The sequence below is a fragment of the Micromonospora thermarum genome (genome assembly GCF_012034245.1).
GTDB lineage: Bacteria > Actinomycetota > Actinomycetes > Mycobacteriales > Micromonosporaceae > Micromonospora > Micromonospora thermarum.
In genome coordinates this window covers 1-57,315 of record NZ_JAATEO010000014.1, presented here as the reverse complement: position 1 = coordinate 57,315, position 57,315 = coordinate 1, and the positions used below count along the sequence as shown (strand labels likewise).

Sequence of the window (57,315 nt, the reverse complement as noted above, 5' to 3'; positions counted from 1 at the left end):
CGAGCTGCTCGGCGAGATCGACCTCTCCGCCGGCTTCGCCAGCGGCGTCTGCGCGGCGATCCTCGCCAACGTGGTGACCGTGCTGGGCTACCCGTGGTACGTCGCGGTGCTCGCCGCGCTCGCCACCGGCCTGGTCATCGGCCTGACTCTCGGCTTCCTGGTGGCGAAGGTCGGCATCCCGTCATTCGTGGTCACCCTCGCCGGCTTCCTCGCCTTCCAGGGCGTGGTGCTGCTGCTGATGAAGGAGGGCACCAACATCTCGATCGGCGACGAGGTGATCATCGCGATCGAGAACCGGTGGGTGCCGCCGCTGATCGGCTGGCTCCTCTTCGCGGTCGCGGTCGCCGGGTACGCGACGGCGCAGCTGCTCCAGCACCGCAACCGCACGGCGCGCGGCCTGGTCACCGACCCGATCCTGGTGGTCTTCGGCCGGATCGCGGCGCTCGCGCTGGTCCTCGGCTTCGCCGTGTACGTGCTCAACCAGGAGCGCAGCATCAACCCGCTGATCAGCTCGAACAAGGGCATGCCGATCGTGGTGCCGATCCTGGCCGTGCTCCTGATCGGCTGGACGTTCGTGCTCAACCGCACGGCGTACGGCCGGCACCTGTACGCGGTGGGCGGCAACCGCGAGGCCGCCCGGCGGGCCGGCATCAACGTCGACCGCATCCGGATCTCCGCGTTCGTCATCTGCTCCACGATGGCGGCGGTCGGTGGCATCATCGCGGCCAGCCGGGACAGGTCGGTCGACCCGAACACCGGCGGCAGTAACGTGCTGCTCTACGCGGTCGGCGCGGCGGTGATCGGCGGTACGAGCCTCTTCGGCGGCAAGGGTCGCATGATCAACGCGGTGCTCGGCGGCGCCGTGGTCGCCGTCATCATCAACGGCATGGGCCTGCTCAACCTCAGCTCCGGTCTGAAGTACGTCTTCACCGGCGCGGTTCTGCTGCTCGCGGCCGGTGTGGACGCGCTGTCCCGGCGCCGGTCCGCCGCCACCGGCAACCGCTGACCAGCTTCGCCCGAAGTAGCACATCGCGATGCGCGTAGGACCGAGCCAGGACGAGATCCGCCGGCAGAACCTCGGGGCGCTGCTGCGGCACGTCCACGTGCACGGGGCGACGTCACGGGCGGAACTCACCACCGCGCTCGGGTTGAACCGAAGCACCATCGGCGCACTCACCACCGACCTCGCCGCGGCCGGACTGGTGAGCGAGGGGGCGCCGAAGGAGACCGGCCGGGCCGGACGACCGTCGCTGGTCGTCCGGCCCGAGTCGGCCCGCGTGCACGCGTACGCGTACTCCATCGAGGTGGACCGGCTGCGGGCGGCGCGGGTGGGTCTCGGCGGTGAGGTGCTCGACCGCCGGGAGCTGGAGCGGCCCCGCGGCCTCACCGCCGCGGAGGCCGCCCCGCTGCTCGCCGGAGCGGGCAAGGAGATGCACCAGGCCGTGCCCGCGGACGCGATCTGCGTCGGCGCGGGCGTCGCCGTCTGCGGCATGGTCCGCCGCGACGACGGCCTGGTCCGGCTCGGCCCGACGACGGGCTGGGTGGACGAGCCGATCGGCGCGGCGATCGGCGCGGAACTGGGCCCCGACCTGCCGGTCAGCGTGGGCAACGTGGCCGACGTGGCGGCCTTCGCGGAGCACGCCCGGGGCGCGGCGGCCGGCTGCGACAACGTCATCTACCTGTACGGCGACGTCGGTGTCGGTGCCGGCATCATCGCCGGCGGGCGGCGGCTGACCGGGCACGGGGGCTACGGCGGCGAGGTCGGTCACATGGTCGTGGTCCGCGACGGCGCCCGCTGCGAGTGCGGGTCCCGCGGCTGCTGGGAGACCGAGATCGGCGAGCACGGCCTGCTGCGCGCGGCCGGCCGCTCGGACGCACGTGGCCGCGACGCGCTGCTGGCCGTCTTCGACGCCGCCGACCGGGGGGACGCCCGCGCCCAGACGGCGGTACGACAGGCCGGCGACTGGCTCGGCTTCGGCGTCGCCAACCTCGTCAACATCTTCAACCCGGAGATGGTCATCTTCGGCGGCACCATGCGGGACCTCTACCTGGCCGCGGCGGCCCAGGTCCGCAGCCGCCTCAACTCGATCGCGCTACCGGCCTGCCTGGAGCACGTCCGGTTGCGGACCCCGAAGCTCGGTGACGACGCCCCCCTGATCGGCGCCGCCGAACTGGCCTTCGAACGCCTCCTCGCCGATCCACTCGACGTCGGCTGATTCGCGAATCGCCACTGAACTGATCCGGCGCTCAATCCGTACCTGAGGACGGACGGGCGGCCGGCGGGGTGCGGCTGCCCGGCCGAAACGTCTACCGGCCCGGAACCCAGGAGGCACCGCAGACATGGCACCGCGCAGATCCGCCCGTCGCCAGGGCCACCGGACCCGTCGCCTGGCGGTCCTGCTCATCGCGCTCGCCGCCGGGCTCGGGGTGCTGCCCGGCACCGCCCTCGCCGCGCCGGCCGGCCAGCAGCTCAACGCCGCGGACGCCGCGCTGCTGGCCGGTGTCCGGCTGGCGGGGCTGTGGGAGATGCCCGCCGGCCAGATGGCCGCCGAGAAGGGCCGGTCGCCGCGGGTGCGGGAGATCGGCGCGGAGATCGCCAAGCAGCACGAGGAGCTGGACCGGCTGACCGTGGAGGCCGCGAACAAGCTCGGCGCGACCATCCCGACCGACCCGACCCCGGAGCAGAAGGGGTGGCTGACGGAGATGAAGAACGCGCGTGGGACGCAGTTCGACCAGATCTTCGTCACCCGGCTGCGGGTGGCCCACGGCAACATCTTTCCGGTGATCGGCGCGGTGCGGGCCACCACCCGCGACCCGATCATCCGGGAACTGGCCGAGGCGGCCAACACGTTCGTCAACAACCACATGCAGATGCTGGAGAGCACCGGGCTGGTCCGTTGGGCGGAGCTGCCGCCGGCCGCGCTGCCCGCCCCGGGTGAGGACGGTCTGCTCGCCGCCGCGTCGGCCAACACGGCACCCCAGTTCGGGGTCAGCAGCGCGCTGGTCTGGCTGGTCTTCCTCGCCGCCCTCGGCACCGGCGGCGTCGCCACCTGGCGGATGCTGCGACGCACCTGACGCCCGCCGCGCCCCCACCGCCGATGCGGATGACATGCACCAAGGAATCCCCGCCCGGACGTATCCGGGCGGGGATTCTCCTCGGGCTCGTGCTGGCCTGCCTGTGCCTCACCGTGATCCCGGCGAGTCCGGCCGCCGCGCACGCCGTCGTGGTCGCCACGACCCCGCAGCGCGACGACGTCGTCGGCTACGCGCCCCGGGAGGTGGTGATCACCTTCAGCGAGCCGGTGGCGCCGGTCCCCGGCCGGGTCCAGGTGCTCGCCCCGGACGGCCGGCGGATCAACCTCGGCGAACCGGAGGTACGCGGAGCGGCGCTCCGCATCCGCGTCCGGGTCCCCGACCGGCCACTCGGCACCTACCTGGTCAGCTATCGGGTCATCTCGGCGGACAGCCACCCGGTCGCCGGCAGCTTCGTCTACTCCGCCGGAGCGCCCTCCAGCGCCCCGCCGCAGCCGGGGCGGGACGACGCGTCGCCCGGGAGCCTGCTGGTGCCGGCGGCTAAGTACGTCGGATACCTGGGCCTGGTCGCGGCGGTCGGTCCGACGCTGCTGGCAGTCACGATGTGGCCCCGCCGGCTCTCCCGACGGGGTGCCCTCGTCGTGGCGTGGACCGGGCTCGGGCTGGTCGCCGCCGCCACGGCCGCCACCTGGGTCGGGCAGGCCGCCGAGGCGGTCGGCGTACCGGTCGGCGACCTGTCCCCCGCGGACCTCCGGGCGGTCGGCACCGGCACGGTGGCGGTGGTGTACGCCGTCCGGCTGGGGTTGGTCGGGGTCGCCGCCACGCTGCTGCCCGCCGTCGTCAGGGGAACCGCCGGCCGTCCGCGCGCCCGGGCGCTGGCGGTGGTGGGGCTGGCCGCGTCGGTGACCTGGCCGCTCGCCGGGCACCCCGTCGCCGCGCCCCTGCCACCGGTGAGCATCGCCCTGGTCACCGTCCACCTCGCCGCGGTGACCGTCTGGCTGGGTGGGCTGCTCACCCTCACGGCCTTCCTGCTGCGCCGGACCCACCCGCGGGTCCTCGCCCGGATCCTGCCGGCCTGGTCGAGGTGCGCCACCCTCGCGGTCTGCTGGCTGGTCGTCACCGGTCTGGGCCAGGCCGCGATCGAACTCGGCCGGCCGTCGGCACTGCTGGGCAGCGCGTACGGCCGGCTGCTCTGCGCGAAGGCCGCGCTGCTGGCCGCCGTCCTCGCCGTGGCCGCGTGGCAACGGCGCCTCGTCCGGCGTCGGGTCGCCGCCACCCGCCCCCGCTGGGTCGCCGGTGCGGCCGGTGTCGAACTCGCGGCGACCGCGGTCGTGCTCGCCCTCACCGCGGTGCTCGTGCAGACCCCGCCGGGCCGCAACGCCGGTACGGAGGCCGCCCGGGTGGCCCGGGAGGGCGTCGCGCGGTCCCTCAGCACCGACCTGCTCACCGTGCAGTTCGACGTGTACCCCGCACAGGCCGGCGCCGTGAACAGCCTGCACGCCTACGTCTACACGCCCACCGCGAAGCCGCTGCCGGTCGTCGAGTGGACGGTCACCGCCGCGCTCCCGGCCGCGGGCGTCGAGCCGATGGCCGTCCCGGTCGACACCCCGGAGCCGCACCACGCCAGCGCGGAGATGCGCTTCCCTGTGCCCGGCGAGTGGACCGTGCGGATCACCGCCCGGATCTCCGACGTCGACCAGTCCACCGTCACCGCCACGGTGCCCGTCCGGTGACGGCTCGGCGGTCGGCTGCGCCGGGGGCGTCGGGCCGCCGCTCCGGCGCGAACGGGGTCAGCGGTCGACCTGGGTGAAGTCCCACGAGTGCGGCGGGCGGGCGACCAGCGTCACCGGCGGGTCGGGCAGCGGCCGCGGGTTGCCGCGCCACTTGGAGATCACCACCACCCGGTGGTCGGTGGACGAGAACACCTCGCTGGACAGGTGCATCGGGTCGTGGTCGAAGTCGGGCAGGGCGCTGTCGCACACCCACGTGATCAGGTCGGCCACCCCGTACGGCTCGGCCCGCACCTCCCACATCCGGACGATCACGTCGGCTCCTCCCCTCACACGCTGACCGTGGTCAGCGGCATCGCCGAGTCGGCGGGCAGGTCCAGCCGGCTCGGCGCGACACCGGAGGCGACCAGGTGCGAGCCGAGCGCGGCGACCATCGCGCCGTTGTCGGTGCACAGCTTCGGCCGCGGCATCCGCACCCGGACGCCCCGCTTCGCCGCGCGCTCCTCGGCCATCGCCCGCAACCGCGAGTTGGCCGCCACTCCCCCGCCGATCACCAGGGTCTCCACCCCGTTGGCGCGGCACGCGTCGAGCGCCTTCCCGACCAGCACGTCGCAGACCGCCTCCTGGAAGGACGCGGCCACGTCCGCCACCGGGACCGCCTCGCCGGCCCGCTGCCGCGCCTCGACCCAGCGGGCCACCGCGGTCTTCAGGCCGGAGAACGAGAAGTCGTACCGGTGCGCCACCAGGTCCTTCGCGGCGGTCAGCCCGCGCGGGAACCCGATGGCCGCCGGGTCACCGGCCCGGGCCTCCCGGTCGATGTAGGGGCCACCGGGGAAGGGCAGGCCGAGCAGCCGCGCCACCTTGTCGAACGCCTCGCCGGCCGCGTCGTCGATCGTGGCGCCGAGCGGGGTCACCCCCCGCGCGAGGTCGTCGACCAGCAGCAGGGACGAGTGCCCGCCGGAGACCAGCAGGGCGACCGCCGGCTCAGGCAGCGGCCCGTGCTCCAAAGTGTCCACGGCGACGTGGGCGGCGAGGTGGTTGACCCCGTACACCGGCTTCTCGGCGGCGACCGCGTACCCCTTCGCGGCGGCGACGCCGACCAGCAGCGCGCCGGCCAGCCCGGGCCCGGCGGTGACCGCGATGGCGTCGACGTCGGCGAGCGTCACCCCCGCCTCGGCCAGCGCCCGGTCCATCGTGGGCACGATCGCCTCCAGGTGCGCCCGGCTGGCCACCTCGGGCACCACGCCGCCGAACCGGGCGTGCTGCTCGACACTGCTGGCGAGCGCGTCGGCGAGCAGGGTGTGGCCGCGGACGATGCCGACCCCGGTCTCGTCGCAGGAGGTCTCGATCCCGAGGACCAGGGGTTCGTCAGCCATCGCTCCACTCCTCGTGCCGCTGCATGACCAGCGCGTCGGTGTTGCTCGGCTGGTAGTAGCCACGCCGTACGCCGATCACCTCGAAGCCGTACATCGCGTAGAGCTTCTGCGCGGGCGCGTTGTCCGCGGCGACCTCCAGCAGCGTGCTGCGGACGCGCACCCGTGCCGCCTCGGCCAGCAGCGCCTCCAGCAGCAGCCGCCCGACGCCCCGGCGCTGCGCCTCCCGCCGTACGGCGATGTTCTGCACCCACGCCTCGTCCGGCGGTGCGGCGGTGAGGCCGGCGTAGCCGAGCACGGTGCCGTCGTCGTCGGTCGCGACCAGGTAGTGGTGCCCGTTGGCCAACTCGTTCCAGAACATCGCGGCGGACCACTGCTCGGCGCCGAACAGGTCCGCCTCGATCGGCAGCACCTCGTCGATGTGCCACCAGCGGAACCGCTCCAGCCGCACACCGCTCACGGTGTCACCTCGGTTCGCGACTGCGGGGCGCGCAACCCCGGCTCACTCCTCGCGCTCACGGTAGGACCGGCTTGCGCGCGGTCGCCGCGACCGCGTCCGGCCGCCGCAGGTAGAGCGGGGTGAGCGGCTCGCCGGGCGCGCCGGCCCGGATCCGCTCGGCCGCGAGCACCGCCAGCACGGCCGCCTCCGGGTAGCGCGGCTCCGCCCCGACCGGCAGGGCCAGCGTCTCCGCGTACCGGTGCGCGCCGTCGCCGACCGCGAGGGTGACGGCCAGGCTCCGGGCGCGCTCGGCGGCCACCGCCGGGGCGGACACCTCGGGGCCGACGATCCGCTGGCCCGCGCCGTCGTAGACCGCCCAGTAGATCTCCCGGCGCCGCGCGTCGCTCGCGGCCAGGACCGGCTCGCCGGCGGCCGCCGGGTGGCCGATCCCGTCCAGCGAGCAGACACCGTACGTGGGGATGCCGAGCACCTGCCCCATCGTGGCGGCGGTGACCAGCCCCACCCGCAGCCCGGTGAACGGGCCGGGGCCGAGACCCGCGACGATCGCGGCGAGGTCGGCCGGACGCGCGCCCGCGTCGGCGAGGACCGCGTCCACCTGCGGGGCGAGCAGCTCACCGTGCGCACGGGCGTCGACGGTGCGGCGGTGCGCCCGGGTCTCGACGCCGGCCGCCGAGACCTTCACCAGCGCGGCGGTCACCGCGGGCGTCGAGCTGTCCACCACCAGTACGAGCACGGTGAACCAGCCTAGTGCGGGTCTCCGGCGGCGTTCACCGGGTCCCCGGTGCGGCTTGTGAATCCGCGCCGTTCGGGCGACCCCCGCTCCACGGCTCCCTACTCGTGGTGAGCATCGGGGTGGCCCGGCCGCGCGGACGCGACCGGGCCACCCGCGGTGTGCTCAGCCTCCGAGACTGGCGGCGGCCGACTGGATCGCCGATGCGAACGTGCTCACCTGGGTGTAGACGCCGGGGTAGTTGGGCCGCGCGCAGCCGTTGCCCCAGCTGACGATGCCCACCTGAATCCAGGCGTTCGAGGCGTCCCGGCGGAACATCGGACCGCCGGAGTCACCCTGGCAGGTGTCGACGCCGCCGCTCGCGTAGCCGGCGCAGATCTCCTCGTTGGGGATGATCTGGCCGCCGTAGTAGCGGTTGCAGGTGGTGTCGTCGACGAACGGCACGGTGGCCTTGAGCAGGTAGCGCTGCTGCGGCCCGCCTTCCCGCGCCGCGCCCCAGCCGGCGACCGTGAAGGTGCCGTTGTCGTACGCGTCGGTGGTGGCGATCTTGAGCGTGGCCAGTGAGGTGACCGGCGTGGCGAGCCGGATCAGGGCCCAGTCCTTGCCGTTGCCGTTGTAGCCGGGCGCCCGGTAGACGTAGTTGGAGCGGACCCGGATCCGGCTGGAGGACTGGAGGTCCACCACGCCAAGGGTGGCGGTGATGCTGGTGTTGGGGCCGGTACGGCCGACACAGTGAGCGGCGGTCAGGACCAGTTGCGCGCTGTACAGCGACCCGCCGCAGCCCATGGAGAGCCGGACCATGAACGGGAACTCGCCTTGCGCTGCCCGCGTGCCGCCGACGACGAACGGGGTCATGTCCCCGGTCGGCGCCGCGGAGGCCGGTGCGACCATCGTGAGCGTTCCTGCCGTGACCGCTGCCAACACGGCCGCCAACCGGCTGAGGTGTCTGCGCCAACGCACCATGGGTCCCTCCAAACCTCGACGGCGTGCCTCCTGGCTGCGCCGTATCCGCGGTGGCAGGGAGCCTATGGGCTTCTATTGATGAACGGCAATGTATCGATGTCATACCGTCTTCGTCATACGCCGTCCCGCTGCCCTTGTCGCGTGGCATCACCCGCTCCGCGGGTGAGGAGGGTGACCGTCAGGCCGGGCGCATGAACCAGATGGCGTCCCCGGTGGCCCGGGTCAACTCGGCGTGCGGAACTTCCGCAGGAAGGCCGGCAGCAGCCAGGGGCGCCGCCCGCTGACGCGCACCCGGCCGGTGAGCACCGCCCGGGCCCGGCTCACCCGGCCGAACATCATCAGGTTGAGCGTGCCCGGATCGTGGTCGATCCGGGCGTCCGGCCGGGCGTCGGGGTCGGCGAACGACACCCGCCCCCGGTGCAGGAGGAACCGGACCGGAGGCGCGTACGCCGAGCGGAACTCGACCACGACGCGGCGCTCGCTCGGCGGCGCCCCGCCGTCGATCAGCCGCCCGTAGCCGTGCCGGACCACCCCGGCCAGGAACAGCTCGAGGAACAACGCGGCGTCGGCGCCGGGGACCGGCCACGGCCGACCGGTGGCGCGGGCCACGTCGTGCCCGTGGATGAGCAGCTCGTTGACCAGGTGCGCGCAGAGCCCGGCGAGCGGGACCCGGGCCCCGCCCAGCCAGGGCACCGTCTCGTCGGGGCGCCGGCCCTCGCAGATCGCCAGAAGCTGCTTGACGTCGGCCCGCAACCGGTCGAGCAGGGGCTGCGGCTCCCGCTCGGTGAGGTGCCGGAGCAGCACGTCGTTGAAGTCCGCCACGGTGTCGACGGTGGTGCCGGGAAGCTGCGCGGACAGGCCGGGCACCGGCAGCGGCGGGTGCTCCCGGTCCACCAGGCAGACGTAGTACCACGCCAGGGAGTGCACGTGGGCGAGCGTGTCGGCGACCGACCAGTCGGCGGTGGCCATGGCGTCCGGCGGGGCGTCGCGCACCAGATCGGCGAAGCGGTCGGTCTGGGCCGCCAGCGCGGTCCGCGCCGCCCGCCACCGCTCCTCGCTGACCGCCGCCATCGTCACCTCCGGCTCGCCGACCGCTTCCGGTGGCACAGGCTACAGCGGACGGTCACGACCCGGTGACCCGCAGGATTGCTCTTTTCTGTGTCAGCCCGCCGTGCGCTCCCAGTCGATCGTGGGCAGGCCGGCGTCGGCGAGCGCCTTGTTGGCGGCGCTGAACGGGCGGCTGCCGAGGAACCCGCGCGGGTTCATCGGGCTGGGGTGGCCGGCCTCCAGCACCACGTGGCGCGGGTTGGTGACCAGGGCCGCCTTCTTGCGCGCGTACCCGCCCCAGAGCAGGAACACCACCCGCGTCTCCATCGCGTCCAGGGCGCGGATGGTGGCGTCGGTGAACTCCTCCCAGCCGGAGTTCGCGTGCGAGCCGGGGGTGGCCTGGCGCACGGTCAGCACCGCGTTGAGCAGCAGCACGCCCTGCGCGGCCCAGCCGCTGAGATTGCCGCCGGCCGGCTTCGGCACACCCAGGTCCTCACCCAGCTCCTTGAAGACGTTGCGCAGCGACGGCGGCACGGCCACCCCGTCCCGGACGCTGAAGCTCAGCCCGTGCGCCTGCCCGACCCGGTGGTACGGGTCCTGCCCGAGGATCAGCACCCGGCAGTCCGGCGGGGCGCAGAGCCGGTAGGCCGAGAACAGGTCCTCGACGGGCGGGAAGACGGTCTGCGTGGCGTACTCCCGGGCGACGAACCCGGCGAGTGCCGCGGTGCGGGCCGGGTCGAGGTGCGGGGTGAGCACCGTGCGCCACGCCTCCGGCAGCAGCGCCAGCAGGTCCAGGGTGGGAGCGTCGTCGGGCATCGGCGGCCTTTCCGGTCGGGTCGGTCCCGGGCACTCTAGGCCGCCGGTGCGACAGCCTCTCGCCGCAGGCTCAGGCCAGCACGGCCAGCCGGGACGCCCAGTCCCCGCCGACCGGCTCCAGGTCGACCACCCGGGTGTCGTCGTCCCGGCGGTCGATCCGGACCCGCAGGTGGGCGTCGACGAGCTGCTCGACCAGCCCCTCCCCCCACTCGACCACGGTCACCGACTCGTCCACCGAGGCGTCCAGGTCCAGGTCGTCGATCTCGGCGCGCGGGTCGGCCGCGTCCCCCAGGCGGTACGCGTCCGCGTGCACGAGCGCCACCCGCCCGCCCAGGACCGGGTCGGGACGGTGCACCCGGGCGATCACGAAGGTGGGTGAGGTGACGTCCCCACGTACGCCGAGCCCGGCGCCGATGCCCTGGGTGAGCGCGGTCTTGCCGGCGCCGAGCGGGCCGGTCAGCAGCAGCAGGTCACCCGCGCGCAGCAGGCCGGCCAGCCGGCGGCCGAACGCGTGCGTGTCCTCGACGGTCGGCAGCGTGACCCTCACGACGACCCCCGGTCCACGACCGCGGGGCTCCGCCGCCACGCCCTGACGCTCACAGCGCCTCCAGGAAGCGGGCCAGCGCGGCGTTGACCTCGTCGGCGTGCTCCAGCATCACGACGTGCCCGCTGTCGGGGATCTTGACGAACTCGGCGTGCGGCAGCCGCCGGACGATCTCCTCCGAGTGCGTGACCGGGGTGATCATGTCCTTGTCCCCGACGATCACCAGCACCGGCGTGCCGCTCAGCGCGGCGAGCGCCGGGAAGCGCGAGTGGGTGGCGAGCGTGCGCAGGTAGCGGGTGACCGTGTCGGCGGACGTCCGGGAGTTCATCTCCTCCACGTACGAGACCAGGGCCGGGCTGGGGCGGCGGGTGCCGAAGCCGTACTTGCGGGTGAGCAGCCAGGCGACGTTGGTGGTGGACTTCCGCGCCCGGTCGATCACCGTGCCGCCGTAGCGGGTGGCGTTGCTCATCATGTAGAGCACCGGCGCCCCCACCCGGCCGAGCATGGCCGGGGCGACCAGCTTGGTCTCGGCCAGCAGGCCGCCCGAGGTCGCCATCAGGACGGTGCCGACCACCCGGTCGCCGAACAGTTCCGGGTAGAGCTCGGCGAACGCCATGATCGTCATGCCGCCCATGGAGTGGCCCACCAGCACCAGCGGGCCCTCCGGGGCGGTGCGGTCGATCACCGCGCGCAGCGTCCGGCCGAGGGCGGCCAGGTCGTAGTCGCCGGTCTCCAGCCGGCCGGACCGGCCGTGGCCGGGCTGGTCGTACGCGACGACGCGGTGCTCGCCCCGTTCGACCAGCGTCTTCCGCTGGAAGTGGAACGTCCCCATGTCGAGGCAGAACCCGTGCACCAGCACCACGGTCGGGTTCCCCGGCACCGGCCGGGTCGGCTCGACCACCTCGACGTGGATGTCCGTGCCGTCCGGCATCTGCACGCACAGCGCCTCGTCGTACCGCTGCTCGCCGAAGACCTCACCCGCGTACGGGTCGGTCGGGTCGGCCTTGAACCGGCGGACGAGGGCGCGCTCGGTCGCGACGCCCGCGGCCAGGCCGGCGGCCGCGACCCCGACGGCGGCCAGCGCGCCGACGGCGGCCCGGGCGGGGCCGGAGCGGGGCAGCGGGATCCGGGGGCGGGACGACGTCACGGGCGCTCGCCGTCGTAGACGCGGGGCACCCGGGTGCTGCCGAAGCGGGTGACGATCTCGTAGTTGATCGTGTCGACCGCCTCGGCCCAGTCGTCGGCGGTGGGCTCGCCGTCGGCGCCGCTGCCGAACAGCGTGACCACCTCCCCGGCCGCGACCGGGTCGTCGCCGCAGTCGAGCACGAACTGGTCCATGCAGACCCGGCCGGAGATGGTCCGCCGGACGCCGCCGAGCTGGACCGGGCCGCTGTTGGAGGCGTGCCGGGGGACGCCGTCGGCGTACCCGAGCGGCACCACCGCCAGGGTGCTCTCCCGCTCGGTGGTGTAGGTGTGGCCGTACGAGACGCCGGCCCCCGCCGGGACGCGCTTGGTGAGCATGACCCGGGCGCGGGCGGTCATCGCCGGGCGCAGCCCGAAGCGCTCGCCGACCACCGGGGAGAGGCCGTAGACGGCCAGGCCGGGGCGGACCAGGTCGAAATGGGTGTCGGGCCGGGTCAGCGTGGCCGCCGAGTTGGCCAGGTGGCGGTAGCGCGGGCGCAGCCCGGCCTTCTCCGCCATGCCCAGCCCCTCGTGGAACACGGCGAGCTGGCGGTCGGTGGTCGGGTGGCCGGGTGAGTCCGCGTACACGAAGTGGCTCCACACGCCGACGACCTCGACCAGGCCGTCGGCCTGCGCCTTCGCGGCGGCGTCCAGCAGGGTCGGCCAGTCGGCGACGGTCGCGCCGCCCCGGGACAGGCCCGTGTCGATCTTGAGGTGGAGGCGGGCCGGCCGCCCGGCGACCCGGCTCGCCTCGATCATCTCGTCGAGCTGCGGCAGGCTGGCCGCACCGAGGTCGACGCCGGCCGTCACCCCCTCGTGCAGCGGCAGCCCCGGCGCGAGCAGCCATGCCAGCACCGGCGCGGTGATCCCCGCCCGGCGCAGGGTCAGGGCCTCGTCGAGGGTGCAGACGCCGAGCCAGTCGGCCCCCGCGTCCAGCGCGGCGCGGGCGGCCGGGACCATGCCGTGGCCGTACCCGTCGCCCTTGACCACCGCCATCAACTCGGCGGCGGTGCCGGACCGGAGCCGGCTCACGTTCTCGCGGATCGCGTCAAGATCGACGCGTACCTCGGCCTGCCACATGCCTCCAGACTACTGAGCTGATCACCGGGGCCTCCCCGCCCACGTCGATCCGGGTGACTCGCGTCGCCCCCTGTGCTCTGCTCACCTCCACGCAACGCTTTTCGACCGGTTCTGATGCGTGGGTTGAAGCAGAGCAAAGGGACGTCCGGTCAGGTGCTCCGGCGCCGCCGGCGGCCGCGGTTCACCCGGGCCGGGCAGCGCTCAGCGAGACCGGCCGGGCGACGGTCTCAGGCCAGCCCGGCCGGGCGACGCGCTCAGGGGAGGCGGGCCAGGACCGGGCGCAGGGCGGTCGCCACGTCGGACGCCGTCACCGGGCCGCCCAGGGCCGCCTCCCGGCCGGCCAGCCCGTGCAGGTACGCCGCCGCGGCGGCGGCCCGCTCCGGCGCCAGCCCGGCGGCGAGCAGCGAGCCGAGCAGCCCGGCCAGCACGTCTCCCGTGCCCCCGGTGGCCAGCGCCGGGGTGCCGGTCGGGTTCACGTACGCCCGGCCGTCCGGCGTGCCGATCACCGTGCGGTCACCCTTGAGCAGCACCACCGCGTTCATCCAGGCGGCCAGCCGCAGGGTGGCCGCCACCCGGTCGGCGCCCGGCGTCTCCCCGCAGAGCCGGGTGAACTCCCGGTCGTGCGGGGTGACCACGATCGGGGCGTCCCGCCGCCGGAGCTGCTCGGCGAGCGAGCCGTCCACGAGCAGGGTCAGCGCGTCCGCGTCGAGCACGGCGGGGACCGGCGCCGCCAGCACGGCGCGCAACTCGGCAGCCGCGTCCTCGCCGGTGCCGAGCCCCGAGCCGCAGACCCACGCCTGCACCCGGCCCGCGTCGGCGACCCGCCCGCTGGCGATCACCGACGGGTGGTGGTGCAGCACCTCGTCGCGGGCCCCACCCGCGTACCGGACCATCCCGGTCGGGCCGGCCAACGCACCGGCGACCGAGAGCACCGCCGCACCGGGGTACGTGGTCGAGCCGGTGGCCACACCGACCACGCCCCGGCTGTACTTCTCCGACGCCGCACCGAGCCGCGGCCACCAGTCGACCACGTCCGACCACTCGGTCACCCGTAGTGCCGGGGTGCCGCGCAGCCACGGCTCCAACCCGATGTCGACCAGCTCGACCTGGCCGGCCAGTGCCGCGGCAGGGCCCACCACCAGGGCCGGCTTCAGCGCGCCGAAGGTCACCGTCACGTCGGCGCGTACGGCGCTCGGCCGCCCGGAGGCGGTGAGCGGCACGTGGCCCGTGTCCACCGCCACTCCGCTGGGCACGTCCACCGCGACCACCGTCGCCCGCGCGCCGTCCCGCCCGCAGTGCCGCACCAGGCTCGCCGCGAGCTGGTCCGCCGTCTGCCGGAGGCCGCCGCTGCCGCCGATCCCGACGATGCCGTCCAGCACCAGGTCGACCTGGGCGGGTGGGCGCTCGACCAGCCGGCCGCCGGCGGCCCGGAAGGCCGCCAGGCCCTCGGCGTGCGCCCGGCCGGGGGTCAGCAGCAGGGCCGACACGGCCGCCCCGCGGCGGGCCAGGTGCGCGCCGGCGAGGAGGGTGTCACCGCCGTTGTCTCCCGAACCGACCAGCAGCAGCACCCGGGCGGCGTAGACACCGCCCCGGTCGGCGAGGAGCAGCGCGCACCGGCGGGCCAGCCCGGCGGCGGCGCGCTGCATCAGCGTTCCCGGCGGAAGCGTGGCCATCAGGCCCGCCTCCGCGGCCCGTACGTCCGCCACCCGCCACACCGGTCTCATGCGACTCCCGTCCCCGTGCGTGGCGTGCCCGGCACGCCACCGATCAGCGTTCCGCGACCACCATCGCCGAGGCGATGCCGCCGTCGTGCGACAGCGAGATGTGCCACCGGTTGACCCCCCGCTCGGCGGCTGCCGCCGCGACCGTGCCGGACACGGTCAGCCAGGGACGGCCGTCCGGATCCGGCACGATTTCGCAGTCGTGCCAGCTCAACCCACCCGGCGCGCCGAGCGCCTTGGCCACCGCCTCCTTCGCGGCGAACCGGGCGGCCAGCGACTCGGGCGAGCGCGGGTTGCCGGAGCTGGTGTAGCGCTCGGCCTCGGTGAAGAGCCGGTCGGCGAGCAACGGCGTCCGCGTGAGGGCCCGGGCGAACCGCTCCACCAGGACCACGTCGATGCCGACCGCGACGATCACGGGCCCACCCTACCGGCGCGGGCCGCCGCACATTAGCCGTCGGCTCCGCGCCGGGCAACGCCTGTGGACAACCCGGCGGTACGGCGGCGGCTCGTCGTCCACAGGGCACGCGCGGCGGAGCCGCCGCCCCCTAGCGTTCCGCCCGTCGATGTCCGACGGGTGCCACGGGGGCGGGGATGAGCGAGGAGATGTTCAGTGTCCGGCCGGACGCGCTGCGCCGGAGCGCGTCACGGCTCACCGACGCCGCGTACCGGCTGGCGCACGGGGTGGCCGGCGTGTCCGGGCTGGTGGTGCCGGCCCCGCAGTGGGCGGCCGGGGCGGCGCTGGCCGGGTGCGAGGCGGCGGTGCACGCCTGGTTCGGCGAGCTGGGCGCGCGGGTGGCGGCCACCGGCGAGGCGGTCCGTTCGGCGGCCGAGGCGTACGACGCGGTGGACGACCGGGCGGCGGCGCGGCTGACCGGGGCACCGCGATGACGGCTCCGGCCGGGCCGGGGTACCGGGAGCTGTGGGCGGCCGACCCGGGGGCGTGGCGGGCGGCCGGAGCGGGCTGGCGCTCCGCCTCCACGCTGGTCGAGCGTCGCGCCGGGGAGCTGGCCGCGGGAACCGCCACGCTGCGGGGCGCCTGGTCCGGTCAGGCCGCCGGCGCCGCGGACGCCCGCCTCGGCGGGCTGCGCAGCGAGCTGCTCGCCGGCCGGCCCGGGCTGATCGAGGCCGACCAGGTGCTGGCCGAGTTCGCCGGCCGGCTCGCCGCCGCCAAGGCGCGGCTCGGCACGGCGGTCACGCTGGCCGACCACTCGGGCGTACGGGTCGACCGGCGCGGCCAGGTCAGCGCCGACCCGTCCCGCCCGGCGACGCCCGGCACCGGGCGGGCGGTCGCGGAGGTGGCCGCGGCCATCGGTGCCGCACTCGACGCGGCGCGGGCCGCCGACCGGGACGCGGCCGGCCGGCTTGCCGAGCTGACCGGTGCGGCGGCCTCCGGCTGGGTCAGCCCGCCCCCGCCCGGCCGGCCCGGGCCCGACTCCACCCCGGCGGCGGTCCGAGCCTGGTGGGCGGGGCTGAGCCCGGCGCAGCGCCGCTGGCTGGTGGCGTACGAGCCGGAGCGGGTCGGCCGACTCGACGGGGTGCCGGTGGCCGCCCGAGACCAGGCCAACCGGCTCCTGCTCGGGCGGCACCGCGAGGACCTGCTCGCCGAGCGGCGGCGGCTGCTCGCCCGGCTGCCGCCCGGGCCGCTCGAACTGGCCGGGCTGCGCCGGGTGGACGCGGCGCTCGCCGGCCTCGACTCGCTGGCCGGCCGCCTGGCGGCGCCCGAGGGCCCGCGGGCGTACCTGCTGACGCTGGCCACCCATGGGGAGGGACGGGCCGTCGTGGCGCTCGGCAACCCCGACCGCAGCGGCCAGGTGCTCACGTACGTGCCGGGAATGACGGCCGGCCTGGACGACGTGACCGGCGAGCTGGACCGGGCGGGCCGGGTGCTGTCCCGCTGCACGGCCCTCGCCCCGGGCGAGGAGACGGCGGCGGTGCTCTGGCTCGACTACGACGCCCCGGACTTCCTCCACGAGGCCGCGTGGCCGGGGCGGGCGGGGGACGCGGGGCCGGCGCTGCACCGGTTCCAGGAGGGTCTGCGCGCCACCCACGAGGGCCCGGACGCCCGGCTGACCGTGCTCGGGCACAGCTACGGATCGCTGGTCGTGGGCTCCGCCGCCCGGGACCACGGCCTCGCCGCCGACGCCGTGGTCTTCGTCGGCTCACCCGGCGTCGGGGTGGACCACGCCCGCGACCTGGGCCTGCCGCCGGGTCAGGTCTGGGCCAGCACGGCCCCGGACGACGTGATCCGGTTGGCTCGCCCCGCGGACGAGCTGCTGCGGCGGCCCCTGCTGGGCGCGTCGCCGATCGGCGTGGCGGTCGCGCTGCTCGACGGGCCGGACCGGGAGCTGTGGTTCGGGCGCGACCCGTCCGACCCGAGGTTCGGCGGCCGCACCTTCCCCAGCGGCCGGCACGGCCACACCGGCTACTGGGAACCGGGCAATCCGGCGCTCGACGGCATGGCGCACGTGGTCCTCGGCCGGTCGTAGGTGCTCAAGACCCGGACGGCGGCCCCCCTTTCAGGGGGTCGCCCCTTGGCACGGACATGCGACGGGCCCGCCGGACCGACGGGAAGCGGTCCGGCTGGCTCGTCGTCCACTCACTCCACCGTGACGGACTTGGCGAGGTTGCGGGGCTGGTCGACGTCGTGGCCACGGGCAGCGGCGATCTCCGCCGCGAGCACCTGGAGCGGCACGGTCGTGACCAGCGGCGCGAGCAGCGTCGGCGTACGCGGGACGTAGATCAGGTGGTCGGCGTACCGGACCACGGCCTCGTCCCCCTCCTCCGCGATCACGATGGTCCGGGCGCCGCGCGCCCGCACCTCCTGGATGTTGGAGACGACCTTGTCGTGCAGCATGCCCCGGCCGACCGGCGACGGCACGATGCAGATCACCGGCGTGCCCTTGTCGATCAGCGAGATCGGGCCGTGCTTCAGCTCGCCGGCGGCGAAGCCCTCGGCGTGCATGTACGCGAGTTCCTTGAGCTTCAGCGCGCCTTCGAGCGCCACCGGGTAGCCCACGTGCCGGCCGATGAACAGCACGGTCGGCTCGGACTTCAGCTCACGGCCCAGCTCGCGGACCGGCTCGATCCGGTCCAGCAGCTCGCGCAGCTTGCCGGGCATCTCCTGGAGCTGGGCCACCACGGCGCCGACCTCGTCGGCGAACTTGATCCCGCGCACCTGGGCCAGGTGCAGCCCGATCAGGTAACACGCGACGACCTGGGTGAGGAACGCCTTGGTGGACGCGACCGCGATCTCCGGGCCGCCGTGCGTGTACAGCACCGCGTCGGACTCCCGCGGGATGGTGGAGCCGTTGGTGTTGCAGATGGCCAGCACGCGGGCCTTCTGCTCCTTGGCGTGGCGCAGCGCCATCAGCGTGTCCATGGTCTCGCCGGACTGCGAGATCACCACGATCAGGGTGGACCGGTCCAGGACCGGGTCGCGGTAGCGGAACTCGCTGGCCAGCTCCACCTCGCAGGGGATGCGGGTCCAGTGCTCGATGGCGTACTTGGCGACCAGGCCGGCGTGGTAGGACGTGCCGCAGGCCACGATGAAGATCTTGTCGACGTCGCGCAGGTCCTGGTCGCTGAGGCGGACCTCGTCGAGCATGATCTCGCCGGACTCGGTGAGCCGGCCGAGCAGCGTGTCGGCGATGGCCTGCGGCTGCTCCTCGATCTCCTTGAGCATGAACCAGTCGTAGCCGCCCTTCTCGGCGGCCGACGAGTCCCAGTCGATGTGGAAGTCCTTGCCGGTGGCGGGCTGGCCGGCGAAGTCGGTGATCTCGATGGTGTCGCCGGTGATCAGGACGATCTGGTCCTGACCCAGTTCGATCGCGTCCCGGGTGTGCTCGATGAAGGCGGCGACGTCACTGGCGAGGTAGTTCTCACCGTCGCCCCGGCCGACGACCAGGGGCGAGTTGCGCCGGGCACCGACCACCGCGCCGGGGATTCCGGCGTCGACGGCGAGCAGGGTGAACGCGCCCTCCAGGCGCTGGCAGACCACCCGCATGCCGGCGGCGAGCAGCTGCGGCCCGTCCGGGTGGCCGGCGGCGCGCAGGTCGGCGAGCGCGGCGGCGAGCAGGTGCGCGGCGCACTCGGTGTCGGTGTCGCTGGCGAACTGGACGCCGTCGGCCTCCAGCTCGGCGCGCAGCTTCGCGAAGTTCTCGATGATGCCGTTGTGGATCACGGCGACCCGTCCGTCGGGGGCCAGGTGGGGGTGGGCGTTGCGGTCGGTGGGACCGCCGTGGGTGGCCCAGCGGGTGTGGCCGATGCCGGTGGTGCCGTCGCCGATGCCGATCGGGCTCGCGCCGCAGGACGCCGGGTCCTCGGCGGCCCGCTCGGACAGCACCTTCTCCAGGTTGGCCAGCTTGCCGGCCTTCTTCTCGGTCAGCAGCTCGTCGTCGCACACGATGGCGACGCCGGCCGAGTCGTAGCCGCGGTACTCCAGCCGCCGCAGCCCGTCGAGCACGATGCCGAGTGCCGGGCGCGCGCCGGCGTAACCCACGATTCCACACATGGGTGGCAGCCTAACCCAGTTTCGCTCATCGTGCGTGCTCGGAAGACCGGTAAACGATCAGCAACTTTGAGCGAAGGGAGCGAGTCGCTACGGAGAGTCACGAATCGCCATCGACGGCCGCGACGGGTTGAACCGGCACGGCGAGTCCGTAGGCTGGCGGGCGTGACGACCGCCCACGTCGATCCCCTGGTGGCCCGGATGCGCCCGTTCGGGACGACGATCTTCGCCGAGATGTCCGCTCTCGCCGTCCGCACCGGGGCGGTCAACCTCGGTCAGGGCTTCCCGGACACCGACGGGCCGCCGGAGATGCTGGCCGCCGCGGCCGAGGCGCTGCGCACCGGTCAGAACCAGTACCCGCCGGGCCCGGGGATCCCCGCCCTGCGCGCCGCCGTCGCGGCCCACCAGCGCCGCTTCTGGGGGCTGGAGTACGACCCGGACGGCGAGATCGTGGTGACCGCGGGCGCCACCGAGGCGATCGCGGCAGCGATCCTCGGCCTCTGCGAGCCGCGTGACGAGGTGGTCTGCTTCGAGCCGTACTACGACTCGTACGCCGCCTCGATCGCCCTGGCCGGCGCGGTCCGGCGACCGGTCACGCTGCGTCCCGGCCCCGACGGCCGGTACGCCTTCGACCCCGACGCGCTGCGTGCCGCCTTCGGGCCCCGCACCCGGCTGGTCCTGCTGAACTCCCCGCACAACCCGACCGGCAAGGTCTTCACCGCCGACGAGCTGGCTCTGGTCGCCGAGCTGTGCCGGGAGCACGACGCGTACGCGGTCACCGACGAGGTGTACGAGCACCTGGTCTTCACCGACGCCGCCTCCGGGCACGTTCCCCTCGCCACGCTGGCGGGAATGCGCGAGCGGACCCTACGGATCTCCTCGGCCGGCAAGACGTTCTCCTGCACCGGCTGGAAGGTCGGCTGGGTGAGCGGCCCGGCCGCGCTCGTGTCGGCGGTGCTACGGGTCAAGCAGTTCCTGACCTTCGTCAACGCCGCGCCGCTGCAACCCGCGGTCGCGGTGGCGCTGGGCCTGGGCGACGACTACTTCACCGCGTTCCGGGACGGGATGCGGGCCCGCCGCGACCAGTTGGTCGCGGGGCTCACCGATGCCGGGTTCGAGGTGCTCACGCCGGAGGGCACGTACTTCGTCACCGCCGACGTCGCCCCGCTCGGCGGCCGCGACGGGGTGGAGTTCTGCCGGTCGTTGCCGGAACGCTGCGGCGTGGTGGCCGTGCCGACCCAGGTCTTCTACGACGACCCGGAGGCCGGCCGGCGACTGATCCGGTTCGCCTTCTGCAAACGCCCGGAGGTGCTGACCGAGGCGGTCGCCCGGCTCCGCCGGCTCGGGACGGCACGGTGAGCGGCCCGCAGGCCGACCGGCTGCGGCGGTTGGCCGCGCTGCGGGGCTGCGACGTGGTCCTGTCCGGGGCGCGGCCGTCGACCGTGGGCGAGCGGCTGGACGCGATGCGGGCCGCGCTGCCCGAGGACACCCTCCCGGACATGTACGGCGAGGGCGGCGTGGTCGAGCACGTCGAGCACCGGATCGCCGAACTGCTCGGTGCCGACGCCGCCGTCCTCTTCCCCACCGGCACCATGGCCCAGCAGGTCGCCCTCCGCCACGGCGCCGAGCTGACCGGCCGGGACGCGGTCGCCCTGCACCCGCTCAGCCACCCCCTCCTCCACGAACGGGACGCGTACGCGGTGCTCACCGGCCTGCGCGCCGTCCGCACCCCGGACGCCGGCCGGTTCCCGACCGCCGAGGAGGTCGCCGACCTCGCCGAGCCGTTCGGCACCCTGCTCCTCGAACTCCCGCTGCGGGACGCCGGGTTCCTGCTGCCCACCTGGGACGAGCTGGTGGCGGTGGTCGACGCGGGCCGCGCCCGGGGCGCCCGTGTGCACGTCGACGGTGCCCGGCTGTGGGAGTCGACCGTGCACCTCGGGCGGCCCGCACCGACGGTCACCGCCCTGGTCGACAGCGTGTACGTCTCGCTCTACAAGTCCCTCGGCGGGGTCTCCGGGGCGGTGCTGGTCGGCGACGGGGAACTGGCCGCGTACGCCCGCGCGTGGCGGCACCGCTACGGCGGGACGGTCTTCCAGCAGTGGCCCGCCGCACTGGCCGCGCTGCACGGGCTGGACCACGAACTGCCGCGTCTGCCCGGCTACGTCGCCCACGCGCGGCTGGTCGCCGAGACGCTCGCCACGGTGCCGGGGGCCCGGGTCTTCCCCGCGCCACCGCACACCCACCAGTTCCGTTTCTGGCTGCCGTACCCCGCGGACGCACTCAACGACGCCGCCCTCGCGCTCGCGGAGGAGGAGAAGGCCTGGTTCGTGGGCCAGTGGCGGGACACCGACGTCCCCGGGTTGGCGTTGGCCGAGGTGACGGTGGCCGACCCCGCCCTGGAGCTGGACGCCGACCAGATCACCGACCTCGCGCACCGCTTCCTGCGCCGCGTGCCGATCAGCTGACCAGCGGCCGGCTGCCCGCGTGGACCGCCGGGCCCGGTCTGATGCCCTTGCCCGGCCACAAGGCGGATGGGTGTCGTCGCCCTTTGGAGCTGATGTCGTCAATGAATCAGCGTGGGTCAGGCGCCTGATGTCGTGAGTGAGTCAGCTCCAAAGGCGGCCAGCGGGTGTACCAGCCGGAAGCCGGTGGACCGACCACGCGCGGACGCCCACGCCGGCCCACCCAGCCGGAAGCCGGTGGACCGACCACGCGCGGACGCCCACGCCGGCCCACCCGGCCGGAAGCCGGCCCGATCGGTACCGGTCAGGCGACCGGGCTGGCGCTGCGGACCTGCTCGGCGATCCGCTCGGCCGTCGAGCGGGCGGTCGCCTCGGTGGCGGCCTCGACCATGACCCGCACCAGCGGCTCTGTGCCGGAGGGGCGCAGCAGCACCCGGCCGGTCTCGCCCAGCTCGGCCTCGGCCCGCTCGACCTCGGCCCGGACGGCGGGGGCCGCCGCGCCGACGCTGCGGTCGCCGACCGGCACGTTGATCAGGACCTGCGGCAGCCGGGTGATCACCCCGGCCAGCTCGGCGAGGGACTTCCCGGTCGCCGCCATCCGCGACATGAGGTGCAGTCCGGTCAAGACGCCGTCGCCGGTGGTCGCGTACGCGGGCATGACGATGTGCCCGCTCTGCTCGCCGCCCAGCGCCAGGCCGGACGCGCGCAGCTCCTCCAGCACGTACCGGTCGCCGACCTTGGTCTCGACCAGCCGGATGCCCTCCCGGGACATGGCCAGGCGCAGGCCGAGGTTGCTCATCACCGTGGCGACCAGCGTGTCCCCGGTGAGGGTGCCGGCCTCCCGCATGGCCAGCGCGAGTATGGCCATGACCTGGTCGCCGTCGACCTCGTCACCGTCGGCGGTCACCGCGACGCACCGGTCGGCGTCCCCGTCGTGGGCGATGCCCAGGTGCGCGCCGTGCTCGACGACGGCCTGGCGCAGCGCCTCGATGTGGTTCGAACCGCACTCGTCGTTGATGTTGAGGCCGTCGGGTTCGGCGTGGATCGCGATCACCTCGGCACCGGCCTCGCGGTACGCCGCCGGGGCCACCTCGGCGGCGGCGCCGTTGGCGCAGTCCACCACGACCTTGATCCCGTCGAGCCGGTGCGGGACCGTGCCCACCAGGTGCTGCACGTAGTGGTCGGCGCCGTCGAGCAGGTCGTGGACCCGGCCCACGCCCGCGCCGATCGGGCGCTCCCAGGCGGTGGTCGCGTTCGCCTGGACGGCCGACTCGATCTGCATCTCGATCTCGTCGGGCAGTTTGTGCCCGCCGGCGGCGAAGAGCTTGATGCCGTTGTCCGGCATCGGGTTGTGCGACGCCGAGAGCATCACGCCCAGGTCGGCCTTGGCCTCGGCGGTGAGGAACGCCACCGCCGGGGTCGGCAGCACGCCGACCCGGACGACGTTCGCCCCGGCGCTGGTGAGGCCGGCCACCACGGCGGCCTCGAGCATCTCGCCGCTGGCCCGGGTGTCACGGCCGACGACGGCCAGCGGGGGATGGCTCCGGTCCGACTCGGCGAGAGTGTGCGCGGCGGCCACCGCCACCGCGAGCGCCAACTCGGGCGTGAGATCCGCGTTCGCCCGCCCGCGTACGCCGTCCGTGCCGAACAACCGGCCCATACCCGCCAACCTCCGATGGAACTGCCGATGATGGAAAGCGGAACGGCCGGGCCACCTCCCGTCGTGGGGGAGGCGGTCCGGCCGTCCGTCAGAAGTACAACGTGCAGCTGATGGTCAGCGCTTCGAGTACTGAGGAGCCTTGCGGGCCTTCTTGAGGCCGTACTTCTTGCTCTCCTTGACCCGCGCGTCCCGGGTCAGGAAGCCGGCCTTCTTCAGCGCGGGACGGTCGTCCGGCTCGCTGACGATCAGGGCCCGGGCGATGGCCAGCCGCAGCGCACCGGCCTGGCCGGTGGTGCCGCCACCCCGCAAGTTCGCGATGACGTCGAACGCCTCGGCCTTCTCGGCGGTGACCAGCGGGTCCTTGATGAGCTGCTGGTGCACCTTGCTCGGGAAGTAGGCCTCGAGGTCCCGGCCGTTGCAGGTGATCTTGCCAGAGCCCGGCACGATGCGGACCCGGACGATGGCCTCCTTGCGGCGGCCGACGGTCTGGATCGGCCGGTCACCACGGGGCGCGCGGGCGACGGGCGCCGGCGCCTCGGTGGCCTCGGGGGCGACCTCGGTGGCGGTGATGTCGGTCATGCTGCTTCCTTCGCCCGCGCTCACTGCGCGATCTGCTTGATCTCGAACGGCACCGGCGACTGCGCGCCGTGCGGGTGCTCGGCACCGGCGTAGACCTTCAGCTTCTTGATGAGCTTACGGCCGAGCTTGTTGTGCGGGAGCATCCCCTTCACGGCCAGCTCGATGGCCCGCTCGGGACGCTTGGTCAGCAGCTCGTCGTAGCCGACCTGCTTCAGGCCACCCGGGTAGCCGGAGTGGCGGTAGGCGATCTTCTGCTGCCGCTTGTTGCCGGTCAGCGCGACCTTGCCCGCGTTCACGATGACGACGAAGTCGCCCGTGTCGACGTGCGGCGCGAAAGTCGGCTTGTGCTTGCCGCGCAGCAGCGTGGCGGCGTGGGTGGCCAGGCGGCCCAGCACGACATCAGAGGCGTCGATGACGTGCCACTGACGCTCGATCTCACCCGGCTTCGGGCTGTACGTACGCACAGGTCTACCTTGTCTCGTCGTCGGTCTGGGGTCGCGCGCCGGGTGACCAGGCGCGCACGAACGACCAAGCGTACCTCAGGTGGCACGCCTCTAGATGTCGCACAACAGCAGGTAACGATACCCAACGGCTTGCGGGCCGGTCAAAACGGGGCCCGGCGCGCACGCCGGGCCGGTCGGAACGGGGGCCCGGCGCGCACGCCGGACCCCCGTTGAATGGTGGGGCTCACACCCGGGCACGGGCCATCCGCGCTCCCGGCCGCAGGTACGCCGCCCAGGTCACCACGATCATCACCAGGAAGAACCCGACATAGAACCGCAGAGCCGGCTGGATGCCCCCGTAGGTCGACTTCGCCCAGGCGTAGCAGATCGGGACGAGGAACCCACCGAACGCGCCGACCGAGGAGATGATCCCCAGCGCCCCCGCCGCCTGGCGGCGCATCGCCAGCATGATCTCCGGCGTACCGCCCAGGTCCTCCCCCTTGACCTGGAAGATCCGGGAGATCATCCGGTAGGTCGAGCCGTTGCCGATGCCGGTCGCCACGAACAGCAGCATGAACGCCAGGAAGAAGACGCCCAGCCGGCGCTCCTCCACCGACCACAGCGCCAGGTACGCCCCGCCGGCCATCAACACGAAGCTGGCCACGGTGATCCGCGCGCCGCCGATCACGTCGGCGAGGCGACCGCCGAACGGTCGGCAGACCGAGCCCACCGCCGCGCCCAGGAACGCCCAGCTCAGCGCGATGTCCGGTCGGCCGAACACGCCGTTGAGCAGGGTCGGGAAGGCCGCCGAGTAGCCGATGAACGAGCCGAAGGTGCCGATGTACAGGAACGACATGACCCAGGTGTCCCGGTGCCGCAGCGACGACCAGACCGGCCGGACGTCCGCCTTGGCCTCGACCAGGTTGTCCATGAACAGGTACGCGCAGACCGCCGCGATCACCGCGAGCGGGATGTACATCAGGCCGGCCCGGGCCAACGCGAGTCCGCCACCGAGGACGATCACCTGGGGCACCAGGAACTGCACGACGGCGACGCCGATGTTGCCGCCCGCCGCGTTCAGGCCGAGCGCCCAGCCCTTCTCCCGTTCCGGATAGAAGAACGAGATGTTCGCCATGCTGGAGGCGAAGTTGCCGCCACCGAAGCCGGCTGTGGCGGCGATCAGCAGCAGCGGCACGAACCCGATCTCGGGGTGCTGGACCGCCCAGGACAGGCCCGCGCACGGGATCATCAGCAGCAGGGCCGAGACGATGGTCCAGTTGCGGCCGCCGAAGACCGGCACCGCGAACGTGTACGGCAGCCGCAGCAGCGCGCCGACACCGCTGGGCACGGCGGTCAGCCAGAGCGCCTGGCTGGTGGTCAACTGCCAGCCGACGTCGTCGAGCCGGACGACCACGATGCTCCAGAGCAGCCAGACGGAGAAGCCGATGTGCTCGGCGAAGATCGAGTAGATGAGGTTGCGCCGGGCGATCCCGCGGCCGACGGTCCGCCAGAAGTGGCCGTCCTCCGGGGCCCAGTGCCCGATCCACCGGCCCGGCCGGCGTTGCAGGTCGATCTCCTCCGCGGTGGTGGCGGGCACGCTCGTCGTCGTCATCAGGCGCTCCTTCCGGCCGGTCCATGTCGTGGCTCGCACGACCCACCGGTCCGGCCGGTGTCGAGCGATCCCGGCTGAAAGCTAGGTAGCCGCCGTTTCCGGAGCGTTTCGTCGACCGAGTCGGGCAGGCAACGGTGATCGCACCGCGCCGGATGACAGTCGGTGAGAAGGAGCGCTCAGAGTTGTTGCAGGATGCGCAGCGCGCGGCCCACCCGCTGCATGGTCTCCGTGTCGGCGACGTCCACGCACTCGGTGAACCACTTCTTCATCGGAGACGAGAGCCGATCGGGCATCACCACCCGGTCCCCCATCGGGACGGCCAGGGGCGAGTCGCGCAGCAGCGCGGCCTCGACCACCTCCGCCACGATCACGATCGGCACCGCGGTGGAGTTGTAGACGTCGGAGCTCACGACCAGGCCCAGCCGTTCCCGGGCGCCGGCGATGCGCCAGACCTCGCCCCTACGCAGCACGCGGAGGCCCGCCGAAGAGCAGGTCGTCGACCATGCCCACCTCGCGGGCGTCGGCGAGGGCGGCGGACTCCAGGTCGATCCCGGCCCGGCCGACGGCGGCGGCGTGCGCCGAGAAGACCTCGCGCAGCGCCTTCTCCCGGGCGGCCTGGTCCATCCAGGCGGACAGGGACAGGCCCTCGCGCTTGGCGAACCGCCGGGCCTCCTCGATCGTCTCGTCCGAGAACGACAGGGTCACCTTGGCAGTCATGCCGGTCAGACTACCCACCGGTGTTACCGACAGTCATCCCTCCTGGCGCCGGTCGACAAACCGGTCAGACCGCCGCACGGCCCCCGAACACCGCGAATCGCCACGCCTTGAAGAAGCAGTCCACGTCCACCAGGCCGGCCTCGACGAGCCAGTCGCACTGGGCGGCGACGGGCGCCGGCCGGTCGTACGCCATCCGCTCCCGCGCGGCGGCGATCTCCGCGTCGTCGGAGCCGAGCGCGGTGGCCTGGGCGACCCACACGTCGTCGTAACGCCGGTCCAGGTCGGGACTCGGGCCGGCGACCTGCTCGGCGTTGACGAGGACGCCACCCGGGACGAGCGCGCCGGCGGCCCGCCGGTACAGCGCCCGCTTGGCGTCGTCGTCGAGGTGGTGGATGGCGAGCGCGCTCACCACGGCGTCGTACCGGCCCGCCGGGAGCGGGTCGGTGAGGTCGGCGTGGACCGTGCGGTGCGGCACGCCGGCCGCCCGCAGCTGGTCCGCCGCGACCGCCAGCATCGCCGGCGCGGCGTCCACGACGGTCACCCGCACTCCGGGCACCGTGGCGGCGACCAGCAGGGAGAGCAGCCCGGTGCCGGCGCCCAGGTCCAGCACCTCGGGGGTACGCCCCGACGCGAGCGCGGCCCGCAGCGGCGGAGCGGCCACCTCGACCGCCGTCCCGTAGAACTGGTCGAAGCAGGGCACCAGCCGGCGCCGGGCCTCGTCGTACCGGCCCGCCACGGCGTCGAACGCCTCCGCCACACCCATCCCGGCCTCCCAATATTCAGGAAATCTTTCTCACATCGTAGACGAGGCGGACCCGCTCACTGCCCGGGTGCGGTGTGAGCCCCTCTTGACAGGACCGAAACAAACGGGACCCGGACCGGAAATCCCCTGCCGGCACGCTTCTCGGGCATGACAGACGGTGCGCGACCTGCGACTGCACCGGGGCCGACACCCCGGGAGGCGGCGACGCACTGCCCGTACTGCGCCCTCCAGTGCGGCATGACGCTGCGCGAGGAGGACGGCCGGGTGGCGGTGCTCCCCCGGCAGTTCCCCACCAACCGGGGCGGGCTCTGCCAGAAGGGCTGGACCGCCGCCGAGCTGCTCGACCACCCCGAGCGGCTCACCACTCCCCTGCTGCGCGACCCGGCCAGCGGCGAGCTGCGGCCGGCGACCTGGGACGCCGCCCTGGCCCGGGTCGCCGAGGGGATCCGCGACGTCCAGTCCGGACACGGTCGGGACGCGGTCGCGGTCTTCGGCGGCGGCGGCCTCACCAACGAGAAGGCGTACGCGCTGGGCAAGTTCGCCCGGGTGGCGCTGCGGACCCGGAACATCGACTACAACGGCCGGTTCTGCATGTCCTCGGCGGCGGCCGCCGGCATGCGGGCCTTCGGCGTCGACCGGGGCCTGCCGTTCCCGCTGTCCGACCTGGGCCGCGCCGACACCCTGCTGCTGGTCGGCGCGAACCCGGCCGAGACGATGCCCCCGCTGGTGCGGTGGCTGACCGAGCAGCGCCAGCGCGGCGGGAAGCTGATCGTGGTCGACCCCCGGGTCACCGCCACCGCCCGCCTGGCCGACCTGCACCTGCAACCGCTGCCGGGCACCGACCTCGCGGTGGCGAGCGCGCTGCTGCACATCGCGCTCACCGAAGGCCTCGTCGACAAGGACTACATCGCCGCCCGGACCAGCGGCTTCGAGGAGGTCCGCCGGGCCGTCGCCGCCTGGTGGCCGGCACGCGCCGAGGTCCTCTCCGGGGTGCCGGTGGCCGACCTGGAGGCGACCGCCCGGGCCCTGGGCACCGGTGAGCGGGTGGTCATCCTGACCGCCCGCGGCGCCGAGCAGCACGCCAAGGGCGTCGACACCGTCACCGGGTTCGTCAACCTGGCGCTCGCCCTCGGCCTGCCGGGTCGCCCCGGCTCCGGCTACGGCTGCCTGACCGGGCAGGGCAACGGGCAGGGCGGCCGGGAGCACGGGCAGAAGGCCGACCAGCTCCCCGGCTACCGGCGCATCGACGACCCCGCCGCCCGCGCGCACGTCGCCGGGGTGTGGGGCGTACCGGCCGACGACCTGCCCGGGCCCGGGGTGCCCGCGTACCGGCTGCTCGACTCGCTCGGCACCCCGGACGGTCCGAAGGCGATGCTCGTCTTCGGCTCCAACCCGGTGGTCTCCGCGCCCCGGGCGGCCCGGATCGAGGGCCGGTTGCGGGACCTCGACCTGCTGGTGGTGGCCGACTTCCTGCTGTCCGAGACGGCCGCCCTCGCCGACGTGGTGCTGCCGACGGCGCAGTGGGCCGAGGAGGACGGCACGATGACCAATCTGGAGGGCCGGGTGCTGCGCCGCCGCGCGCTGCGCGAGCCGCCGGCCGGCGTCCGCACCGACCTGGCGATCCTCGCCGACCTCACCGCCCGCCTCGCCGACGGGCGAGGAGATGACGCTTCACCGCCACGAGGCGATGAGAAGGGCTCCTTCCGCACACCTGAGCCGCAGGCGGTGTTCGAGGAGTTGCGGCGGGCGTCGGCCGGCGGGATCGCCGACTACGCGGGCATCACCTGGGAGCGGATCGACGCGCACGACGGCGCGTACTGGCCCTGCCCGGACCCCGACGGGCCGGACACGCCGCGGCTCTTCGCCGAGCGCTTCCCCACCCCGGACGGGCGGGCCCGGTTCCACGCGGTCGAGCACCGGCCCGCCGCCGAGGAGGTCAGCGCCGCCTACCCGCTGCACTTCACCACCGGCCGGGTGCTCGCCCAGTACCAGTCGGGCACCCAGACGCGACGGGTGCCGGCGCTGCGCCGGGCCGCGCCGGAGGCCTTCGTCGAGCTGCACCCGGACCTGGCCGGGCGGCTCGGGGTGGCCGACGGCGAGCCGGTCCGGGTGGTCTCCCGCCGGGGCGAGATGGTCGCGCCGGCCCGGCTCAGCGCGGCGATCCGGCCGGACACCGTGTTCGCGCCGTTCCACTGGGGCGGCGCGGCCCGCGCCAACTCGGTCACCAACGACGCCGTCGACCCCATCTCCGGGATGCCGGAGTTCAAGATCTGCGCCGTGCGAGTCGAGAGGGTGGAGACGCCGTGACCGAACGGATCGTGATCGTCGGAAACGGGATGGCCGGAGCCCGGCTCGCGAGCGAACTGCACGCGCGCGACGGGGACCGGAAGGTCACCGTGCTCGGGGCGGAGCCGCACCGGGCGTACAACCGGATCATGCTCTCCACGCTGCTGGCCGGCAAGATCGGCGAGCCCGACGTGGAGCTGGCCGAGGTGGCCGGGCAGGGCGTCGACCTGCGGACCGCGGTGACCGTCACGGCGGTCGACCGGGCGGGCCGCACCGTCCGCACCCACGACGGCGACCGGATCCCGTACGACCACCTGGTGCTCGCCACCGGCAGCCGGGCCATCGTGCCGCCCCTGCCGGGGCTGGACGGCCCGGAGCTGCCCGAGCGGGTGGTGCCGTTCCGCACCCTGGACGACTGCCGGCGGATCCTCGCCGTCGCCGAGGGTGCACGCCGGGTCCTGGTGCTCGGCGGCGGGCTGCTCGGGCTGGAGGCGGCCCGCGGGCTCGCCGCCCGGGGACTCGACGTGGCCGTGGTGCACCCCGTCCCGTACCTGATGGAACGCCAGCTCGACCCGGCCGGCGCCGCGGTGCTCGCGCGGACCCTCGCCGGTCTGGGTGTGACCACCCACCTGTCGGTCTCGGCCACCGCCGTGGCGGCCGACGCCGACGGCGTACGCCTCGACCTCGCCGACGGCCGGTCGCTCGACGCCGACCTGCTGGTGGTCTCCTGCGGAGTACGCCCCGACACCGCGCTCGCGGCGTCGGCCGGGTTGGCGGTCGAGCGGGGTGTGCTCGTGGACGACCGGCTGCGCACCAGCGACCGGTGCATCTCCGCGATCGGCGACTGCGCCCAGCACGACGGGGTGCTGACCGGGCTGGTCGCCCCGGCGTGGGCGCAGGCGCGGGTGCTGGCCCAGGTGCTCACCGGCGAGGACCCGCTGGCCCGCTACCGGCCGAAGCCGGTGGTGACCCGGCTCAAGGCGGCCGGCATCGACCTGGCCGCCATGGGCGACCCCGCCGGCGACGGGCCCGGTGAGGAGCTGACCTTCACCGACCCGGCGCGGGGCACGTACGCCCGGCTGCGCATCCACGACGAGCGGCTGACCGCCGCGATCCTGCTCGGCGACAACCCGGCCGTCGGCACGGTCATCCAGCTCTTCGACCGGGGGCAGCCGGTCCCCGCCGACCGGCGGTCCCTGCTGCTCGGCCGGGCGTTCGGCGCGGCACCGGCCGAGCCGGCCGCGACGCCGGCGCTGATGCCGGACGCGGCGACGGTCTGCCAGTGCAACAACGTGAGCAAGGGAACGCTGGTGAGCTGCTGGCGTTCCGGGGCCCGGACAGTCGACGCCGTGGTGGCGGGGACCCGGGCGGGTACGGGCTGCGGCGGCTGCCGGGACGCGGTCGCCGGAATCGTCGAATGGCTGTCCAGCGTGGACTCGGTGGAGGTGGCGCGATGAGCGAGCGAAGCGAGCGAATCAGCAGGCTCAGTGCGATGGTGCCTCATGGCGGCACTGCAAACAGTCCGATCCCAGGCCGAGGTCCCCTCGACGTTGCCGGTTGCGCCGGCGCGGCCGGGGCTCGGACCGTTCGGCGAAGCGGAGTGCCGGCATGAGCTACGGCAGGCTGGTCGTCGTCGGAAACGGCATGGTCGGGCAGCGGTTCGTGGACGCGTTGCGCGCCCGCGACACGGACGGTCGCTGGCGGGTGACCGTGCTCGGCGAGGAGACCCGACCGGCGTACGACCGGGTGCGGCTCTCGGCCTTCTTCGACGGGGTGGGCGAGGACGAGCTGAACCTGCACACCCCCGACGACGGCGTCGAGCTGCGGCTCGGCGAGCCGGTCACGGCGATCGACCGGGACCGGCGCGTGGTCACGACGGCGGCCGGGGAGTACGCGTACGACGCGCTGGTACTGGCCACCGGGTCGTACGCCTTCGTCCCGCCGATCGAGGGGACGGACCTGCCGGGGGTCTTCGTCTACCGCACGCTGGACGACCTGGCGGCGATCCGCCAGCACGCGGACGGCCGGCGTACCGGCGCGGTGATCGGCGGCGGCCTGCTCGGCCTGGAGGCGGCGAACGCGCTGCGGCTGCTCGGGCTCGCCACCAGCGTGGTGGAGTTCGCGCCGCGGCTGATGCCGGTGCAGGTGGACACCGCCGGCGGCGCGATGCTCCGCCGGTACGTCGAGGAGCTGGACGTGAGCTGCCACCTCGGGGTGGCCACCAGCGCCCTGCGCGCCGGCCCGGACGGGTCGGTGGCCGCGCTGGAGCTGACCGACGGCGCCCGGGTCGACGCCGACCTCGTCGTCGTCGCGGCCGGCATCCGACCCCGCGACGAGCTGGCCCGGGCCGCCGGCCTGCCGCTCGGTCCCCGGGGCGGGGTGCTCGTCGACGACACCTGCCGGACGGCGGACGAGCGGATCTGGGCGGTCGGCGAGTGCGCGGCGGTCGACGGGACCTGCCACGGCCTGGTCGCGCCGGGGTACGCGATGGCCGAGGTGGTCGCCGACCGGCTGGTGGGCGGCGCGGCGACCTTCCCCGGCGCGGACACCGCGACCAAGCTCAAACTACTCGGGGTGGACGTCGCCTCGTTCGGCGACGCGCACGGCACCACCGAGGGCTGCCTCGACGTGACGTTCACCGACCCGGCCACCCGGGTGTACGCGAAGCTGGTCCTCTCCGACGACGCGAGCACGCTGCTCGGCGGTGTGCTGGTCGGCGACGCCAGCGCGTACCCGACGTTGCGGGCGAGTGTCGGCGGGCCGCTGCCCGCTCCCCCGCTGGCGCTGCTCGCGCCGGCCGGGGGCGGCGCCGGGGCGACGACGCTGCCGGGTTCGGCGCAGGTCTGCTCCTGCAACGCGGTCACCCGCGACGACATCGACGCGGCCATCGCGGGCGGCGCCACCGACGTGCCGGCGCTCAAGGCGTGCACCCGGGCCGGCACGAGCTGCGGTTCCTGCGTACCGATGCTCAAGCAGTTGCTGGACGCCGCCGGGGTGAAGCAGTCCACGGCGCTCTGCGAGCACTTCGACGCGAGCCGGCAGGAGCTGTTCGACATCGTCCGGGTCCGTGGCATCCGCACCTTCTCCCGGCTGATCGCGGAACACGGCCGGGGTCGCGGGTGTGACATCTGCAAGCCGGCGGTGGCGTCGATCCTCGCCTCCCTCGGCAGCGGGCACATCCTCGACGGCGAGCAGGCGTCGCTGCAGGACACCAACGACCACTTCCTGGCCAACCTGCAACGCGACGGCAGCTACTCGGTGGTGCCCCGGATCCCCGGCGGCGAGATCACCCCGGAGAAGCTGATCGTGATCGGCGAGGTGGCGCGGGACTTCCAGCTCTACACGAAGATCACCGGCGGGCAGCGGATCGACCTGTTCGGCGCGCGGGTCGAGCAGCTGCCGCAGATCTGGCGCCGGCTGGTCGACGCCGGCTTCGAGTCCGGTCACGCGTACGGCAAGGCGCTGCGCACGGTGAAGTCGTGCGTCGGGTCGACCTGGTGCCGGTACGGCGTGCAGGACTCGGTCGGGCTGGCCGTGGCGCTGGAGCTGCGCTACCGCGGCCTGCGCGCCCCACACAAGATCAAGTCTGCGGTGTCCGGCTGCGCCCGGGAGTGCGCCGAGGCCCGCAGCAAGGACTTCGGCATCATCGCCACCGACACCGGCTGGAACCTCTACGTCGGCGGCAACGGCGGTTTCCGGCCCCGGCACGCCGACCTGTTCGCCAGCGACCTCACGACGTCCGAACTGGTCACCCTGATCGACCGGTTCCTCATGTTCTACATCCGCACCGCGGACCGGCTGCAACGCACCGCCGCCTGGATCGAGGCGATGGACGGCGGGCTGGACCACCTCCGCGCGGTCATCGTCGACGACTCGCTCGGCCTCTGCGCCGAGCTGGACGAGGCGATGGCCCGGCACGTCGCGTCGTACTCGGACGAGTGGCGGGACGTCCTCGACGACCCGGTACGGCTGCGCCGGTTCACCTCGTTCGTCAACGCGCCCGACGTGCCCGACCCCTCCATCCAGTTCACCGAGGAACGCGGCCAACCGGTGCCCGCCCCGGCCGGCACGGCCGGCACCCGGCAGCCGGTGGCCCTGGGAATGCCGGAGGTACGCCGATGAGCACCGCGACCATGGGAGGTACGCCGATGAGCACCGCGACCGTGGGGATCGCCCAGCCGGGCAACGCGACCCGATCGCGCTGGACCCCGGTGTGCCCGCTGGACCGACTGGACCTGGACCGGGGTGTCGCCGCGCTGGTCGACGGCGTGCAGGTCGCGCTGTTCCGCACCGCCGACGGCCTGTTCGCCACCGACAACCTCGACCCGGTCGGCGGGGCGTACGTGCTCTCACGCGGGATCGTCGGCAGCCGGGGCGGGGTGCCGACGGTGGCCTCCCCGCTGCACAAGCAGGTGTACGACCTGAGCACCGGGCGCTGCCTCGACCTGCCGGGGGTCGCCGTCCGGTCGCACGAGGTGCGCTGCCGGGACGGGCTGGTCGAGGTGCGGCTGCGACAGGAGGGGTGAATGCGCGACGAACTGGCCGGCTTCACCATCGGAGTGACCGCCGACCGGCGACGGGACGAACTGGCGGCGCTGCTCCAGCGGCGGGGTGCGCGGGTGGTCCTCGCGCCCGCCCTGCGGATCGTGCCGCTGGCCGACGACACCGAGTTGCGCGAGGCGACCCGGGCCTGCCTGGACCGGCCGCCGGACATCCTGATGGCCAACACCGGCATCGGGATGCGCGGCTGGCTGGAGGCGGCCGAGGGCTGGGGGCTGGCCGAGCCGCTGCGCTCGGTGCTCGGCGAGGCGTACGTGGTGGCACGCGGGCCCAAGGCGCGGGGCGCGATCCGCGCCGCCGGTCTGCACGACCAGTGGTCCCCGGCCTCGGAGAGCTGTGACGAGGTGGTCGACCACCTGCGCCGGCGCGGAGTGGCGGGGCAGGTGATCGCCATGCAGCTGCACGGCGAGCGGCAGCCCGAGTGCACGATGGCGCTGGAGGCCGCCGGGGCGACCGTGATCGAGGTACCGGTCTACCGCTGGGCGCCGCCCACCGACCCGGCGCCCCTGCACCGGCTGATCGACCTGGTCGCCGGCCGGCTGGTCGACGCGGTGACGTTCACCTCCGCCCCGGCCGCCGAGGCGATGCTCCGGGCCGCCGGGGACCGCACCGACGCGGTGCTCGACGCCTTCCGCGGCGACGTGCTGGCCAGTTGCGTGGGCGCGGTGACCGCCGAGCCGTTGCTGCGGCGCGGGGTCCCGGTCAGCGCGCCGCACCGGGCGCGGCTCGGTGCCCTGGTCCGCACCATCGTCGACGAACTGCCCCGCCGTACGGTCACCCTGAAGGTCGCCGGCCATCTGCTCACCCTGCGCGGGCACGCGGCCATGGTCGACGGGGACCTGCGCCCGCTGGCGCCGGCCCCGATGGCGGTGCTACGGGCGCTGGCGGCCTCCCCGGGGCGCGTCCTGTCCCGGACCGCCCTGCTGCGGACACTGCCACGCGGCGCGGACGAGCACGCGGTGGAGATGGCGGTGGCGCGGCTCCGCGCCGGCCTGAAGGCGCCCCGGGTCGTGCAGACCGTGGTGAAGCGGGGCTACCGCCTGCGCGTCGACTGACCGCGCCGTCCGGCGGCCCGCCGCGGGTCTGCCGCGCGGGACCGCCGGCCGGCGGTCAGCCGACCGGCGCCGGGTGGCCCCGGTCGTGCTCGGCCTGCAGGCGCGCCATGGCGTGCTCGACGACGGTCACCAGCACCTGCTTGACGGCGTCCCGGCGCCGGGCGTCGGTCATGACCAGCGGCACGTCCGCCGGGATGGCGAGCGCCTCCCGCACCTCGTCCAGCTCGTACTCGGGGGCGCCGTCGAACTTGTTGAGCGCCACCACGTACGGCAGGTTGCGGTTCTCGAAGTAGTCCAGCGGGGCGAACGCGTCGGTGATGCGGCGGGTGTCCACCAGGACCGCCGCGCCCACCGCACCCCGGATGATCTCGTCCCACATGAACCAGAACCGGGTCTGGCCGGGCGTGCCGAACAGGTACAGGATCAGGTCCTGCGCCATCGTGATCCGGCCGAAGTCCATGGCGACGGTCGTGGTCTCCTTGCCGGGCACCTTGGACGGGTCGTCGATGCCGACGCCGGCCGCCGTCATGACCGCCTCGGTGGTCAACGGGGTGATCTCCGAGATGGCGCCGACCAGCGTCGTCTTGCCGACGCCGAAACCGCCCGCGATGACGATCTTCGCGGAGATGATCTCCCGGCTGCGGCTCGCCCCGGCGGGGTCATAGTTCGCGAAGTCCACTTAGCACCCTTCCAAGCAGGTTCATCCGCTCCTCGTACCCCACGGCGGGAGCGGCGGTGTGTAGCGTCAGCAGGCCCTCGGCCACCATGTCGGCGACCAGCACCCGGGTGACGCCCAGCGGCATCCGGGTGTACGCGGCGATCTCCGCCAGCGACTGCGCCCGGCCCTCGCAGACCGTCGCGATGCGGTGCTTGTCGTGCCCCGCGAAGCGGGACTCGGCGACCGCGGTGGCACTCGCGGACAGCACCGCCTCCAGGGCGATGTCCTGCCGCGGTTCGGTCCGGCCCCGGGTGACCGCGTAGGGGCGTACCAGCTCGCCACGCGGGTCCGCACGCCGCTGATCCATCCGCGGTCACCTCCCCTCTGCCGGTCCGGAGCCCTCCGGCACCGGATCACCTGTCCCAGATCGGCGCGAGCCTGTGCGCCGCGTCCCCGGGCTACGAACGCACCGCGTCCCGGGGCAGCGGCACCAGTGCGGCACCGACCCGTTCCACCAGGAGCGCCATCTCATACCCCACCTGGCCGACGTCGCAGCTGCGGGCCGCGAGCACGGCCATCGACGAGCCGTCGCTGATCGACATCAGGAACAGGTAGCCGCTGTCCATCTCGATGACCGTCTGGAGCACACCGCCGGCGCTGAACATCCGGGCCGCGCCCTCGGTCAGGCTCACCACACCGGAGGTGATCGCCGCGAGCTGGTCGGCCCGGTCCGCGGGCAGGTCCCGGGAGGAGGCGAGCAGCAGCCCGTCGGCGGACACCGCCACCACGTGGGCGATGCCCGCCACGCTGTCGGCGAAGTTGGTGAGCAGCCAACCCATGTCCTGCATGGCCGCTGGCCTGTTCATCGGCTCGTCTCCTTGGTAGAGGTGCTGTTCGGATCCGTGCCGGCCGCCCGCCCGCGCTGCACACCGCGGTGGTAGGCCGACAGGAGACCACGTACGTCGTCCGGCGTCCGCCGGGTGCGCTCCTGCGCGCCCCGCGGCTCGATGCCGCCGGGAACGAGCTGCGCCTGCGGTACCCGCTTCGGCAGGCCGGAGCGGGTGGTGGCGTCGACGGCCGGCTCGGCGGCCCGGCTGGCCCGGGTCCAGCCGTCGTCGGCCGCGGTGCGCCACGCGTCCGCGTCGGCCGCCGGCGCCGCCGCGGCCGTCTCCGTGGCCGCCGTCGCGGCGGCGGGCGGCTGACCGGTCGTCGCGGCCGGCGGCGTGTACGACGGCGGCGCGGCCAACGTGCCGGGAACCCGGGTGGGCAGCGTCGGCCGGGCCGATGCCTCCGCCGCCGGGCGGTCCCCCGCCGGACGGTCCCGGGCCGGCGCGGCCGGCGAACCGAAGTCCGGCCGGGCGAAGATGGCGGTGGCGTCGTCACCGTGCGACCGGAACCAGACCGCCTCCATCTCCCGGAAGATCGGTGCCTCCGCCGGCAGGTCGACCGGTGGCGTGATCGGCGGGGTCGGTGCCAGCGACGCGGTGGCCGCCAGCCCGGCACCGAGCCCACCGCCGAAACCGCCCCCACCCGTCGGCGCGGCGCCGGAGGCGGTGCCCGTCGCGGCAGCAGTACCGACGGTGGGGAAGGCGCCCGTGGCGGTCGCGGCGGGGGCATCGGCGGCGGAGCGCCGGGGCAGCGGGTCCAGCGTCGCGTACGCGGCGGTCGACGCACCCGTCGAGAGGCCACCGGCGAACGCGGGTTGCACCGGGGCGACCGTGGGTTGCGCCCCGGTCCGGCCGCCCCCCTGCACCGGGGACGTGGTGTCGCGAGCCTGCTCCGGCGCCTGCCACGGTGCCGGCGGCGCCTGGTCGGTGCGCCACGGGTCCGGGAGGGTGGCGGTCCGCGTCGCGCCGGCCAGCGGTTCGCCGAGGCCGACCGGGGTGAGCGGCGTCTGCTCCACGGCGAGCGGCTGGCGCGGCCGGGCGATCGACTCCCGTCCACGGGTGGGCAGGACCACCGTGGCCGTCGGCAGGGTCACCTGCGCGACGGTGCCGCCCTCGACGTTGCGGCGCAGCTCGACGCGGATGCCGTAGCGGGCGGCGAGCCGGCTCACCACGGCCAGGCCCATCAGCCGGAACGCCGCGACGTCGACGGTCGGCGGCTCGGCGAGCCGCCGGTTGAGCGAGTCCAGTTGCTCGTCGGACAGGCCGAGGCCGCGGTCCTCGACCTGGATCAGCACGTAGTCGCGGATCCGCCGTGCGTCGGCGACCACCGTCGTGTTCGGCGGGGAGAACCGGGTGGCGTTGTCGAGCAGTTCGGCGACCAGCCGGACGACGTCGTTGACCGCGTGGGCGGCCACCGAGACGTCGGTGTCGACCGTGCCGAACTCGATCCGGTTGTACAGCTCCACCTCGGACTGGGCGGCGCGCAGCACGTCCACCAGCAGGGCGTCCTCCCGGCGCGGTACGGCCGAGTCGGCGCCCGCGAGGACCAGCAGGTTCTCGTCGTTGCGGCGCATCCGGGTGGCCAGGTGGTCCAGCTCGAAGAGCCGCGCCAGCCGCTTCGGGTCCTCCTCGCCGCGCTCGATCGCGTCCAGTTCGCCGATCATCCGGTCGACCAGCGTCTGGCTGCGGCGGGCCAGGTTGAGGAACATCGCCGAGACGCTCGTCCGCAGGGCGGCCTGCTCGGCGGCGACCCGGACGGCCTCCCGGTGCACCACGTTGAAGGCGAGCGCGACCTGGCCGACCTCGTCGCGGTTGGCGAGCCGGATCGGGTCGCGTACCTGCTGGACGATCTCGTCGACACCGCCGTCGCCCACGGTCTCCATGCTCTGGAGCCGGCGCACCGCTTCCGGCAGGTCGTGGTTGGCCACCGCGAGGGCACCCTCACGCAGCCGGTGCAGCGAGTGGTTCAGCGAACGCGCCAGCACCACGGCGAGGGTGACCGCGATGAGGAGCGTGAGGAGCACCAGGAGCGACTCGACCACGGCCTGCCGGAGGACGTCCGCGCGAGCCTGCTCGGCCTGGGCCAGCAGCTCGTCCTGGAGCCGGATCTCGGCCCACCGCATGAGGTCGTTGACCGCGCCGATCGCGGCGCTCGCGTCGCGCGCGCCGACCAGGGGCCGCTGCCCGACCGAGCGGGTGACGTCGGAGGCGACCCGGTCGGCCAGCGTGACCGCGTCACCGGAGACGGTGCTGTCGACCAGGGCGCGCTGGGTCGGGCCGGCCGCCAGGGAGAAGGCGAGCAGCGCCTCCTGCTGGCTGGTCAGGGTCGCCACGAAGGAGGAGAACTGCTCCTCGTCGATGCGGCCGACGCTCAGCGCGGTGTAGACGACCGACTCCTCCTCGGCGACGGCCGCCTTGGCGCGGGCGAAGGCGGCGACCGCACGGCGGGCGTCCGCCAACCGCTCCTCGCCCGGCAGCTGGGCCAGGCCGTCGCCGTACGCGACCAGGTCGGTGAGGATGACCCCGTACCGCAGCGACGCCTCGGCGACGGCCATCTGCCGGCGGTCCAGCACCTGCTGCCGGGTCGCGTCGAGGGTCTCGAGGTGCTCGTCGATGGTGGCCAGGCGGTCGCGGACCGCGGCCGGCGCCTCGCCGACGCGCTCGCGCTCCTCCCGGTACGCCTTCACCCGCTCGTCGGTGCTGCGCACCCGCAGGTTGTACGCGTCGACGCGCTCCTGGGGCACCGCCAGATAGGCGGACGCGGCCATACGCTCGGCGTGCAGGTCCTGGGTCAGCGCGGAGACGTCGACGGAGAGCTCGGTGAGCGCCTCGGCGCGGGAGGCGTCGTACGCGTCCGCACCGACGGCGACCAGGCGGACCGCGGCCAGCGCGATGACCGCGGCGACCGGCACGACCAGGATCAGCGCCAGCTTGGACCGGATCCGGGCGTCGCGGAGCCGGGGCAGGCGGCGGCGCCTCGACTGGTCGCGGTCGCCGCCTGCGGGCAGGGTCGTCGGTCCGGTGCTCACGACATCGCCTCCGTTGTTTCCTCCACGCCTGACCGCCGACCCGTGCCTGGTGCAGCGGAGAGCCCACGCGCGGCACGGCCGCGATTTCATCAGACGGGATCTTGTTTGGGAAGCCGCAGTGGGGCAGGAAACGGTCGGACGGCACCGAACAGGCCGTGGCGACCCCCCGATCCGGGCCACTCCCCGACGCTCTGAACAGGCATTGTTGACGGCGAGTTGCGAGCCGTGCCGGATCGGTGAGCGTTTGCAAACTTTGTGTTACCTCAACATGTGGGATCGGCGTCCCGAAAAGCCTCCCCACTGCCCGCTTGACCGCAGCGCCCGACATTGGCAAGGTTTTGCAGGCTTTCGCGCTCACCGTACGGCAGAACAGTTCCGTCCCTGACGAACGGACGGTCGATTCCGGCGGTGCCCGGGCCGCGCCCACGTCCACCTGGAGGACAACGTTGAGCCCCATCCGCTCCGCGACCGCCGCGGCACTCGCCTCGGCCGTCCTGGCCACCACGCTCACCGCCTGCCAGTTCGGCGGGGAGGAGCGGGACACCAGCCCCATCGTCATCGCCGCCGACCTCGAACTCTCCGGGGCCTCCGCGGCCGTCGGCAAGGCGTACCAGCGAGCCCTGGAACTGAAGGTCGAGCAACTGAACTCCTCGGGCGCGCTGAACGGCCGGCGCGTCGAACTCACCATCAAGGACAATCGCTCCGACGCGAGCGAATCGTTGCGGAACATCAACGATTTCGGTGACGACGCCAAGGTCAGCGCGATCATCATGGGCGGCTGCAACGAATGCGCGGTCGGCGCCGTACGCACCATCGACGAAAAGCGGGTGCCCACCATCGCGCTGGCCCCCTCCGGCGCCGTCACGAACCCCGTCGGGCAGCGCCGGTACGTGTTCAAGCTGGCCCCGAACGCGGCCGACAACGCGGCCGCCCTCACCGGCGAACTGCGGCGCGGCGGCGCCACCGAGGTCGGCGTGCTGCACAGCGACGACGACTACGGCCGGGAGGGGCTCGCGGCGCTCCAGCGCGAGTTCGGCAAGGCCGGCGTGAAGGTACGCCGGGTGGAGCGGGTCCGCGCCACCGACACCGACGTCGCCCGCCAGGTCACCGCGGTGACCACCGGCGACCCCGACGCCCTGGTGCTCTGGACGCCCCCGGAGCAGGCGAGCCTCGCCGCCGTGGCGGCGCAGTCGGCCGGCTTCGACGGCTCGCTCTACCTGGACGCCTCGGCCGCCGGGGACCTCTTTCTCGGCCAGGCGGCGCGGGCCACCGAACGCGCCACCCTGGTCTTCACGCAGACCATGGTGATCGACGACGTCATCGCCACCACGCCGGCGAAGGCCGCACGGCGGCAGTGGTTCCAGGACTACACCGCCCGGTTCGGCGGTTACCACGGCTCGTCCTCGTTCGCCGCTGACGCCGTCCAGTTGATCGCCGACGCCGCGCTGCGCGCGGGTGGGAAGCCCGGCGCGGTCAACCGGGACGGCATCCGGGACGTGCTGGAGACGTCCCAACTGGACGGTCTGTCGGGACCGATCCGGATGACCCCGGACAACCACTCCGGCCTGATGCCGCAGGCGCTGACCACCCTGGTCGCGCGCAACGGCCGCTGGCGCCTGGCCGGCTGACCGCCGCCGTACGGCCCGGTGGGCGCCGGCTCACCGGGCCGATTGGCCTCGGCTCACCGGGCCCGTCGGCGTCCGGTCACCGGCCCGCGCTCACCGGGCCGTGGTCGCGCGTACCCAGGGCAGGGCGAGGCGCTCGACGAAGGAGAGCGCCGAGTAGAGCGCGATGCTCATCGCGGCGATCAGCACGATCGCGGCCCACGCCGTCGCGGTGTCCCCCACGCCGTTGTACTGCAGGATCTGGTACCCCAGGCCCGGCTTGTCCGAGTAGAACTCGCCGATCACCGCACCGATGGCGGCCAGCGGCATCGCCACCTTCAACCCGACGAAGACCTGCGGCAGCGCGGCCGGGAAGCGCACCTTTCTGAACGACTGCCACCACGAGGCGTTCAACGACCGGGCCAGCTCGGCCAGGTCCGCCGGGGTGGTGGTGAGGCCGGTCGCCGTGGAGAGGACGATCGGGAAGAAGCAGAGCAGGAACACCATCGTCAGGATCGGCTTCTCGCCCCAGCCGAACGACACCACCAGCAGCGGGCCGAGCGCGATCTTCGGCACCGCGTTGACCGCCACGAGCAGCGGGGCGAACATCCGCTCGGCGCGCCGGGAGGCGGCCAGGGTCATCCCGATCAGCACCCCCGCGACCGTCGAGATCAGGAAGCCGAGCACGGTCATCAGGGTGGTGATGCCGAGGGCCGGCAGCAGCACGCCGCGGGACAGGGTCAGGGAATCCCAGACGTCCTGCGGCGGTGGCAGCGACACCGGGTGCACGAGGCCGAGCCCCGAGGTGACCAGCCACCAGAAAGCCAGCGCGATCACCACCCCGAGCAGCGGCAGGCCGACGTTCGCCGGCCGCGTCCCGCGCCACCGGCCGGCGACCGGCGGTGTGGCGGGAACGGTCGTCGGGGATGCCTCGACGGATTCCTCCGACGGCCGCCGCTCGGGCCGGGTACCGGTCACCTCGGTCACGGGAACCTCCTGTTCTGCCGGCTGACGACCGGCACGCGGCGGGGGTGCGGCCCACGGACGGCGTCCATGGGCCGCACCCCCGACCGTCGGCGATCAGGCCTTCGGCGCGAGGCTGAAGTCGATGATCTGGTCGGGCGTGATGTTCTGCTTGAGCGCACCGGCGCCCTGGAGGATCGCGATGCTCTTGGCGACCCGGCCGCTGTCCAGCGTGCCGAGCTGGGTGCCGGTGTTGCTGGACCGGACGTAGCCGGCCATCAGCTCCAGCTCGGCCTTCGCCGCCGCCGGGTTCGCGGCGGGCACGTTCTTCTTCAGGATGTCGGCCGCCTCCTGCGGGTTGGCCAGCGCGTACTCCAGGCCCTTGAGCAGGGCGTTGGTGAACCGCTTGACCATCTCCGGGTTCTCCTTGGCGAGCTTGGAGGAGGTGATCAGCACGTTGCCGTAGAGGTCCTGCATCACGTTGCTGTACGGCAGCAGGACCGCCCTCTTCTTGGTCACCGCCTCGATGGTCGGCTGGCCGACCACGAACTGCCCGATGCCGTCGACGGTGCCGGAGGCGAGGGTGCCCATCAGCGTCTGGGCGTCACCGTTGACCCAGGTCACCTTGCTCGCGTCGACACCCGCCATCTTCGCGTACGTCGGGAAGAGGTTGCGGACGACGGACCCCTGGGTGTCGGCGAGCTTCTTGCCCTCCAGGTCCTTCGGCGAGGCGATGTTCTTGCCCTCGACGGTGGCGATGGCGGCCATGGTGCGCTGCTGGATCGCGGCCACCGCGACGAAGTCCTTGGCCACGCCGTTGCCGAGCTGGAGCAGACCGCCGGTGAGGTCGATCGGGCCGAACTGGGCCTGCCCGCTGACGACCGTCTGGATGACGCTGCCGGTGCCCTGGCCCGGCTTGATCTCCACGTCGAAGCCGGCCTCGGTGAAGAAGCCCTTCTCCTTCGCGACCCAGGCGTACGAGTCACGGCCGAAGTTGCCGAACGACGTGAGGTACGTCACCTTCTCCACGGCGCCGCCGTTGCCTCCCTTGGCGTCGTCCGTGGAGTCCGAGCCGCTGCTGCAGGCCGCGACGAGCGCGAGGGCGGCGGCCATCGAGGCCGCGGCGACCGTACGGGTCAGCCTTCTCATCAGTGCACCTTGTCCTTTCCGACCGGGGCCGGCGGGCCTCCGGAGGGGTTGTCTGGTGGCGCCGGCGGGAGGGGGGTGGCCGACACCACCGTCGTGAGGGGACTCTTCGCGGGCACAGCGTACGAGAATTCCACCTTTCCGACGCCAGGCGTATCGGGTTGCGAAACGGAAACGGACTGACGTCCAACCCGGACGGTGCGATTGAGGCACGAGACGGATACTCTGTCCCGCGGATTGCTGACCGCCGACTCAGGGAGGCCCGCGGGATGATCCGTCTGTCCGGCGTATCCCGCACCTTCGACGGCCGGTCCGGTCGCGTGGAGGCCCTGCGCGGCATCGACCTTGAGGTCGCCGAGGGCGAGTTCGTCGCCGTCGTCGGCCGCTCCGGCTGTGGCAAGTCCACCCTGCTGCGGCTGGTCGCCGGCCTGCTGCCGGTCACCGCCGGGGAGGTCACGGTCGGCGGCACGCCGATCATCCGGCCCCGCCGGGACGTCGCCATGCTGTTCCAGCGGCCGGCGCTGCTGCCGTGGCGCACCGTGCTCGACAACGTCCTGCTCCCGGTGGAGATCTTCGGCTGGAAACGGGCGAAGCACCACGACCGGGCCCGGCAGCTGCTGGAGGTGGCCGGCCTGGCCGGGTTCGAGAAGCGGCTGCCCCACGAGCTCTCCGGCGGGATGCAGCAGCGGGTGGCGCTGTGCCGCTCCCTCATCGGTGAGCCCCGGGTCATGCTCATGGACGAGCCGTTCTCCGCGCTGGACGCGCTCACCCGGGAGGAGCTCTCCGGTGAGCTGCAACGGATACACATGGAGACGTCGGCGACGGTCGTCTTCGTCACCCACTCGATCGACGAGGCCGTCCTGCTCGCCGACCGGGTGGTGGTGCTCAGCCCCCGCCCCGGCCGGATCCGCAGCATCGTCGACGTGACCATCCCCCGGCCGCGCACCCTCGGCCGCAACGCGCATTTGGCGGACGTCGCCCGGGTCAGCGCCGACCTGCACGAGCTGCTGATGGAGAAGGACATGCCGGTGGCGGCGGAGGACCGATGACCATGCGGGTGTCCCTGTTCACCGAGCCGCACCGGGGTGCCAGCTACGACGACCAGCTCCGGTTCGCGCGCCTCGCCGAGGACTGCGGGTACGAGGGCTTCCTCCGCGCCGACCATTACCGGGCGATGGGCGACGAGCCGGCGCTCCCCGGCCCCACCGACGCCTGGTTGACGCTGGCCGCCCTGGCCCGGGAGACCAGGCGGATCCGGCTCGGCACCCTGGTCACCTCGGCGACGTTCCGGCTGCCCGGGCCCTTGGCCGTGATGGTGGCCCAGGTGGACCAGATGAGCGGCGGCCGGGTCGAGCTGGGCATCGGCGCCGGGTGGTACGAACGCGAGCACACCGCGTACGGGATCCCGTTCCCCGGTGTCGCCGAGCGCTTCGACCGGCTGGCCGAGCAACTGGAGATCGTCACCGGGCTGTGGCGCACCCCGGTGGACAGGACCTTCAGCTACACCGGCGCCCACTACCGTCTCGTCGACGCACCGGCGCTGCCGAAACCGGTGCAGGTGCCGGGCCCGCCGGTGATCGTGGGCGGGCGCGGCCCGAAGCGCACTCCCGAGCTGGCCGCCCGGTACGCCGACGAGTTCAACATGCCGTTCACCACCGTCTCCCAGACGGCGGCCGCGTACCAGCGGGTCCGCGAGGCGTGCGAGTGGGCCGGGAGGGCCGAGTCCGGGCGGCCGCCGCTGGTGTTGTCCGCCGGGATCGTGGTGGCGATCGGCCGCACCGACGCCGACGCCCGGCACCGGGCCGCGCCCCTGCACGTGCCGAGCGCCCTTCCGCCCGAGGATCCGGTGGTCGGCTCGCCCGCGCAGCTCGTCGACCGCATCGGCGAGTTCGCCGCGATCGGCGCCGGCCGCGTCCACCTGCGCCTGATCGACCTCGCCGATCTCGACCACCTGGAGCTCATCGCCGCCGAGGTGCTCCCCCAACTGGACGGAGTCCGATGACCGACACCGACCTCGAGCTCGGCCCGGTGGGCCAGGAGATCGTGTACGAGAACGACCGCGTCCGGGTCTGGCACATCAAGCTCGAGCCGGGCGAGCGGCAGCCGCTGCACCGGCACGACCACCCGTACCTGGTGGTGGCCATCCAGGGCGCGAAGAACGTGGTGCAGACCGTCGACGGCACCCGCGTCGACGCCGACGAGCCGACCGGCGGCGTCGTCTTCCGGGACCCCGGGGCGGTGCACATGCTCACCAACGTCGGCGACACGACGTACCTGGCCCGGCTGGTCGAACTCAAGTAGACCCGCCGCCGGCAGGGCTGTCGTACCGCACGGCGTGCCGGTGGCGATCGGGCGCACCGGACCGTAACGTGCCGGACATGGCCAATCGGACCTGGGGCAAACTGCTGCTCACGGCGCTCGGGGTGAGCCTGCTGGCCGGAGCCGGTCAGCTCGGCATCGCGTTCGGCTTCGGCGTCGTGCGGCTCACGGGCGCCTTCACCGGTGGCACCGTCAACCAGTGGCCGGCCCAGCTCGCCTGGATCGGCTGGTTCGCGGCGAACGCCGCCGTCGTCGGCGCCGTACTCACCGAACGCCTGGCCCGTCGGGACGGGCCGCTGACCGGCACCGGGCGGCAACTGGCCGTCGCGGGCGCCGCCGCGCTGGGCGCCACGGTCGTCGCACCGCTCTGCATGCAGCCGGCCCGGGCCGCCGAACTGATCTCCGTGGATCCGGTCTGGGCCGTCGCCATCTGCGCGGCCCTCGGCACGGGGGCGGGCGCGGGGGCCGCGCTCGCCGTGCTGGTCCGGCCGCCGCTGGGCTGGAACATGGCCCTGGTCGCCGGGGTCGTCTGGCTGCTGGCCCTGGTCTCGGTCGTACCGTCCGTCACCGCCACCGGCCCGCTGACCACCGTACGCCTCGGGGTGCTGGAGCCGGCGTGGCTCAGCGCCGCGGCGGCGCAGCGCCTGGCGCTGCTGATCCTGCCCCTGGTGGCGCTGCTGGCCGGGGCGACCACCGGCGCCGTCGCCCGCTGGCGCGGGCATCCCCCGCTGATCGGCGGTCTGACCGGGGTGGCCGGGCCGGCGCTGCTGGCGTTCGCCTACCTGGCCGCCGGCCCCGGCGGTGGCGTCGACCGTTACCAGACCACGCCCTACTACGGCGCCGTGCTCGCCGTGGCCGCGGGCGCGCTCGGCTCGGCCGCCGCCGCCCTGCTGCGCTGGCCGCTCGTGGAGCGCACGGCGGCGGGAAGCGCGGGCATCCCGGGCGCCGCCGGCGCGATCGAGCCCACCGACATCCTGCGGCCGCTGCCGACCGGTCCGGCCCTGCCCCGGACCGCCGCGACCGCGCCGTCCGCCGGTACGGCGGGCGACGCCGGGCGCCTGACCGGCGGCACCGGTACGCCGGCCGGCGCCGGTGACGACGCGGCGGGCACCACGCGGGGCGGACGGACACCGGAGACGCCCGGCGGTCCCACGCCGGCCCACTGGGACTGGCCGGCGCCGGGTGGCACCTCGGCCGGTGCCGCGGCGGCCACGACCGGTTCCACCGGGACACCTGTCCCCGCCCCGGTAGACCCCGACCCGCTCGCCGGGAACGTCCGGTCCGACCGGCACCGCGCCTCAGCACCGGCACCCTCCCCCGTGGAGGTCGCCGGCGACGGCGCCGCGTCATCCGGCGCAGTGTCATCCGGCGCCGCATCACCCGGCGCCTCGGAAGCCGCCGGATCCGCCGGAATCGTCGGCACCGGCCTGACCGGATCCGCCGCCGCAGCCCCGTCGACGCCGGCAGCCGCCGCATCCAGACCCTCGGCCGGGCACGCGGCACCCGCAGCGCCGGCGGGCCCGTCGACGAAGCGGGCCCGGGCGGCCAGGCCGGCGGACGGGGCAGCCAAGCCGACAACGGGTACGGCTGACGCGGCCGGGCCCGCCACACCGGCGGGCGGGGCGGCCAGTGCGGTAGCACCTGCCGACGACGAAGCCGGGCGGGCCACACTGGACGACGGCGCGGCCAAGCCGACAACGGGTGCGGCCGACGCCAGGATGCGGACCGCCAGGGACCGTGCGACCGCGGCCCGGCCGGACACGCTCCGGGACGAGGCGGCCCCGCCGGCCACGCCTCAGAACGAAGCGGCCCCGCCGGCCACGCCGCAGGACGGACCGGCCCGGCTGGACAGGTCAACCGACGACGCAGCCGGGTCGGTCGTGCCGGCCGGAGATCCGGGGCGAACCGGGGGCCGGGCGAAGGCCACGAAAGGGACGGCGCCGGCGGAGACGCCGGACACGGCTCCGGCAGCGGGTGAGACGGCACCCCGGCCACGCCGTGGCCGCCGGACGAAGGCCACGCCCGCCAAGGCGACCGGTGCCGCTTCCCGCACCGCGGACGAGCCGGCAGCCACCGACCGGCCGACCACCCCACTCCTGGACACCCCGCCGTCCACCGCGGACCGGCCGACCACCGCCCCTTCGGGCACCCCGCTGGCGGCCACCGGCCGGGCGTCGGTCGCATCCGCGGCGGGGCCGGCTCCGACCGGCGCGTTTCCCACAGCGGCGAGCCCGGCACCGACCGGCGGCTCTCCCGCACCGGACATCAGCGACCCCGGCCGGAGCGACCCGGCACCGGCCGCCGGGCGTGCGCCCGTACCGTCCGGACCCCTGCCCACGCCGCCGACGCCCGCCGTTCCGGCACGACCGGCGCCCGCGCAGCTGGGGCCGGATCCGTTCGCCTCGTCGCGGCCCGACCCCACCCCGGTCACGCCACCCCGGCCCACTCCCACCCGGGTCGGGCCGGAGCCGTTCGCCGCGCTGCCGCCGCTGACACCGACGCAGCCGACGCCGCGTCCGGTCGCCTCGGATCCGTTCACCCCGCCGGCGCCGGGTTCCGCCCGCCCTGACGACGACGGGGCGGCCGAGGCGGCCCCCCGGCCCCGGCACCGGGCTCCCCTGCCGGACCTGAACAGCCCCCACGCCTGGGACGCCTTCGGCACCGCCCGGCGCGGCGGCCCGACGGAGGCCCGTCCGGTGGAGAGCCACCCGACGGGAACCGACCCGGCCGGTGGTGAACCGACGCCGGGAGCCGCGACCAGTCCGGTGGGCGCGGCGACCGGAGAGGATCCCACGCCGTCCGTGGCCGATCGGCTGGCCGCCGCGTTCGCGGGCGCCGACGGCCGTCCGACCGGCACCTCGTCACCGACGGCCGGGCAGGTCGCCGGCGAGGACACGCCGGCCGATCACGGCGGGCCCGAGCAGCGGCCCGAGCCGAAGCGGCGCGGCCTGTTCCGGCGGAACCGGTCACGGTCCGACCAGGCCGACGCCTCGACGGACGCGGAGCCGCTGCCGGCGCAGGACGAGGAGTTCGTGGACTGGGTCACCGGGCTGAGCAAGCCGCTGCCGGACAACGAGCCGGAGCAGGAGAGCGGCCGCCGCTCCCTACGCTCGACCGGTCGCCACCACCGCGACTGACACACCACCTGCCCCCTTTGCTCTGCTTCGACCCACGCAACAGTTTCCGCCCGATGTCGTTGCGCCCGTTGAAGCAGAGCAAAGGGGCGGAGCACACTCCCGCCCGCCGCCCGGCGTATCGCGTTGACCATGAGAGCGTCAACGCGATACGCCGGGTGTCGACGGGCTGACCGTGTCACGACCGGCCGCCGGGCGGCGGGCGGCGGGCTCGTGGTGAGTCAGGCCAGGGGCAGGTAGACGCGGCCGCCCGAGGCGACGAACTCGTCGGACTTGTCCTTCATGCCGCGGGCCGCGTACTCCTTGAGCTCCTGCGTGATCCTCATGGAGCAGAACTTCGGCCCGCACATCGAGCAGAAGTGGGCCGTCTTCGCCGGCTCGGCGGGGAGCGTGGCGTCGTGGTACGCGCGCGCCGTCTCCGGGTCCAGCGAGAGGTTGAACTGGTCCTCCCACCGGAACTCGAAGCGCGCCTTGGACAGAGCGTCGTCCCACGCCTGCGCGCCGGGGTGCCCCTTGGCCAGGTCCGCCGCGTGCGCCGCGATCTTGTACGCGATCACGCCGGCCTTCACGTCGTCCCGGTCCGGCAGCCCGAGGTGCTCCTTCGGCGTGACGTAGCAGAGCATCGCCGTGCCGAACATGCCGATCATCGCCGCGCCGATGGCCGAGGTGATGTGGTCGTACGCGGGCGCGATGTCCGTGGTCAGCGGCCCGAGGGTGTAGAACGGGGCCTCGTGACACCACTCCTGCTGGAGGTCCACGTTCTCCTTGATCTTGTGCATCGGCACGTGGCCCGGGCCCTCGATCATCACCTGGACGTCGTGCTCCCACGCGACCTTCGTCAGCTCCCCGAGCGTACGCAGCTCGGCGAACTGCGCCTCGTCGTTGGCGTCGGCGATCGAGCCGGGTCGCAGGCCGTCGCCGAGCGAGAACGTCACGTCGTAGCGGGACAGGATCTCGCACAGCTCGGCGAAGTTGGTGTAGAGGAAGTTCTCCTCGTGGTGGGCCAGACACCAGGCCGCCATGATCGAGCCGCCCCGCGACACGATGCCGGTCACCCGGCCGACCGCGAGGGGCACGTACGGCAGCAGCACACCGGCGTGCACCGTCATGTAGTCGACGCCCTGCTCGGCCTGCTCGATGACGGTCTCCCGGAACACCTCCCAGCTCAACTTCACCGGGTCACCGCCGACCTTCTCCAGCGCCTGGTAGATCGGCACCGTGCCGATGGGCACCGGCGAGTTCCGCACGATCGCCTCGCGCGTCTCGTGGATCCGCTTGCCGGTCGACAGGTCCATCACGGTGTCCGCGCCCCACCGCGTCGCCCAGGTCAGCTTCTCCACCTCCTCGGCGATCGACGAGGTCACCGCGGAGGTGCCGATGTTGGCGTTGACCTTGACCAGGAAGGCCTTGCCGATGATCGCCGGCTCGCACTCCGGGTGGTTGACGTTCAACGGCAGGACCGCCCGGCCGGCCGCGATCTCGTCGCGCACGAACTCCGGTGCCATGCCCTCCCGGATCGCCACGAACTCCATCTCCGGCGTGACGACGCCCGCCCGGGCGTACGCGAGCTGCGTGGGCCGCTTGCCGTCCCGCCCGGCCAGCGGGGTGCCGGCACCCCGGACCGGCGCCACGTCACCCCGCTCGGCGATCCATGGTCCGCGCAGCGGCGGCAGTCCGACCTCCGGGTCCGAACCCGGCCCGGACGTGTCGTAGAGCCGCACCGGCGGGTTGTCCCCGGTGAGGTCGACCTCGGCGAACGGCACCTGGACGTCCGGCCGCGAACCCTCGACGTAGACCTTGCGACGTGCCTGCATGACAGCCTCCCTGTCGCTCAAGCGGACCAGCCGAAGTGGTCCAGCGGGCCGTGTCCCGCGCCCAACTCCCAGTCCCGGGCGCCGGTCAGCGCCCGGGTGACGTACTCCTTGGCGGTGGCGACGGCCGCCGGCACCGGATCGCCCAGCGCGAGCCGGACGGCGACGGCCGCCGAGAACGAACATCCGGTTCCGTGGTTGTGCCGGGTCGGCACCCGGGGCGCGCGGAGCAGGGTGGTGACGCCGCCGCCGTGCAGCACGTCGACGGCCTCGCCGTCCGCGTCCACGTCGCCGCCGGTGACCACGACGTGCTCCGGGCCGCCGGCGGCGAGAGCCTCGGCGGCGGCCACCATCTCCTCGACCGTGGACACCGGGCGTCCGGTGATGGCCGCGGCCTCCGCGCAGTTCGGCGTCGCCACCCGCGCGTACGGCAGCAGCCGCTCCACCGCCGCCACCACGCCCAGCGCGTGCCCGCTGGTGGCGACCAGCACCGGGTCGACGACGAGGTGCGGCAGCCGGCCGTCCTTCGCCGCGTCGGCGACGACGTCGGCGACCGCCGGGGTGCCCAGCATGCCGGTCTTGACCGCCCGGACGGTGAAGTCGGCGAGCACGCTGTCCAACTGGTCGGCGACCGTGCGCGGCGGCAGCGGCAGGACGGCGTCGACACCCCGGGTGTTCTGCGCGGTGACGGCCGTGAGGACGCTGGTGCCGTACGCCCCGAGCGCGGCGAAGACCTTCAGGTCGGCCTGGATGCCGGCGCCGCCGCCGGAGTCGGAGCCGGCGATGGTGAGGATGGTGGGTGGCGTCACTTGGCTCTCTCCGTGGTTGCGGTTGAGGGCTGCGGCCGACCGTGCCCACTCCGGGCGGTCAGGCTTGATCCCTCCGTGGGCGCGGTCGGCCGCAGCCCTGTCGTGGGGACCGCCGTCGTTCGCCGCCGGCTTGGTGGTCTCGGGTGTGCCGCCTTCTGTCGGGTGGCCTGGTCGAAGGCCGTTGTCAGCGTGGTGGCTGCCTCGGCGGGGTCGTCTGAGCGCATGACGGCACCCAGCACGGCCACACCCGCCGCTCCCGCCTCGACACAGTCCTGCACCTGCTCAGCGGTCTCGATGCCGCCGAGGGCCAGGACCGGCACGGGGCTGGCTCCGATCAGCGCTGCCAGCCCTTCCGGATGGAGGGGTGGGCCGTAGCCGGGTTTGGTCCGCGTGGGGTAGACGGGTGAGAGGGTGACGTAGTCCTCGGTGGTGAGTCGCGCGAGCTCGGTGTGGTCGTGGCAGGAGCGGCCGACCAGGCCGAGGCGCGGCGGCGGGTACGGGCCGGCGGCGGGCAGGTGCACGGCGTCCCCGTCGAGCGGGTCCGGGCCGGCGACGACCAGGGTGCCACCCACCTGGGCGAGGACGGCGCGCAGCTCGGCGGCGAGCGCGGCACGGTCGGGGCGGGGCAGGTCCTTCTCCCGCAGTACCACCCACCGCACTCCCCCGGCCACCGCGCCCGCCACCACCTCGACGAGCGGCCGCCGCGCCACCCGCCGGTCGGTCAGCACGACGACGCCGACCGGCCCGCTGACGATCGTGGACGTCCGCGGTCCTTCCAGGGACCGGTCCGCGTGGCCACCACCAGGCGCCACGAGACCTGTCGCTCCCCGCCGTGTCACAGGTCCGGCCGCCCCTCGTCCGGGGTGGAGGCGAGGGCGTGGAAGCGGCGCGGTATGCGGCCGGCCCCGTACGCCAGGCGGCCCGCCTCGACCGCGTACCGCATCGCCGTCGCCATCGCCACCGGGTCGGCGGCGCGCGTCACCGCGCTGGCCAGCAGCACCGCGTCGCAGCCCAGTTCCATGGCGAGGGCCGCGTCGGACGCGGTGCCGATGCCGGCGTCCAGGATCACCGGCACGTCCACGCTCTGCCGGATGAGCCGGATGTGGTGCGGGTTGGACACCCCGAGCCCGGATCCGATCGGCGACCCGGCCGGCATCACGGCCGCGCAGCCCACGTCGGCGAGGCGGCGGGCCAGGATCGGGTCGTCCGACGTGTACGGCAGCACGGTGAACCCGTCGGCGACCAGTTCCTCGGCGGCGCGCAGCAGTTCCACCCCGTCGGGCAGCAGGGTGCGCTCGTCGCCGATCACCTCCAGCTTCACCCAGTCGGTGTCGAACGCCTCCCGCGCCAGGTGGGCCACCTTCACCGCCTCGCCGGCCGTGTAGCAGCCGGCCGTGTTGGGCAGCAGCCGCACTCCGCAGCGGTCGAGGAGGTCCAGCAGGCCACCCGAGCCGCCGGAGGTGTCGACCCGGCGCAGGGCGAGGGTGACCAGCTCGGTGCCGGACGCCCGGATCGCCTGCTCCAGCACGTGCAGGTTGGCCGCCCCGCCCGTGCCGAGGACCAGCCGTGACGTGAACGTGACGCCGCCCAGCTCGAAGCTCACGCCGGTCACCCGCCCTGCGCGGCGCTGAGCACCTCGACCCGGTCGCCGTCCCGCAGCAGCGTCGCCGACCAGCCACCACGCGGCACCACCTCGCCGTTGACGGCGACGGCGAGGCCGCGCTCCTGGTCGGTGACGGCGCGGACCAGGTCCGCGACGGTCGAGCCGCCGGGCAGGGTACGTCCGGCCCCGTTCACGGTCAGTTCCACCGCTCCTCCTTCATGGTCGCACCGCCGGACGCGCGCGCACCGGCCACACCCGGCTCGTCCGGTGTGACCAGCCCGAAGCGGTCGGGCGTGAACGGGGCGAGCAGCGGGTCCGGCTCGCCGGTGAGGATCAGGTCGCTGATCAGGTCGGCGGTGACCGGGGTGAGCACGATCCCGTGCCGGTGGTGCCCGGTGGCGGCGAGCACGTCCGGCCGGCCGGTCAGCGGGCCGAGGATCGGCGCGTTGTCCGGCGTGCCGGGGCGCAGCCCGGCGAGCGTCTCGACCAGGTCGTACTCGGCGAGCTCCGGCACCAGGTCGACGGCCGCGCGGAGCAGGCGCAGCACGGCTCCGGCGGACACCGTCGTGTCGGTGCGCTCCTCGACGGTCGCCCCGACCACCACCTCCCCGCCGGCCCGGGGGACGAGGTAGACGTGCTCGCCGTCCGCGTACCCCCGGATCACGTGCCGGAAGCCCGGCGCGACGCCGCCGGGCGCGCGGAGCCGCAGCACCTGGCCCTTCACCGGCCGGACCGGCAGCCCGGTCAGCGCGGCGGCGCCGCAACCGGCCGCGACCACCGTGACGCCGGCGGCCACGTCGGACAGGCGGCGGACCGCGCCGGCCACCAGGGTCGCGCCGGCCCGCTCGGCGGCCGTCCGCAGCGCCGGCACCAGGCGGCGCGGGTCGACCTGGTGGTCGGTGGCGGCGAGGGCGCCACCGCGCACCCGGGGCGCGAGCGCCGGCTCGCGGTCCCGCAGCTCCGAGGGGCGCAGCACGGCCACCGGCAGGCCGAGCCCCTGCTGGTACGCCCACAGCCGCCGCGCCTCGGCCAGGTCGTCGGCGGTGAGCCCGACCATGAGGGTGCCGTCGGCCCGGTAGCCGAGGTCGGCGCCGGAGACGTCGGCCAGTTCGGCGGCGAACGCCGGCCAGCGGGCGGCCGAGGCGGTGAGCAGCCCGGTCAGCTCGTGCTCGCCGAAGTACGCCTCGGCGACCGGCGCGAGCATCCCGGCGGCGACGTGCGCGGCACCCGATCCCGGGGCCGGATCGTGCACGACGACGCGCAACCCGCGCGCGGCGCACCGCCAGGCGATCGCGAGCCCGACCGGCCCGGCCCCCACCACCGCCACGTCGGGAGGGAAGGGGACACCGGCCGGCTGGGCGGGCCCCCCGGTCAGCACGTCAGCGCCTTCAGCAGCTCGGCGGTGGCGCGGGCGGGGTCGGCGGCCTCGGAGAGCGCGCCGACCACCGCCACCCCGTACGCGCCGGCCGCCCGCAGGGCGGGCACGTCCTCCGCCGTCACTCCCCCGATGGCGATCACCGGCACGCTGACCGACACGGCGACCGCCCGGACTCCGGCCACGCCGATCGCGGCCGGGAGCCCGTCCTTCGTCGTGGTGGGCCGGTACGGCCCGACCCCCAGGTAGCTGGCCCCGGCGGCGACCGCCTCGGCGGCGGTGCCCGGGTCGCGTGCGGTGGCGCCGAGGACGGCCGCCGATCCCAGCACCGCACGGGCCGCGCCGACCGGCAGGTCGTCGGCGCCCACGTGCCCACCCTCGGCGCCCACCGCCAGGGCCACGTGGAGGCGGTCGTTCACCAGGCAGGTCGCCCCGTGCCGCGCGCACAGCGCGACCACCCGGCGGGCCAGGTCGTACGCCTCCCGGTCGGTCGCGTCGTCGGTCACCCGGACCTGGACGACCAGCTCGGCACGGGCCACCGGCAGGGCGGCCCGGACGACGGCGAGCGGATCCCGCCCGGGTCGGGTGTCGGTGATGAGATGCAGTCGACCGAGGGACGGCACGGCAACACTCCTCCCTGCGCCGGCATTACCCGGATCAGGTTCGACGGTCGGGGGCTCACAGCCCCCCTCTCAGCCCGGTCCACCGGGCTCCCGTGGGTTACTTGCGTGTCACCGTACGACAGATGCGCCGGGCTGCCAAGACGCGGTCCCCGGGGCGGGCGCTTTGCACGGTCCTGGCTGGAATGTCGCCCGGCGTTGTCGAAACGTTACCCATCGAGACCTTGCCATGAACCGATGCAGCCGAATTAATTTGTTCAGCGATTCGACATAATGCCGGAACGAACGCCCTGGCACGGCGTCCGTCCGGCTCCACCTGGGACGGTCTTCGGCGAGCCGGCCCCCGCGACCCCTGTCCAGTCAGGACAAAGGAGACCGGAGTGTCCCGACCACGCCGTGCCCGCGTACCCGTCACCGCCACCCTCCTCACACTCGGCCTCGCCGCGGCCACGCTCGTCGGCGTCCCCGCCGCGCAGGCCGCGCCCGCCGTCCAGGCCGCGCCGGTCGCGGCGCCGGAGGCCGCCGCCGACGAGCCGTTCTCGGTCCTGGTCTTCTCGAAGACGGCCGGCTTCCGGCACGACTCCATCCCGACCGGCATCGCCGCGATCCAGCAGCTCGGCGCCGCCAACGGCTTCACCGTCGACACCACCGAGGACGGTGCCGCGTTCACCGACGAGAACCTCGCCCGGTACCGGGTGGTCGTCTGGCTCTCCACCACCGGTGACGTCCTGGCCCCCGACCAGCAGGCGGCGTTCGAGCGCTACATCCGCGCCGGCGGCGGGTACGCCGGCATCCACGCCGCCTCCGACACCGAGTACAGCTGGGCCTGGTACGGCGACCTGGTGGGGGCGCACTTCGCCAGCCACCCCGCCAACCAGCAGGCCACCGTCAAGGTGGAGGACCACGCGCACCCCTCCACCGCGGAGCTGCCGGAGCGCTGGTCCCGGTTCGACGAGTGGTACAACTACCAGTCCAACCCGCGCGGTGACGTGCACGTGCTGGCCACCCTCGACGAGACCAGCTACTCCCCCGGCGCGGGCGCGATGGGTCACGACCACCCGATCGCCTGGTGCCAGGACTTCGACGGCGGCCGGGCCTGGTACACCGGCGGCGGGCACACCCGCGAGTCGTACGCCGAGCCGCAGTTCCTCGCCCACCTGCTCGGCGGCATCCGCACCGCCGCCGGGGTGCAGGACGCCGACTGCGGCGCCTCGCTGACCGAGAGCTTCGAGAAGGTGGCGCTGGACAGCAACACCAGCAACCCGATGGAGCTTGACGTCGCCCCCGACGGCCGCGTCTTCTACATCGAGCGCGACGGCCGGGTGCAGATCGTCAAGCCGGACACCGGCAGCACGGTCACCGCCCTCGACCTCGACGTCTTCACCGGCAAGGCACCTGAGATGCGCATCCGCAAGGCGGTCGCCGCCGTGCTCACCGGCCTGGTCCTGGCGTTCCTCGCCGCGGCCCCGGCCACGGCGCACAGCGGGAAGCTCAAGCTGACGGTGGCCGGCGACGGGGCCGGTGGCGTCACGATCCAGGCTGCGTACGCCGACGGCCACCGCCTGGACAAGCTGGTCCGGCTGACCCTCACCGCCGCCGGTTCCGGCGGCCGGACGGTCGGCCCGCTGCAACTGGAACCGGCGGCCGAGGGGCAGGGCTCCTACACCACCGGTCCGATCCTCTCCCCCGGCACGTGGACGGTGCGGGTGACGGCACCCGCACCGCACTCCGGCGCGGCGACCGCGAAGGTGCGGGCGCGAGCGCCGCAGACACCGTCGCTGGCGCCGGTCGCCCGGGACGTGTCGCCGGCCCGGGCGGACCGGTCCACCGGGGACGGTGCCGCGCCCGGGTGGTGGCGGCCGGTCGCGGTCGGCGTCGCCGTGCTCCTCGTCGTGGCGCTGACCGCACCGGTGCTGGGCCGGCTGCGCCGCGGCCGGTCGTAGGCCCCGGTCGGACCACGGCCCGGCATCCCGCCACTCCCACGGCGGGGTGCCGGGCCGTTCCCGATCAGGGACTTCGACGCACGCCCTAGAC

At 74.3% G+C, this 57,315-nt stretch carries 51 protein-coding genes, 1 pseudogene and 1 riboswitch; of the genes and pseudogenes, 19 read left to right on the top strand and 33 right to left on the bottom strand.

Annotation, left to right across the window (positions count from 1 at the left end):
- Positions 1–4 precede the first annotated feature (4 nt).
- The 4 genes and pseudogenes from HCJ94_RS14710 to HCJ94_RS14695 form a co-directional block, all read left to right on the top strand.
- Positions 5–1,006 (top strand): annotated as a pseudogene (locus HCJ94_RS14710) (sugar ABC transporter permease); the annotation flags it as partial.
- Positions 1,007–1,034: 28 nt separating this feature from the next.
- Positions 1,035–2,216, top strand: coding sequence for an ROK family protein (locus HCJ94_RS14705; RefSeq protein WP_168001581.1), 1,182 nt, complete (start codon positions 1,035–1,037; stop codon positions 2,214–2,216).
- Positions 2,217–2,340: 124 nt separating this feature from the next.
- The gene (locus HCJ94_RS14700; RefSeq protein ID WP_168001580.1) at positions 2,341–3,075 is read left to right on the top strand and encodes a DUF4142 domain-containing protein; all 735 of its coding nucleotides are present in this window, start codon (positions 2,341–2,343) and stop codon (positions 3,073–3,075) included.
- Between the two features lie 89 nt (positions 3,076–3,164).
- Positions 3,165–4,766, top strand: coding sequence for a copper resistance CopC/CopD family protein (locus tag HCJ94_RS14695; RefSeq protein WP_309227279.1), 1,602 nt, complete (start codon positions 3,165–3,167; stop codon positions 4,764–4,766).
- Positions 4,767–4,823: 57 nt separating this feature from the next.
- On the opposite strand, the gene HCJ94_RS14690 is transcribed toward HCJ94_RS14695, so the two are convergent.
- The 12 genes from HCJ94_RS14690 to HCJ94_RS14635 form a co-directional block, all read right to left on the bottom strand.
- Positions 4,824–5,078, bottom strand: a complete 255-nt coding sequence (locus tag HCJ94_RS14690; protein WP_168001578.1) for a hypothetical protein — start codon at positions 5,076–5,078, stop codon at positions 4,824–4,826.
- 14 nt (positions 5,079–5,092) lie between these two features.
- Positions 5,093–6,139 carry a tRNA (adenosine(37)-N6)-threonylcarbamoyltransferase complex transferase subunit TsaD gene (gene tsaD, locus HCJ94_RS14685; RefSeq protein WP_168001577.1) on the bottom strand — a complete coding sequence of 349 codons (1,047 nt, stop codon included), beginning with the start codon at positions 6,137–6,139 and terminating at the stop codon, positions 5,093–5,095.
- Positions 6,132–6,596, bottom strand: coding sequence for a ribosomal protein S18-alanine N-acetyltransferase (rimI, locus tag HCJ94_RS14680; RefSeq protein WP_309227278.1), 465 nt, complete (start codon positions 6,594–6,596; stop codon positions 6,132–6,134). The genes tsaD and rimI overlap by 8 nt, the downstream gene beginning before the upstream one ends.
- Before the next feature lie 55 nt (positions 6,597–6,651).
- Entirely contained in the window at positions 6,652–7,329 is a 678-nt protein-coding gene (gene tsaB, locus HCJ94_RS14675) for a tRNA (adenosine(37)-N6)-threonylcarbamoyltransferase complex dimerization subunit type 1 TsaB (RefSeq protein WP_168001576.1), read from the bottom strand.
- Positions 7,330–7,491: 162 nt separating this feature from the next.
- Positions 7,492–8,289, bottom strand: a complete 798-nt coding sequence (locus HCJ94_RS14670) for a S1 family peptidase (protein ID WP_168001575.1) — start codon at positions 8,287–8,289, stop codon at positions 7,492–7,494.
- Between the two features lie 222 nt (positions 8,290–8,511).
- On the bottom strand, positions 8,512–9,396 hold the full coding sequence (locus HCJ94_RS14665; RefSeq protein ID WP_309227277.1) for a maleylpyruvate isomerase family mycothiol-dependent enzyme: 885 nt from the start codon (positions 9,394–9,396) through the stop codon (positions 8,512–8,514).
- A gap of 54 nt (positions 9,397–9,450) precedes the next feature.
- Entirely contained in the window at positions 9,451–10,152 is a 702-nt protein-coding gene (gene ung, locus HCJ94_RS14660) for a uracil-DNA glycosylase (protein ID WP_168001574.1), read from the bottom strand.
- Between the two features lie 70 nt (positions 10,153–10,222).
- Positions 10,223–10,738 (bottom strand): tRNA (adenosine(37)-N6)-threonylcarbamoyltransferase complex ATPase subunit type 1 TsaE, encoded by a 516-nt coding sequence (tsaE, locus tag HCJ94_RS14655; RefSeq protein ID WP_373684301.1) that lies wholly within the window; start codon positions 10,736–10,738, stop codon positions 10,223–10,225.
- Between the two features lie 10 nt (positions 10,739–10,748).
- Entirely contained in the window at positions 10,749–11,843 is a 1,095-nt protein-coding gene (locus tag HCJ94_RS14650) for an alpha/beta fold hydrolase (RefSeq protein WP_168001572.1), read from the bottom strand.
- On the bottom strand, positions 11,840–12,958 hold the full coding sequence (alr, locus tag HCJ94_RS14645) for an alanine racemase (protein ID WP_168001571.1): 1,119 nt from the start codon (positions 12,956–12,958) through the stop codon (positions 11,840–11,842). The genes HCJ94_RS14650 and alr overlap by 4 nt, the downstream gene beginning before the upstream one ends.
- Positions 12,959–13,212: 254 nt before the next feature.
- Positions 13,213–14,682 (bottom strand): NAD(P)H-hydrate dehydratase, encoded by a 1,470-nt coding sequence (locus tag HCJ94_RS14640; protein WP_168001570.1) that lies wholly within the window; start codon positions 14,680–14,682, stop codon positions 13,213–13,215.
- Positions 14,683–14,725: 43 nt separating this feature from the next.
- Positions 14,726–15,094 (bottom strand): holo-ACP synthase, encoded by a 369-nt coding sequence (locus HCJ94_RS14635; RefSeq protein ID WP_168001569.1) that lies wholly within the window; start codon positions 15,092–15,094, stop codon positions 14,726–14,728.
- A gap of 176 nt (positions 15,095–15,270) precedes the next feature.
- Between HCJ94_RS14635 and HCJ94_RS14630 the strand changes: the two genes are divergently transcribed.
- Positions 15,271–15,567, top strand: a complete 297-nt coding sequence (locus HCJ94_RS14630) for a type VII secretion target (RefSeq protein WP_168001568.1) — start codon at positions 15,271–15,273, stop codon at positions 15,565–15,567.
- Positions 15,564–17,165: an alpha/beta hydrolase gene (locus HCJ94_RS14625; protein WP_168001567.1), complete on the top strand. Its 1,602-nt coding sequence runs from the start codon at positions 15,564–15,566 to the stop codon at positions 17,163–17,165. The genes HCJ94_RS14630 and HCJ94_RS14625 overlap by 4 nt, the downstream gene beginning before the upstream one ends.
- Positions 17,166–17,275: 110 nt before the next feature.
- Here the strand turns inward: HCJ94_RS14625 and glmS are convergent, their stop codons facing one another.
- A complete protein-coding gene (gene glmS, locus HCJ94_RS14620) occupies positions 17,276–19,189 on the bottom strand; it encodes a glutamine--fructose-6-phosphate transaminase (isomerizing) (RefSeq protein WP_168001566.1) in 1,914 nt (637 codons plus the stop codon).
- A gap of 162 nt (positions 19,190–19,351) precedes the next feature.
- Here glmS and HCJ94_RS14615 point away from each other — a divergent pair, with 162 nt between their 5' ends.
- Both HCJ94_RS14615 and HCJ94_RS14610 read left to right on the top strand, forming a co-directional pair.
- On the top strand, positions 19,352–20,545 hold the full coding sequence (locus tag HCJ94_RS14615; protein ID WP_168001565.1) for a pyridoxal phosphate-dependent aminotransferase: 1,194 nt from the start codon (positions 19,352–19,354) through the stop codon (positions 20,543–20,545).
- The gene (locus tag HCJ94_RS14610) at positions 20,542–21,651 is read left to right on the top strand and encodes a threonine aldolase family protein (RefSeq protein WP_168001564.1); all 1,110 of its coding nucleotides are present in this window, start codon (positions 20,542–20,544) and stop codon (positions 21,649–21,651) included. Before HCJ94_RS14615 ends, HCJ94_RS14610 begins: the two co-directional genes overlap by 4 nt.
- A gap of 301 nt (positions 21,652–21,952) precedes the next feature.
- Here HCJ94_RS14610 and glmM read toward each other — a convergent pair whose 3' ends face one another.
- The 7 genes from glmM to HCJ94_RS14575 all read right to left on the bottom strand — a co-directional run bounded on the left by glmM (position 21,953) and on the right by HCJ94_RS14575 (position 27,422).
- Complete coding sequence (glmM, locus tag HCJ94_RS14605) at positions 21,953–23,308, bottom strand: phosphoglucosamine mutase (protein ID WP_168001563.1); 1,356 nt, start codon at positions 23,306–23,308, stop codon at positions 21,953–21,955.
- A gap of 114 nt (positions 23,309–23,422) precedes the next feature.
- A complete protein-coding gene (gene rpsI, locus HCJ94_RS14600; protein ID WP_030501567.1) occupies positions 23,423–23,887 on the bottom strand; it encodes a 30S ribosomal protein S9 in 465 nt (154 codons plus the stop codon).
- Positions 23,888–23,907: 20 nt separating this feature from the next.
- Positions 23,908–24,351 carry a 50S ribosomal protein L13 gene (gene rplM, locus HCJ94_RS14595; protein WP_091102704.1) on the bottom strand — a complete coding sequence of 148 codons (444 nt, stop codon included), beginning with the start codon at positions 24,349–24,351 and terminating at the stop codon, positions 23,908–23,910.
- 223 nt (positions 24,352–24,574) lie between these two features.
- Positions 24,575–25,942 (bottom strand): NarK family nitrate/nitrite MFS transporter, encoded by a 1,368-nt coding sequence (locus tag HCJ94_RS14590; protein WP_168001562.1) that lies wholly within the window; start codon positions 25,940–25,942, stop codon positions 24,575–24,577.
- A 176-nt stretch (positions 25,943–26,118) separates the two neighbouring features.
- Positions 26,119–26,412 carry a type II toxin-antitoxin system PemK/MazF family toxin gene (locus HCJ94_RS14585; protein WP_168001561.1) on the bottom strand — a complete coding sequence of 98 codons (294 nt, stop codon included), beginning with the start codon at positions 26,410–26,412 and terminating at the stop codon, positions 26,119–26,121.
- On the bottom strand, positions 26,402–26,659 hold the full coding sequence (locus tag HCJ94_RS14580; protein WP_168001560.1) for a DUF6364 family protein: 258 nt from the start codon (positions 26,657–26,659) through the stop codon (positions 26,402–26,404). Before HCJ94_RS14580 ends, HCJ94_RS14585 begins: the two co-directional genes overlap by 11 nt.
- Positions 26,660–26,723: 64 nt before the next feature.
- On the bottom strand, positions 26,724–27,422 hold the full coding sequence (locus HCJ94_RS14575) for a class I SAM-dependent methyltransferase (RefSeq protein ID WP_168001559.1): 699 nt from the start codon (positions 27,420–27,422) through the stop codon (positions 26,724–26,726).
- A 147-nt stretch (positions 27,423–27,569) separates the two neighbouring features.
- Here HCJ94_RS14575 and HCJ94_RS14570 point away from each other — a divergent pair, with 147 nt between their 5' ends.
- The 5 genes from HCJ94_RS14570 (at position 27,570) to HCJ94_RS14550 (ending at position 35,323) form a co-directional block, all read left to right on the top strand.
- Complete coding sequence (locus HCJ94_RS14570) at positions 27,570–29,729, top strand: molybdopterin oxidoreductase family protein (protein ID WP_168001558.1); 2,160 nt, start codon at positions 27,570–27,572, stop codon at positions 29,727–29,729.
- On the top strand, positions 29,726–31,165 hold the full coding sequence (locus HCJ94_RS14565; protein WP_168001557.1) for an FAD-dependent oxidoreductase: 1,440 nt from the start codon (positions 29,726–29,728) through the stop codon (positions 31,163–31,165). The genes HCJ94_RS14570 and HCJ94_RS14565 overlap by 4 nt, the downstream gene beginning before the upstream one ends.
- A gap of 151 nt (positions 31,166–31,316) precedes the next feature.
- Positions 31,317–33,830 carry a nitrite reductase large subunit NirB gene (gene nirB, locus HCJ94_RS14560; protein ID WP_168001556.1) on the top strand — a complete coding sequence of 838 codons (2,514 nt, stop codon included), beginning with the start codon at positions 31,317–31,319 and terminating at the stop codon, positions 33,828–33,830.
- A gap of 26 nt (positions 33,831–33,856) precedes the next feature.
- Entirely contained in the window at positions 33,857–34,234 is a 378-nt protein-coding gene (nirD, locus tag HCJ94_RS14555; protein WP_168001660.1) for a nitrite reductase small subunit NirD, read from the top strand.
- Positions 34,235–35,323, top strand: a complete 1,089-nt coding sequence (locus HCJ94_RS14550; protein ID WP_168001555.1) for a uroporphyrinogen-III synthase — start codon at positions 34,235–34,237, stop codon at positions 35,321–35,323.
- Between the two features lie 55 nt (positions 35,324–35,378).
- Here the strand turns inward: HCJ94_RS14550 and HCJ94_RS14545 are convergent, their stop codons facing one another.
- From HCJ94_RS14545 to HCJ94_RS14530, 4 genes are all read right to left on the bottom strand, one after another.
- Positions 35,379–36,002, bottom strand: coding sequence for a GTP-binding protein (locus HCJ94_RS14545; protein ID WP_168001554.1), 624 nt, complete (start codon positions 36,000–36,002; stop codon positions 35,379–35,381).
- Positions 35,983–36,348, bottom strand: a complete 366-nt coding sequence (locus tag HCJ94_RS14540; protein ID WP_168001553.1) for a DUF742 domain-containing protein — start codon at positions 36,346–36,348, stop codon at positions 35,983–35,985. Before HCJ94_RS14540 ends, HCJ94_RS14545 begins: the two co-directional genes overlap by 20 nt.
- A 91-nt stretch (positions 36,349–36,439) precedes the next feature.
- A complete protein-coding gene (locus HCJ94_RS14535) occupies positions 36,440–36,847 on the bottom strand; it encodes a roadblock/LC7 domain-containing protein (protein ID WP_030329975.1) in 408 nt (135 codons plus the stop codon).
- A complete protein-coding gene (locus tag HCJ94_RS14530; RefSeq protein ID WP_168001552.1) occupies positions 36,844–39,897 on the bottom strand; it encodes a sensor histidine kinase in 3,054 nt (1,017 codons plus the stop codon). Before HCJ94_RS14530 ends, HCJ94_RS14535 begins: the two co-directional genes overlap by 4 nt.
- Before the next feature lie 446 nt (positions 39,898–40,343).
- Between HCJ94_RS14530 and HCJ94_RS14525 the strand changes: the two genes are divergently transcribed.
- The gene (locus tag HCJ94_RS14525; protein ID WP_168001551.1) at positions 40,344–41,525 is read left to right on the top strand and encodes an ABC transporter substrate-binding protein; all 1,182 of its coding nucleotides are present in this window, start codon (positions 40,344–40,346) and stop codon (positions 41,523–41,525) included.
- Positions 41,526–41,615: 90 nt separating this feature from the next.
- Here HCJ94_RS14525 and HCJ94_RS14520 read toward each other — a convergent pair whose 3' ends face one another.
- Together HCJ94_RS14520 and HCJ94_RS14515 are read right to left on the bottom strand one after the other, a co-directional pair.
- Positions 41,616–42,479, bottom strand: coding sequence for an ABC transporter permease (locus HCJ94_RS14520; RefSeq protein WP_168001659.1), 864 nt, complete (start codon positions 42,477–42,479; stop codon positions 41,616–41,618).
- A 102-nt stretch (positions 42,480–42,581) separates the two neighbouring features.
- Complete coding sequence (locus HCJ94_RS14515) at positions 42,582–43,613, bottom strand: ABC transporter substrate-binding protein (protein ID WP_168001550.1); 1,032 nt, start codon at positions 43,611–43,613, stop codon at positions 42,582–42,584.
- Between the two features lie 266 nt (positions 43,614–43,879).
- Between HCJ94_RS14515 and HCJ94_RS14510 the strand changes: the two genes are divergently transcribed.
- From HCJ94_RS14510 to HCJ94_RS29635, 4 genes are all read left to right on the top strand, one after another.
- Positions 43,880–44,659 carry an ABC transporter ATP-binding protein gene (locus tag HCJ94_RS14510; RefSeq protein WP_168001549.1) on the top strand — a complete coding sequence of 260 codons (780 nt, stop codon included), beginning with the start codon at positions 43,880–43,882 and terminating at the stop codon, positions 44,657–44,659.
- A gap of 2 nt (positions 44,660–44,661) precedes the next feature.
- Positions 44,662–45,612, top strand: a complete 951-nt coding sequence (locus tag HCJ94_RS14505; protein ID WP_168001658.1) for an LLM class F420-dependent oxidoreductase — start codon at positions 44,662–44,664, stop codon at positions 45,610–45,612.
- On the top strand, positions 45,609–45,911 hold the full coding sequence (locus HCJ94_RS14500; protein ID WP_168001548.1) for a cupin domain-containing protein: 303 nt from the start codon (positions 45,609–45,611) through the stop codon (positions 45,909–45,911). The genes HCJ94_RS14505 and HCJ94_RS14500 overlap by 4 nt, the downstream gene beginning before the upstream one ends.
- A gap of 77 nt (positions 45,912–45,988) precedes the next feature.
- Positions 45,989–49,066 carry a hypothetical protein gene (locus HCJ94_RS29635; RefSeq protein WP_205801288.1) on the top strand — a complete coding sequence of 1,026 codons (3,078 nt, stop codon included), beginning with the start codon at positions 45,989–45,991 and terminating at the stop codon, positions 49,064–49,066.
- A gap of 218 nt (positions 49,067–49,284) precedes the next feature.
- Here the strand turns inward: HCJ94_RS29635 and thiC are convergent, their stop codons facing one another.
- The 7 genes from thiC to thiE form a co-directional block, all read right to left on the bottom strand.
- Positions 49,285–50,877: a phosphomethylpyrimidine synthase ThiC gene (gene thiC, locus HCJ94_RS14490; RefSeq protein WP_168001547.1), complete on the bottom strand. Its 1,593-nt coding sequence runs from the start codon at positions 50,875–50,877 to the stop codon at positions 49,285–49,287.
- Positions 50,878–50,894: 17 nt separating this feature from the next.
- The gene (thiD, locus tag HCJ94_RS14485) at positions 50,895–51,683 is read right to left on the bottom strand and encodes a bifunctional hydroxymethylpyrimidine kinase/phosphomethylpyrimidine kinase (protein WP_168001546.1); all 789 of its coding nucleotides are present in this window, start codon (positions 51,681–51,683) and stop codon (positions 50,895–50,897) included.
- Positions 51,680–52,438 (bottom strand): thiamine phosphate synthase, encoded by a 759-nt coding sequence (locus tag HCJ94_RS14480; protein WP_168001657.1) that lies wholly within the window; start codon positions 52,436–52,438, stop codon positions 51,680–51,682. The genes thiD and HCJ94_RS14480 overlap by 4 nt, the downstream gene beginning before the upstream one ends.
- An 80-nt stretch (positions 52,439–52,518) precedes the next feature.
- Positions 52,519–53,295, bottom strand: a complete 777-nt coding sequence (locus tag HCJ94_RS14475; RefSeq protein WP_168001545.1) for a thiazole synthase — start codon at positions 53,293–53,295, stop codon at positions 52,519–52,521.
- Positions 53,292–53,492 (bottom strand): sulfur carrier protein ThiS, encoded by a 201-nt coding sequence (gene thiS / locus HCJ94_RS14470; protein ID WP_168001544.1) that lies wholly within the window; start codon positions 53,490–53,492, stop codon positions 53,292–53,294. Before thiS ends, HCJ94_RS14475 begins: the two co-directional genes overlap by 4 nt.
- Positions 53,483–54,664, bottom strand: a complete 1,182-nt coding sequence (gene thiO / locus HCJ94_RS14465) for a glycine oxidase ThiO (RefSeq protein WP_168001543.1) — start codon at positions 54,662–54,664, stop codon at positions 53,483–53,485. Before thiO ends, thiS begins: the two co-directional genes overlap by 10 nt.
- Positions 54,658–55,284, bottom strand: a complete 627-nt coding sequence (thiE, locus tag HCJ94_RS14460) for a thiamine phosphate synthase (protein ID WP_168001542.1) — start codon at positions 55,282–55,284, stop codon at positions 54,658–54,660. Before thiE ends, thiO begins: the two co-directional genes overlap by 7 nt.
- Positions 55,279–55,388, bottom strand: a riboswitch (TPP riboswitch). Its footprint overlaps the gene before it by 6 nt.
- Before the next feature lie 273 nt (positions 55,389–55,661).
- Here thiE and HCJ94_RS30195 point away from each other — a divergent pair.
- Positions 55,662–57,224: a ThuA domain-containing protein gene (locus tag HCJ94_RS30195; protein ID WP_168001541.1), complete on the top strand. Its 1,563-nt coding sequence runs from the start codon at positions 55,662–55,664 to the stop codon at positions 57,222–57,224.
- Positions 57,225–57,315: the final 91 nt, after the last annotated feature.

Excerpts from the sequence above, each read along its gene's own strand:
- HCJ94_RS14705 (WP_168001581.1), top strand. The coding sequence starts at position 1,035 with ATGCGCGTAGGACCGAGCCAGGACGAGATCCGCCGGCAGAACCTCGGG.
- HCJ94_RS14700 (WP_168001580.1), top strand. The coding sequence starts at position 2,341 with ATGGCACCGCGCAGATCCGCCCGTCGCCAGGGCCACCGGACCCGTCGC.
- tsaD (WP_168001577.1), bottom strand. The coding sequence starts at position 6,139 with ATGGCTGACGAACCCCTGGTCCTCGGGATCGAGACCTCCTGCGACGAG.
- HCJ94_RS14670 (WP_168001575.1), bottom strand. The coding sequence starts at position 8,289 with ATGGTGCGTTGGCGCAGACACCTCAGCCGGTTGGCGGCCGTGTTGGCA.
- ung (WP_168001574.1), bottom strand. The coding sequence starts at position 10,152 with ATGCCCGACGACGCTCCCACCCTGGACCTGCTGGCGCTGCTGCCGGAG.
- alr (WP_168001571.1), bottom strand. The coding sequence starts at position 12,958 with ATGTGGCAGGCCGAGGTACGCGTCGATCTTGACGCGATCCGCGAGAAC.
- HCJ94_RS14640 (WP_168001570.1), bottom strand. The coding sequence starts at position 14,682 with ATGAGACCGGTGTGGCGGGTGGCGGACGTACGGGCCGCGGAGGCGGGC.
- HCJ94_RS14630 (WP_168001568.1), top strand. The coding sequence starts at position 15,271 with ATGAGCGAGGAGATGTTCAGTGTCCGGCCGGACGCGCTGCGCCGGAGC.
- HCJ94_RS14625 (WP_168001567.1), top strand. The coding sequence starts at position 15,564 with ATGACGGCTCCGGCCGGGCCGGGGTACCGGGAGCTGTGGGCGGCCGAC.
- glmS (WP_168001566.1), bottom strand. The coding sequence starts at position 19,189 with ATGTGTGGAATCGTGGGTTACGCCGGCGCGCGCCCGGCACTCGGCATC.
- glmM (WP_168001563.1), bottom strand. The coding sequence starts at position 23,308 with ATGGGCCGGTTGTTCGGCACGGACGGCGTACGCGGGCGGGCGAACGCG.
- rpsI (WP_030501567.1), bottom strand. The coding sequence starts at position 23,887 with ATGACCGACATCACCGCCACCGAGGTCGCCCCCGAGGCCACCGAGGCG.
- HCJ94_RS14590 (WP_168001562.1), bottom strand. The coding sequence starts at position 25,942 with ATGACGACGACGAGCGTGCCCGCCACCACCGCGGAGGAGATCGACCTG.
- HCJ94_RS14580 (WP_168001560.1), bottom strand. The coding sequence starts at position 26,659 with ATGACTGCCAAGGTGACCCTGTCGTTCTCGGACGAGACGATCGAGGAG.
- HCJ94_RS14575 (WP_168001559.1), bottom strand. The coding sequence starts at position 27,422 with ATGGGTGTGGCGGAGGCGTTCGACGCCGTGGCGGGCCGGTACGACGAG.
- HCJ94_RS14570 (WP_168001558.1), top strand. The coding sequence starts at position 27,570 with ATGACAGACGGTGCGCGACCTGCGACTGCACCGGGGCCGACACCCCGG.
- nirB (WP_168001556.1), top strand. The coding sequence starts at position 31,317 with ATGAGCTACGGCAGGCTGGTCGTCGTCGGAAACGGCATGGTCGGGCAG.
- nirD (WP_168001660.1), top strand. The coding sequence starts at position 33,857 with ATGAGCACCGCGACCGTGGGGATCGCCCAGCCGGGCAACGCGACCCGA.
- HCJ94_RS14550 (WP_168001555.1), top strand. The coding sequence starts at position 34,235 with ATGCGCGACGAACTGGCCGGCTTCACCATCGGAGTGACCGCCGACCGG.
- HCJ94_RS14540 (WP_168001553.1), bottom strand. The coding sequence starts at position 36,348 with ATGGATCAGCGGCGTGCGGACCCGCGTGGCGAGCTGGTACGCCCCTAC.
- HCJ94_RS14535 (WP_030329975.1), bottom strand. The coding sequence starts at position 36,847 with ATGAACAGGCCAGCGGCCATGCAGGACATGGGTTGGCTGCTCACCAAC.
- HCJ94_RS14515 (WP_168001550.1), bottom strand. The coding sequence starts at position 43,613 with ATGAGAAGGCTGACCCGTACGGTCGCCGCGGCCTCGATGGCCGCCGCC.
- HCJ94_RS14510 (WP_168001549.1), top strand. The coding sequence starts at position 43,880 with ATGATCCGTCTGTCCGGCGTATCCCGCACCTTCGACGGCCGGTCCGGT.
- HCJ94_RS14505 (WP_168001658.1), top strand. The coding sequence starts at position 44,662 with ATGCGGGTGTCCCTGTTCACCGAGCCGCACCGGGGTGCCAGCTACGAC.
- HCJ94_RS14500 (WP_168001548.1), top strand. The coding sequence starts at position 45,609 with ATGACCGACACCGACCTCGAGCTCGGCCCGGTGGGCCAGGAGATCGTG.
- HCJ94_RS29635 (WP_205801288.1), top strand. The coding sequence starts at position 45,989 with ATGGCCAATCGGACCTGGGGCAAACTGCTGCTCACGGCGCTCGGGGTG.
- thiC (WP_168001547.1), bottom strand. The coding sequence starts at position 50,877 with ATGCAGGCACGTCGCAAGGTCTACGTCGAGGGTTCGCGGCCGGACGTC.